General features: G+C 68.5%; 57 protein-coding genes, 1 tRNA gene and 1 pseudogene. 17 read left to right on the forward strand and 42 right to left on the reverse strand.

Going from position 1 to position 54,585, the window contains the following annotated elements:
• Nucleotides 1-85: 85 nt before the first annotated feature.
• Nucleotides 86-274 carry a hypothetical protein gene (locus CDO52_RS28390; RefSeq protein ID WP_198345797.1) on the forward strand — a complete coding sequence of 63 codons (189 nt, stop codon included), beginning with the start codon at nt 86-88 and terminating at the stop codon, nt 272-274.
• Nucleotides 275-293: 19 nt separating this feature from the next.
• Here CDO52_RS28390 and CDO52_RS28995 read toward each other — a convergent pair whose 3' ends face one another.
• Entirely contained in the window at nt 294-1,493 is a 1,200-nt protein-coding gene (locus CDO52_RS28995) for a protein-L-isoaspartate O-methyltransferase family protein (RefSeq protein ID WP_232524337.1), read from the reverse strand.
• Between the two features lie 702 nt (nt 1,494-2,195).
• Between CDO52_RS28995 and CDO52_RS26530 the strand changes: the two genes are divergently transcribed.
• The gene (locus tag CDO52_RS26530) at nt 2,196-2,705 is read left to right on the forward strand and encodes a hypothetical protein (RefSeq protein WP_152471591.1); all 510 of its coding nucleotides are present in this window, start codon (nt 2,196-2,198) and stop codon (nt 2,703-2,705) included.
• A 10-nt stretch (nt 2,706-2,715) separates the two neighbouring features.
• A complete protein-coding gene (locus CDO52_RS26535; protein WP_017618397.1) occupies nt 2,716-4,575 on the forward strand; it encodes a M48 family metalloprotease in 1,860 nt (619 codons plus the stop codon).
• An 81-nt stretch (nt 4,576-4,656) separates the two neighbouring features.
• Here the strand turns inward: CDO52_RS26535 and CDO52_RS26540 are convergent, their stop codons facing one another.
• Together CDO52_RS26540 and CDO52_RS26545 are read right to left on the reverse strand one after the other, a co-directional pair.
• A complete protein-coding gene (locus CDO52_RS26540) occupies nt 4,657-4,989 on the reverse strand; it encodes a DUF397 domain-containing protein (protein WP_083919827.1) in 333 nt (110 codons plus the stop codon).
• A 3-nt stretch (nt 4,990-4,992) separates the two neighbouring features.
• Nucleotides 4,993-5,847: a helix-turn-helix domain-containing protein gene (locus CDO52_RS26545; protein ID WP_017618395.1), complete on the reverse strand. Its 855-nt coding sequence runs from the start codon at nt 5,845-5,847 to the stop codon at nt 4,993-4,995.
• A gap of 145 nt (nt 5,848-5,992) precedes the next feature.
• Between CDO52_RS26545 and CDO52_RS26550 the strand changes: the two genes are divergently transcribed.
• Nucleotides 5,993-6,457, forward strand: a complete 465-nt coding sequence (locus CDO52_RS26550; protein ID WP_017618394.1) for an ATP-binding protein — start codon at nt 5,993-5,995, stop codon at nt 6,455-6,457.
• Between the two features lie 410 nt (nt 6,458-6,867).
• Here CDO52_RS26550 and CDO52_RS26555 read toward each other — a convergent pair whose 3' ends face one another.
• The 10 genes from CDO52_RS26555 to CDO52_RS26600 all read right to left on the reverse strand — a co-directional run bounded on the left by CDO52_RS26555 (nt 6,868) and on the right by CDO52_RS26600 (nt 17,006).
• Nucleotides 6,868-7,533: a response regulator transcription factor gene (locus CDO52_RS26555; RefSeq protein WP_017618393.1), complete on the reverse strand. Its 666-nt coding sequence runs from the start codon at nt 7,531-7,533 to the stop codon at nt 6,868-6,870.
• Between the two features lie 210 nt (nt 7,534-7,743).
• Nucleotides 7,744-8,940: a sensor histidine kinase gene (locus CDO52_RS26560; RefSeq protein WP_017618392.1), complete on the reverse strand. Its 1,197-nt coding sequence runs from the start codon at nt 8,938-8,940 to the stop codon at nt 7,744-7,746.
• An 86-nt stretch (nt 8,941-9,026) separates the two neighbouring features.
• Nucleotides 9,027-9,275 carry a DUF5957 family protein gene (locus CDO52_RS26565; RefSeq protein WP_152471590.1) on the reverse strand — a complete coding sequence of 83 codons (249 nt, stop codon included), beginning with the start codon at nt 9,273-9,275 and terminating at the stop codon, nt 9,027-9,029.
• Nucleotides 9,276-9,422: 147 nt separating this feature from the next.
• On the reverse strand, nt 9,423-9,971 hold the full coding sequence (locus tag CDO52_RS26570; protein ID WP_017618390.1) for an HdeD family acid-resistance protein: 549 nt from the start codon (nt 9,969-9,971) through the stop codon (nt 9,423-9,425).
• Nucleotides 9,972-10,204: 233 nt separating this feature from the next.
• Complete coding sequence (locus CDO52_RS26575) at nt 10,205-11,500, reverse strand: citrate synthase (RefSeq protein WP_017618389.1); 1,296 nt, start codon at nt 11,498-11,500, stop codon at nt 10,205-10,207.
• Between the two features lie 442 nt (nt 11,501-11,942).
• Nucleotides 11,943-13,268 (reverse strand): MFS transporter, encoded by a 1,326-nt coding sequence (locus CDO52_RS26580; RefSeq protein WP_017618388.1) that lies wholly within the window; start codon nt 13,266-13,268, stop codon nt 11,943-11,945.
• 400 nt (nt 13,269-13,668) lie between these two features.
• The gene (locus CDO52_RS26585) at nt 13,669-15,294 is read right to left on the reverse strand and encodes a peptide chain release factor 3 (protein WP_017618387.1); all 1,626 of its coding nucleotides are present in this window, start codon (nt 15,292-15,294) and stop codon (nt 13,669-13,671) included.
• Nucleotides 15,291-15,722 (reverse strand): MerR family transcriptional regulator, encoded by a 432-nt coding sequence (locus tag CDO52_RS26590; RefSeq protein WP_017618386.1) that lies wholly within the window; start codon nt 15,720-15,722, stop codon nt 15,291-15,293. The genes CDO52_RS26585 and CDO52_RS26590 overlap by 4 nt, the downstream gene beginning before the upstream one ends.
• Before the next feature lie 139 nt (nt 15,723-15,861).
• Complete coding sequence (locus CDO52_RS26595; RefSeq protein WP_017618385.1) at nt 15,862-16,293, reverse strand: hypothetical protein; 432 nt, start codon at nt 16,291-16,293, stop codon at nt 15,862-15,864.
• Nucleotides 16,294-16,325: 32 nt separating this feature from the next.
• Nucleotides 16,326-17,006, reverse strand: coding sequence for a TetR/AcrR family transcriptional regulator (locus CDO52_RS26600; protein ID WP_051060712.1), 681 nt, complete (start codon nt 17,004-17,006; stop codon nt 16,326-16,328).
• A 179-nt stretch (nt 17,007-17,185) separates the two neighbouring features.
• Between CDO52_RS26600 and CDO52_RS26605 the strand changes: the two genes are divergently transcribed.
• Nucleotides 17,186-18,340, forward strand: a complete 1,155-nt coding sequence (locus CDO52_RS26605) for an acyl-CoA dehydrogenase family protein (protein WP_017618383.1) — start codon at nt 17,186-17,188, stop codon at nt 18,338-18,340.
• A gap of 220 nt (nt 18,341-18,560) precedes the next feature.
• Here CDO52_RS26605 and CDO52_RS26610 read toward each other — a convergent pair whose 3' ends face one another.
• The 4 genes from CDO52_RS26610 to CDO52_RS26630 all read right to left on the reverse strand — a co-directional run bounded on the left by CDO52_RS26610 (nt 18,561) and on the right by CDO52_RS26630 (nt 22,156).
• Nucleotides 18,561-19,400, reverse strand: a complete 840-nt coding sequence (locus CDO52_RS26610; RefSeq protein WP_094932773.1) for a MerR family transcriptional regulator — start codon at nt 19,398-19,400, stop codon at nt 18,561-18,563.
• Nucleotides 19,401-19,681: 281 nt separating this feature from the next.
• Nucleotides 19,682-20,023 carry a hypothetical protein gene (locus CDO52_RS26615; RefSeq protein ID WP_232524338.1) on the reverse strand — a complete coding sequence of 114 codons (342 nt, stop codon included), beginning with the start codon at nt 20,021-20,023 and terminating at the stop codon, nt 19,682-19,684.
• A gap of 59 nt (nt 20,024-20,082) precedes the next feature.
• The gene (locus tag CDO52_RS26620; RefSeq protein WP_017618380.1) at nt 20,083-20,349 is read right to left on the reverse strand and encodes a hypothetical protein; all 267 of its coding nucleotides are present in this window, start codon (nt 20,347-20,349) and stop codon (nt 20,083-20,085) included.
• Nucleotides 20,350-20,932: 583 nt separating this feature from the next.
• Nucleotides 20,933-22,156 carry a GDSL-type esterase/lipase family protein gene (locus CDO52_RS26630; protein ID WP_017618378.1) on the reverse strand — a complete coding sequence of 408 codons (1,224 nt, stop codon included), beginning with the start codon at nt 22,154-22,156 and terminating at the stop codon, nt 20,933-20,935.
• 421 nt (nt 22,157-22,577) lie between these two features.
• Between CDO52_RS26630 and CDO52_RS26635 the strand changes: the two genes are divergently transcribed.
• The 3 genes from CDO52_RS26635 (at nt 22,578) to CDO52_RS29635 (ending at nt 23,942) form a co-directional block, all read left to right on the forward strand.
• Nucleotides 22,578-22,829: a PLD nuclease N-terminal domain-containing protein gene (locus CDO52_RS26635; protein WP_017618377.1), complete on the forward strand. Its 252-nt coding sequence runs from the start codon at nt 22,578-22,580 to the stop codon at nt 22,827-22,829.
• Between the two features lie 113 nt (nt 22,830-22,942).
• Nucleotides 22,943-23,713 (forward strand): adenosylcobinamide amidohydrolase, encoded by a 771-nt coding sequence (locus CDO52_RS26640; protein WP_017618376.1) that lies wholly within the window; start codon nt 22,943-22,945, stop codon nt 23,711-23,713.
• Nucleotides 23,619-23,942 carry a DUF397 domain-containing protein gene (locus CDO52_RS29635; RefSeq protein WP_394296717.1) on the forward strand — a complete coding sequence of 108 codons (324 nt, stop codon included), beginning with the start codon at nt 23,619-23,621 and terminating at the stop codon, nt 23,940-23,942. Before CDO52_RS26640 ends, CDO52_RS29635 begins: the two co-directional genes overlap by 95 nt.
• A gap of 68 nt (nt 23,943-24,010) precedes the next feature.
• On the opposite strand, the gene CDO52_RS26650 is transcribed toward CDO52_RS29635, so the two are convergent.
• From CDO52_RS26650 to CDO52_RS26660, 3 genes are all read right to left on the reverse strand, one after another.
• Nucleotides 24,011-25,708, reverse strand: a complete 1,698-nt coding sequence (locus CDO52_RS26650) for a serine/threonine-protein kinase (RefSeq protein WP_017618375.1) — start codon at nt 25,706-25,708, stop codon at nt 24,011-24,013.
• Between the two features lie 244 nt (nt 25,709-25,952).
• Nucleotides 25,953-26,282 (reverse strand): winged helix-turn-helix domain-containing protein, encoded by a 330-nt coding sequence (locus CDO52_RS26655; protein ID WP_017618374.1) that lies wholly within the window; start codon nt 26,280-26,282, stop codon nt 25,953-25,955.
• Complete coding sequence (locus CDO52_RS26660; RefSeq protein ID WP_152471589.1) at nt 26,279-26,701, reverse strand: hypothetical protein; 423 nt, start codon at nt 26,699-26,701, stop codon at nt 26,279-26,281. Before CDO52_RS26660 ends, CDO52_RS26655 begins: the two co-directional genes overlap by 4 nt.
• A gap of 164 nt (nt 26,702-26,865) precedes the next feature.
• Here CDO52_RS26660 and CDO52_RS26665 point away from each other — a divergent pair, with 164 nt between their 5' ends.
• Both CDO52_RS26665 and CDO52_RS26670 read left to right on the forward strand, forming a co-directional pair.
• Nucleotides 26,866-27,219, forward strand: coding sequence for a TFIIB-type zinc ribbon-containing protein (locus tag CDO52_RS26665; protein ID WP_083919826.1), 354 nt, complete (start codon nt 26,866-26,868; stop codon nt 27,217-27,219).
• An 11-nt stretch (nt 27,220-27,230) separates the two neighbouring features.
• Complete coding sequence (locus CDO52_RS26670) at nt 27,231-27,920, forward strand: AAA family ATPase (RefSeq protein WP_051060710.1); 690 nt, start codon at nt 27,231-27,233, stop codon at nt 27,918-27,920.
• 149 nt (nt 27,921-28,069) lie between these two features.
• Here the strand turns inward: CDO52_RS26670 and CDO52_RS26675 are convergent, their stop codons facing one another.
• From CDO52_RS26675 to CDO52_RS26705, 7 genes are all read right to left on the reverse strand, one after another.
• A complete protein-coding gene (locus CDO52_RS26675; RefSeq protein WP_017618370.1) occupies nt 28,070-30,409 on the reverse strand; it encodes a heavy metal translocating P-type ATPase in 2,340 nt (779 codons plus the stop codon).
• A gap of 63 nt (nt 30,410-30,472) precedes the next feature.
• Complete coding sequence (locus tag CDO52_RS26680; protein ID WP_017618369.1) at nt 30,473-31,393, reverse strand: hypothetical protein; 921 nt, start codon at nt 31,391-31,393, stop codon at nt 30,473-30,475.
• Nucleotides 31,393-31,611: a heavy-metal-associated domain-containing protein gene (locus tag CDO52_RS26685; protein ID WP_017618368.1), complete on the reverse strand. Its 219-nt coding sequence runs from the start codon at nt 31,609-31,611 to the stop codon at nt 31,393-31,395. Before CDO52_RS26685 ends, CDO52_RS26680 begins: the two co-directional genes overlap by 1 nt.
• 311 nt (nt 31,612-31,922) lie before the next feature.
• Complete coding sequence (locus tag CDO52_RS26690) at nt 31,923-33,044, reverse strand: ABC transporter permease (protein ID WP_232524340.1); 1,122 nt, start codon at nt 33,042-33,044, stop codon at nt 31,923-31,925.
• 175 nt (nt 33,045-33,219) lie between these two features.
• Nucleotides 33,220-34,035 (reverse strand): ABC transporter ATP-binding protein, encoded by an 816-nt coding sequence (locus CDO52_RS26695; RefSeq protein WP_152471587.1) that lies wholly within the window; start codon nt 34,033-34,035, stop codon nt 33,220-33,222.
• A gap of 5 nt (nt 34,036-34,040) precedes the next feature.
• Nucleotides 34,041-35,186, reverse strand: a complete 1,146-nt coding sequence (locus CDO52_RS26700) for a peptidoglycan-binding protein (RefSeq protein ID WP_017618365.1) — start codon at nt 35,184-35,186, stop codon at nt 34,041-34,043.
• On the reverse strand, nt 35,183-35,722 hold the full coding sequence (locus tag CDO52_RS26705) for a hypothetical protein (protein WP_017618364.1): 540 nt from the start codon (nt 35,720-35,722) through the stop codon (nt 35,183-35,185). Before CDO52_RS26705 ends, CDO52_RS26700 begins: the two co-directional genes overlap by 4 nt.
• Before the next feature lie 206 nt (nt 35,723-35,928).
• On the opposite strand from CDO52_RS26705, the gene CDO52_RS26710 reads away from it, so the two are divergent.
• Together CDO52_RS26710 and CDO52_RS26715 are read left to right on the forward strand one after the other, a co-directional pair.
• On the forward strand, nt 35,929-36,585 hold the full coding sequence (locus tag CDO52_RS26710) for a response regulator transcription factor (protein WP_026125742.1): 657 nt from the start codon (nt 35,929-35,931) through the stop codon (nt 36,583-36,585).
• A gap of 1 nt (nt 36,586) precedes the next feature.
• On the forward strand, nt 36,587-37,801 hold the full coding sequence (locus CDO52_RS26715; RefSeq protein ID WP_017618362.1) for a sensor histidine kinase: 1,215 nt from the start codon (nt 36,587-36,589) through the stop codon (nt 37,799-37,801).
• A 669-nt stretch (nt 37,802-38,470) separates the two neighbouring features.
• Here the strand turns inward: CDO52_RS26715 and CDO52_RS26720 are convergent.
• The 8 genes from CDO52_RS26720 to CDO52_RS26760 all read right to left on the reverse strand — a co-directional run bounded on the left by CDO52_RS26720 (nt 38,471) and on the right by CDO52_RS26760 (nt 45,709).
• Nucleotides 38,471-39,070: a GNAT family N-acetyltransferase gene (locus tag CDO52_RS26720; protein ID WP_026125741.1), complete on the reverse strand. Its 600-nt coding sequence runs from the start codon at nt 39,068-39,070 to the stop codon at nt 38,471-38,473.
• Between the two features lie 121 nt (nt 39,071-39,191).
• Nucleotides 39,192-40,034, reverse strand: coding sequence for an ion transporter (locus CDO52_RS26725; RefSeq protein WP_394340772.1), 843 nt, complete (start codon nt 40,032-40,034; stop codon nt 39,192-39,194).
• Nucleotides 40,035-40,292: 258 nt separating this feature from the next.
• Nucleotides 40,293-41,735 carry an alanine/glycine:cation symporter family protein gene (locus CDO52_RS26730; RefSeq protein ID WP_017618359.1) on the reverse strand — a complete coding sequence of 481 codons (1,443 nt, stop codon included), beginning with the start codon at nt 41,733-41,735 and terminating at the stop codon, nt 40,293-40,295.
• Nucleotides 41,736-41,922: 187 nt separating this feature from the next.
• On the reverse strand, nt 41,923-42,858 hold the full coding sequence (locus tag CDO52_RS26735) for a DUF5996 family protein (protein ID WP_017618358.1): 936 nt from the start codon (nt 42,856-42,858) through the stop codon (nt 41,923-41,925).
• A 52-nt stretch (nt 42,859-42,910) separates the two neighbouring features.
• On the reverse strand, nt 42,911-43,642 hold the full coding sequence (locus CDO52_RS26740; RefSeq protein WP_026125740.1) for an rRNA methyltransferase: 732 nt from the start codon (nt 43,640-43,642) through the stop codon (nt 42,911-42,913).
• A 99-nt stretch (nt 43,643-43,741) separates the two neighbouring features.
• Nucleotides 43,742-44,440: a hypothetical protein gene (locus CDO52_RS26745; RefSeq protein WP_026125739.1), complete on the reverse strand. Its 699-nt coding sequence runs from the start codon at nt 44,438-44,440 to the stop codon at nt 43,742-43,744.
• Between the two features lie 89 nt (nt 44,441-44,529).
• A complete protein-coding gene (locus CDO52_RS26750) occupies nt 44,530-44,955 on the reverse strand; it encodes a hypothetical protein (RefSeq protein WP_017618355.1) in 426 nt (141 codons plus the stop codon).
• Nucleotides 44,956-45,634: 679 nt separating this feature from the next.
• Nucleotides 45,635-45,709: transfer RNA gene (locus CDO52_RS26760), tRNA-Asp, on the reverse strand.
• Nucleotides 45,710-46,220: 511 nt separating this feature from the next.
• On the opposite strand from CDO52_RS26760, the gene CDO52_RS26765 reads away from it, so the two are divergent.
• A complete protein-coding gene (locus CDO52_RS26765; RefSeq protein ID WP_094932774.1) occupies nt 46,221-47,504 on the forward strand; it encodes a DUF418 domain-containing protein in 1,284 nt (427 codons plus the stop codon).
• 17 nt (nt 47,505-47,521) lie between these two features.
• Here the strand turns inward: CDO52_RS26765 and CDO52_RS26770 are convergent, their stop codons facing one another.
• Nucleotides 47,522-47,788: a hypothetical protein gene (locus CDO52_RS26770; RefSeq protein WP_017618351.1), complete on the reverse strand. Its 267-nt coding sequence runs from the start codon at nt 47,786-47,788 to the stop codon at nt 47,522-47,524.
• A gap of 10 nt (nt 47,789-47,798) precedes the next feature.
• Complete coding sequence (locus tag CDO52_RS28395; protein WP_017618350.1) at nt 47,799-47,951, reverse strand: hypothetical protein; 153 nt, start codon at nt 47,949-47,951, stop codon at nt 47,799-47,801.
• A gap of 160 nt (nt 47,952-48,111) precedes the next feature.
• On the opposite strand from CDO52_RS28395, the gene CDO52_RS26775 reads away from it, so the two are divergent.
• Nucleotides 48,112-48,408, forward strand: a complete 297-nt coding sequence (locus tag CDO52_RS26775) for a GntR family transcriptional regulator (RefSeq protein WP_017618349.1) — start codon at nt 48,112-48,114, stop codon at nt 48,406-48,408.
• A 4-nt stretch (nt 48,409-48,412) separates the two neighbouring features.
• Here CDO52_RS26775 and CDO52_RS26780 read toward each other — a convergent pair whose 3' ends face one another.
• On the reverse strand, nt 48,413-50,083 hold the full coding sequence (locus CDO52_RS26780) for an ATP-binding cassette domain-containing protein (RefSeq protein ID WP_017618348.1): 1,671 nt from the start codon (nt 50,081-50,083) through the stop codon (nt 48,413-48,415).
• Between the two features lie 196 nt (nt 50,084-50,279).
• Here CDO52_RS26780 and CDO52_RS26785 point away from each other — a divergent pair, with 196 nt between their 5' ends.
• Nucleotides 50,280-50,675 (forward strand): DUF7691 family protein, encoded by a 396-nt coding sequence (locus CDO52_RS26785; RefSeq protein WP_232524341.1) that lies wholly within the window; start codon nt 50,280-50,282, stop codon nt 50,673-50,675.
• 101 nt (nt 50,676-50,776) lie between these two features.
• Here CDO52_RS26785 and CDO52_RS26790 read toward each other — a convergent pair whose 3' ends face one another.
• Together CDO52_RS26790 and CDO52_RS26795 are read right to left on the reverse strand one after the other, a co-directional pair.
• Nucleotides 50,777-51,088: a transcriptional regulator gene (locus CDO52_RS26790; RefSeq protein ID WP_017618346.1), complete on the reverse strand. Its 312-nt coding sequence runs from the start codon at nt 51,086-51,088 to the stop codon at nt 50,777-50,779.
• A complete protein-coding gene (locus CDO52_RS26795; protein ID WP_033299932.1) occupies nt 51,085-51,555 on the reverse strand; it encodes a hypothetical protein in 471 nt (156 codons plus the stop codon). Before CDO52_RS26795 ends, CDO52_RS26790 begins: the two co-directional genes overlap by 4 nt.
• 98 nt (nt 51,556-51,653) lie before the next feature.
• Between CDO52_RS26795 and CDO52_RS29005 the strand changes: the two are divergent.
• A pseudogene (locus CDO52_RS29005) lies at nt 51,654-51,856 on the forward strand (DNA-binding transcriptional regulator); the annotation flags it as partial.
• A 134-nt stretch (nt 51,857-51,990) separates the two neighbouring features.
• On the opposite strand, the gene CDO52_RS26805 reads toward CDO52_RS29005, so the two are convergent.
• Nucleotides 51,991-52,314: a TfoX/Sxy family protein gene (locus tag CDO52_RS26805; RefSeq protein WP_017618344.1), complete on the reverse strand. Its 324-nt coding sequence runs from the start codon at nt 52,312-52,314 to the stop codon at nt 51,991-51,993.
• Between the two features lie 370 nt (nt 52,315-52,684).
• On the opposite strand from CDO52_RS26805, the gene CDO52_RS26810 reads away from it, so the two are divergent.
• Nucleotides 52,685-53,425, forward strand: a complete 741-nt coding sequence (locus CDO52_RS26810) for a TlpA family protein disulfide reductase (protein WP_017618343.1) — start codon at nt 52,685-52,687, stop codon at nt 53,423-53,425.
• A gap of 44 nt (nt 53,426-53,469) precedes the next feature.
• Here the strand turns inward: CDO52_RS26810 and CDO52_RS26815 are convergent, their stop codons facing one another.
• Nucleotides 53,470-54,288 carry an SGNH/GDSL hydrolase family protein gene (locus CDO52_RS26815; protein ID WP_094932775.1) on the reverse strand — a complete coding sequence of 273 codons (819 nt, stop codon included), beginning with the start codon at nt 54,286-54,288 and terminating at the stop codon, nt 53,470-53,472.
• Nucleotides 54,289-54,585: the final 297 nt, after the last annotated feature.

The following is a 54,585-nucleotide window of genomic DNA, read 5'->3' on the forward strand; positions in this document are numbered from 1 at the left end:
CGGGGGGTCGAACTCCGCCCTGGGGACACTGTGCTCGTCTCCGCGGGCGGTACTGGACTCCCTGCCGCTCATCCACAAGCGGATCGTGATGCGTGGCTTCAGCTCTGACGACGTCGACGACCGGGCGGAGTGGACCGAGAGGTTCGGCACGTGGCTTCGCGCGGGGGAGATGGTCTTTCCCCACGTGCGGATCAAGGGCATCGAACACACCCCTCAGGCTCTGCTGGAGGTGATCGAAGGGCGGCACATCGGTGCCGTCATCGTCGAGCTGTAGTTCCGTGCTCCGTTCGCACTCACCACTGGTGGGCCTGCGGAGGTTCCGCACCTCCGCCCGGCATTTCCGCCCTCGCCTCATACGCCGAGAAGAAGTTCCCGTGCCGCGAGCCACCCCACAAGTCCTCGACCTCCCCATCGATGTCCGGCGCGAGCCGGACGAACTGATCCAGGCCGCCATGGAGTGGCACTTCAACCCTGATACGGGGTCCCGGTTCTGGCTGGAGCGGGCCAAGACCCTGCCCTTCGATCCCCGTAACGACGTCCGCACCCACGAAGTCCTCAGTCTCTCCCCCAACGTAACGGCCGAACTGCGCGACGTCCGTGCCGAGGATCTGATCCCGCAAGGCTACGGCCAACACCCCGACGTCATCAAAGCGTTCGAAAGCGGCGGGACCACGGAGTGCCCAAGCGGGTCCTCCTGCTCCGGGACTGCCTGATGCGCGGGACATCGGGGCGCCCGCAGACAAGCCTCCGGCCAGAGGATGAGTTCGGGACGCCTGCGCGCAGCTCACCCGTTGGTGTTCAGGGCATCCTGCATGTATGAGGTTGGCGGGATCGTCAAGCCACACCCGCTGGCCGTCCGCAGTGATGGTGATACCGAACCGCGTGCACTCCGGCCGCCCGGAGGATTCCCACGGCTCCTGCGTCTTGGCTGCGTCGGCGGGAATGACTCGCTGACCATCCATCGGCATGAAGGGTGCGGGCGCGACACAACGCCCCTGTGCGGTGCCGTCCTCGCGAACGGTGAGTACGGCCAGTGGCGCGTCAGGGTGGAAGGTCGGCGCCCAGGGCGCCACGATCAACCCGCCAGGCCTGGTCTGGGCCACCCACGCATAGGGCATGGTGTGTACCGCCGCCGTGGCCATCACCCGATCATATGGAACACCGGGTGGATGACCTTGCGTGCCGTCGCCGGTCACTACCTCCACGTCGTATCTGGTCGCAGCAAGGACTCTGCGGGCAGCCTCGGCTAGATCGGAGGCGGATTCCACGGAGGTGACGGTCCCAGAGCCAGCCAGATGGGCGAGGACGGCGGCGTTGAATCCGGTGCCGGTGCCGATCTCCAGCACCCGCACACCAGCAGCCAGGTCCAGACAGTCGACCATGCGCGCCATGACGCTGGGCTTGCTGGAGGAGGACGTTGATACCAGGCCCCGACCTGTGGACGGATCGCGCAGGTGGACGGGCAGGCGTGGATCGTAGTCGACGGCGGTCACGATCGGCTCATCTGCATGGACGTGGGCAGACCAGGTCTCTGGGGCATCATCGCGGTTCAGGGGCACCAGCCACCCCGTATGGGCGTCGGGCACATAGATGGTGGCGGGTATGAACCGCTCCCGATCGACCGCTGCAACTGCGCGTTCCCCAGGGGGCATTGCTCGCCCGTCCCGCTACACCCCCAGCACTGAACCCAGCGCCGGTTGCCGTCGTCGCTTTCGTACCAGCCCTTGCTGCCGCCGCAGACGTTGCACTAAACCTTCTTGCCGCGTGTGCCCATCGGCGCCTCCAGCCCGCTTCGGGTGCTCTGCCGTGACAGTAACCCACCTGTCGCAGGGGGTCAGGGGAGCGACCAGATTCGGCCATGCCGAAGGATGATGGTGGGGTATGGGACGGGCGCAGCTCAGCCCCACACCTGCATGGTCAGCGATCGAGTCGGCCGGTCTTGATGGCCCGGAGGGCGGCGGAGCACTCGGCATCGGCGAAGGTCCGGTGGCCGAGTCTGGGGTAATTCGAATCGCGTCCGGCTGCGCCATCGTCCAGGCCCGCGACCGTACGACGCCCCGCACCACGCGACTCCCGATGCTCAGTGGAAAACCTGCCACACACTGTGGCCACATTCGGCATCTTTCTGGAATCGCCGACAGGCCAGCCGATAATCTCAGGCGACCGGAAGTACGCACCGAACCGAAAGGGTTGTGGTGGAGTACTCGCAGTTGCACATCGCGCTCGCCCGGACGGCCGTCGAACGTGCGGCCCCCGATGAGCTCCCCCTCTTCGATGTCACGTCCGACGCCTACTTCGCCCGCCGCAAGCAGTCCCGACGGCATCGGAATGCCGACCGCATGCTTGATTTCGGTGTGGACGAAGCGGTCACCCTCGTCAGTCACGCCGCGCTCGTCGCCGCTGGATACTCCGTGGACTACCTGGCACAAAGGTCGGGCGAGGCGGCGGGGCAGGTCGTGGAACGGACCACCGCAAGCTGGTGGAAGCGCCTGATGGTGTGGAAGCGCGAGCCCGAGGAGCCCACACAGCCCACGGCCCAGCCGGATGATGTGGAGCAGCCCATCTCGCTGACGCGGGATCAGCTTGCCGCTGTGCGGGAACTCGCCCACCAGCGTTCTGTCGACGCCGGTGTCAGTGATGAGACAGCGCGGCTGATCGCCGATTCCATCGTCGGGGAGCTCGCTCTTCTCCCCCACGAGCACTGAGCCGCCGATCATGGCCGCGGACAGGGGTACGGAGGCACGCCCGAACCCGTTCGCGTTCCCGGCCGACACGGCTATCCGCTTCCTCCTGCTGGCCTCAGCGGTCCTCAGCGCCGTTCCGCTGCTGACGTTCGGCTTCGGCAGAGCCGTCGCACCGGGAACGAGCGCCGAGCTCGACGAAGCTCAGGAGTGCCTTGCCGCGGTGATACGGAACGCGCCCGACTCGGGTGGCGTTTCGTCGCTCGACAAGAACTCGACGAAGACAGTCGACGCCATCAAGGCCTGCCCGGAGACCGACTACACGCCGATTGGCGTGTTCCTGCTGAGCATTATCGCGGTCCTGGTCGTTCTGGCCGTCGTGCGCTACATGCTGATGCCCCGAGCGCGGATCCGACGCCAGGGCCTCGTGCCGCTCCCAGCCGAGGGTATGCCGGAACTGCGCTCTGATCTCGATCAGCTGTGCGCGCGAGCCGGTGTCGACCGAGCGGAGATCACCTTCCTCCTCGCCCTGCTGGATCGCCGCGTGTCAGGGCTGGCGTTCGGGCGCTTCGGGCGGCGTTACGTCCTCCTGCGCCGAGGCCTGGTGGAGAGTTTCACGACCGACCCGCCCCTGTTCCGCGCGATCGTCCTGCACGAGCTCGCGCACATCCGCAACGGCGATATCGATGCCACCTACCTGACGGTCGCCCTCTGGCGGACGTTCGTGGTGTTCATGCTCGTCCCGGCCCTGATCCTCACACCGATACGGATCGTCGTCGCAGGATGGGAACGCGGACTCGGCATCAGCGTGCGCCTGCTCGTGCTGGTGCTGATCGTGCTGCTGGTCCGCAACGCGGTGCTGCGTTCGCGTGAGCGGCACGCCGACGCTCGCGTCGAGCAGTGGGGCGCCGGCCGTGATCTGCGTCGAGCATTGGCCGCTGTACCCCTGCAACGCTCGGGGGTGTGGTCCTGGTTCAGCACCCATCCGGTCCCCTCCGCGCGCAGAACGGCCCTGGACGAGTCCCGGATGGTGGGCGCGGTCCGTGTGGGGGACGGCCTGCTGCTGGGGATCGTGGCCGTCTACGCATACCAGACGTTCCCCGAGTTCATCGGGTGGATTATTCCCGGTGGCGGTTCAGGCCGCGCGGCTGCGAGCGCGGCGATGGTCGCCCTCGTCGCGGTCAGCGTCACACGCCCGGTGCTCGCGGACGCAGTGGCAGCCTGTGTAACCCGGACACGGATCTCCGTCAACGCGTTCGGGATCGGGTTGGGGCTGGGCATTGCGATCGGGCCGCAGGTGGCGGTGATCAGCGCGATACGGCCGGGCGGTACACCACACGCTGATCTAGCTAGCCCGGGCGCGCTGGAGTGGCTGGTGTGGTCGTCGATCGTTATTGCCACCACCTGGTTCTGCGTACGCTGGCTCGCTGAGACGGCGAGGGCGTGGATGCCCTACCTCAGCTCACGGTGGACGCCGGGTCGCGTGTTCTTCGCGGGAACCGTGCTGGCCTTCGGCCTGTTCCTTTGGCTGCCCTACCTGCTGGGCGTGCCTGGCTTTGTCGCGTTCGGATCGGTCCTGGTGATACCCGACGTCCCACGGCTGTTGATCCTTGTCGGAGTGATCGCGTTGAACATCGTGACGTCCCCGTGGGCAACGGTGACATGCCTAGCCGCGCTGTGGGTCGTGCCGTTGGCGGGGTCTCTCGCACGAGGCGGGGCCACGCGGCCGTGGGTCTGGCTGCAGCCCGCAGAGCAGGCGGGGTACCACCGTGCGCTAGGCGACGGAGAACGCCGCACGCGGACCGTGACGGCACGGCTGCTCCTGCTCCACGCCCCGCTCCTAGGCCTGACGTTGGCCGTGGCGGTCATTGCTGCGGGCACTCTGGTTGCCTGAGTGTCGCCGTAGCCGACTGGCAGTGAGGGAGCGCGGCGACGTGTGGGGCGGGGCGCAGCCCGAGCCCCACACTCTGGGCGGTCAGCGGTCGAGTTCGCCGGTCTTGATGGCTTGGAGGAAGGCGGACCACTCGGTGTCCGCGAAGGTGAGGTGACCGAGGCTGGGGTGCTTCGAATCGCGGACCAGCGCTCTGGCGTTCATGTTCGCGATCTCCACACACGCGTTTCCGGTGCCGCTGTGGCTGGACTTACGGAAGTCCAATCGGTGAGCAACCTCCACGCACCTGCCACCAGCGTTGCTATAGCTGGACCTGCGGAACTCCAGCGGCATATGTGCAACCTCAACGCAGTCTCCCTGTGATGCGCTGTAGCTCGACTTGAACCAGTCAGGCCGGATCACATCGGGGGAATGCATGTGTCAGTCCTCTCGGCTCCGGTGGACCTGCAGGACACTCTCCAACAGCTTGTGAGTAGGGTCGCCTTCATCGAGGGCCGCCACACGGAGCCTGTCAAAGATGGCGGTGTACTGGTCCAGATCTTCCTGATTGGTCAAGAACAGGCTAGAAGCCCGACTTTCGGTATAGACCGCTGCCAACCCGTGCTGAGCTACCCGAAGTATGACAAAAGCGGGGAGAGTCATCGCAACGTGGGCACCCGCCGAGAAAGGTAGCACCTGGACGGTGATGTCGGGCTGCTCGGACAGCTCAATGAGACGTTGCAACTGCTCCACCATGACGCCCACTGGACCAACCTGTTGCCGGATGGCGCCTTCTGTGATGACCATCCGAAGTTCTGGCCTCTCCGGAGAACGCATCAGCTCTTGGCGCTCCAAGCGCACTCGGACTTCGCGCTCTACCTCACTGGCAGGGTGCAGCGTCGCCTCGATCACAGCTCGCGCGTATGCCTCAGTCTGAACGATGCCGGGAATCAGCTGTGATTGATAGTTATCGATCGAGCTCGCCTGCGCTTCAATGTTCGCGTACGTCCGGTAGCTTCGCTCCAGCTCATAGGGCTGCCATCGGTCAGGCTGGCGTGCTTGACGTCGCAATTCCAGCAGCTCGTCGAACCGCTCCTCTGCCCCATAGAGCTGGCAGAGTCTTTCGAGCGCCGCAGGGCCAGGGACCGCTCCCCGGTCACCCGGGGTCTCCCAGCGAGCAAGACTGCCGCCCGTGGTTCTTGCGGCTTTGACGACCTCGTTGAACTTGCGATCGCCGCGCATCTGCCGGAGCTCCTGCGCAAGTTGCCACTGAGCGACTGTCGGATTGCGGTCCATCCCTGAATCCTGCCTGTTCTTCGCACTAAGGGACAACTCACCCAACTTTCAAATGTAACTTGCATTTAGAACTTTAGTCGGGTTCACTGTAGTCACGCTCCCACCGAGCGTGTCTGATCTCGACCCCTTATCGAGGTGAGTTCTCGTGTTCCTCCGACACGACCCTCAACCCGACGTCACGACCGTCTACCTCCCCGGCCTGTGTCTGGGGGAAGTCCGCTCCGCGCGTGACTGCGTCGCCTGCCTGCTACGCGACGAAGACCCAGACATCCGCGACACCGCAACCCTGCTCACCAGCGAACTCGCGGCGAATGCCCTGATCCACGGCGACGTCCGCAACGCCGCCTGCCCCAAGTCCGGCAGGCTCGCGCACATCCGCCCTTTCCACATCACCGTGGAGATCCTGACCCGAGAAATCTGCGTCCTGGTCTGCGGAAAGGGCTCCCGTAACGCCCGCGTGCGCCCCAAACCCCAGCACACATGGAACGAGACCGGTCACGGCCTGGCCTGGGTCGAAGCCATGTCCACAGCCTGGGGAACACACGGCGACCGCATCTCACGCACTGTCTGGTTCATCCTCGATCGCGCGTCGGCCCCCGTCGTCGGATGACGCCAGACAGCAGAAGACCGCGCCGGCCCTAGGACTAGTAGGGCCGGAGCGGCTGCCACGAAACCTACCCCACAGGCGCTCCCGTCCGCTGCCACATCACGTGGAGGGGAAGAGCGGCTCGGTGAGCGCCGCCCTGGTGGGTGTCCGCCCCGGCGGAAGGGGGCGGGGTGGACACCCACTTCTCTCGACATTCACAGACCTACGGCCAGAGGGAAAACCGCTCGTGATCACACGACAGCGACGATTGGTTTGTCCAGTCCGCACAGCCGCCCGGCTTCGGCCCTATGCCGCGTCACCACCACCCGCCAGCAGACCCCGCCGGACTCCGCTCTTCGGGCCGAGCCGCAACGCTCCGGCCGCCTACCCCAGGGAGGGCAGGGTGCTTGCCGCGATAGCCACGAAGCGGCTGGTCAGCTCAGCCATCCCGGCTTGACCAGGCCCGCCTCGTAGGCGATGACGACGAGCTGGGCCCGGTCCCGGGCGTTCAGCTTCGTGAGGACGCGGCTGACGTGGGTCTTCGCCGTCGCGTGGCTGACCACGAGTCGGTCGGCCAGCTCCTCGTTGGACAGCCCACCCGCCACGGCAACCAGCACCTCCCGTTCCCGCTCGGTGAGGCTGTTCAGCTGCGGAGCAGGCGGCGGCTCCTTGATCCGTTCGGCGAACTCGCCGATCAGGCGCCGTGTGACCGACGGAGCGAGCAGGGCGTCGCCGCGCGCGACGACACGGACTCCATGGATCAGCTCCATCGGTTCGGTGTCCTTCACCAGGAATCCGCTGGCGCCCGCCTTCAGCGCGCCGTACACGTACTCGTCCAGGTCGAACGTGGTCAGGATGACCACCTTGACGTCGCGCAACCGCTCATCGGCGACGATCCGCCGGGCCGCCTCCAACCCGTCGACAACCGGCATCCGGATGTCCATCAGCACCAAGTCGGGGCGGTGCTCGCGGGTCATGTCGAGCGCTTCGGCGCCGTTACCGGCCTCGGCCACCACCTCGATGTCGGGTTCGCCGTCGAGGATCGACCGGAACCCGGCGCGGACGAGCCTCTGGTCGTCGGCGAGTACGACCCGGATCACGTGCTGCCCAGGTGGGTCATCGTGCGGCTCCTCGGCTGTGGCTGCTCTCCCGGTTTCCCCGGCTTCTTTGACCAGTCTTCCTCGTTATCGGGCGAGGTGGGAGCGTTTGGAGTCAAGTGCCGGGAAGATACCGGGAGGCACGTCAGCCGTGAGTAGGGGGAGCACCACTATCTCCGAGATCAACGGAGGATGCGGGGGCGGTATCGGGTCTTAGGGCTCGGCGGTGGCAGTCCCCAGCGGCAGCACGGCCCGGACGCGGAAGCCGCCCTCCGGTCGCGGCCCGGCACTGAGTTCGCCGCCGACGGCCGACGCCCGCTCGCGCATGCCGCGGAGGCCGTTGCCCTCGTGAATGGACGATGCCGAGGCTCCGGTTCCGTCGTCGTCGATCTGGACGGTCAGCTCGTCCGCGCCGTGGCGTACCAGCACCGACGCCGAGGTCGAGCCTTCCGCGTGGCGGCGGATGTTGGTCAGGGCCTCCTGCAGGATCCTGAACGCCGCGACGTCGATGGGCGACGGCAGTTCGGATTCCAAGCCCTCGGTGGTGACCTCGACGGCGATTCCCGACTCCCGTGTCCGGTCGGCCAGTTCACCGAGCTGGGACAGGGACGGGCCGGGGCTCACCGGCGCCGCCTCGTCTTCGTCGACCTGCCGGAGCACCCCCAGCGTGGACCGCAGTTCGCGCAGCGTCTCCTTGCTCGCCTGCTTGATCGCCTCCAGTGCGGCATAGGCCTGCTCCGGTTCGCGCCGGTGCGCGGCGGCCCCCGCCTGGACGTTGATCAGGGAGATGCTGTGCGCGACGACGTCGTGCACCTCGCGCGCGATGCGCAGCCGCTCCTCGGTCGCGCGGCGTCGGGCCTCCTCCGCCCGGCTCCGCTCGGCCTCGACCGCCTTCTGCGCGGCCTCCCGCAGGTAGGCGCGCCGACTGCGGACCACCTCACCCGCCGCGAGGAGCACGATCAGCCAGGACAGCACCATCAGCGACCTGCTGAGCTGGAAGGCGATGATCTCCCCAGCGGAAAAGACCGCCAGTGCCAGCAGCGTCGCGGTGATGGCCGACAGCCGATGGCGTTCCGCGGCCAGACGGAGGACACCGATGATGAACGCGAGCCACCCCGTCCAGGAGTCGACCGTTCCGAGCATGTAGTACAGCGGCGTGGCGGCCCCGACCACGACCGCCGTGAGCAGTGGGAACCGGCTCAGTGCGGCGAGTGAGACCGATGCCGCGGCGATCAGCAGCAGCGTCACCGCGCGCAGCGGCTCACCCGTGGCCTCGGAGGCGAACAGCTCTCCGGTCAGCATCACGACGGCCGCACCGACAGCCGACCCGATGTCGAGCTTTGTGCTGGTGATCCAGCCGCCGATCCGTCCGCTCGCTCCCGTCCGCGGCCGATCGTTCGGTAGCTCCATGACGAACGTTCCCCACAGGCCGGACGGTCCAGGATGGTTCCGACGATACCGAGACGCAAGCACAGTGCGGCGCGCCGACGCCCCGCTCACCGCCCGGGGGTCTCACCGGACACGCGATGCGCGTCCGCCTTGCGGGTCCTCATCACCAGCAGGGGTGCCCCGATGAACCCGACGAAGGCCAGCACCCCCGGGAGGAACCTCAGGACGCGCAGCTCCTCGATCCCGCCGAACATCATCAGGGCGCTGATCGCGATGGCCTCCGACACCACGATTCCCAGAACGAACCCGCCGACCAGGCCGAGCAGGGCGGCGCCCAGCACTCGTAGAACGTGCATCTTCCTTTTCCTCTCCTCGCACCGATGGATGCGATTCTCAGAGTGAGGAAGAGGCTGCTGACGGCGCGTCGGCCCCCAGAAGGCAGTCGCTCTACATCCCGGGATGTATGTAGCCGGGCCGCCGCGCGCTTGGCCCGGCCGTCCGCGTCAGGTGATGGCGCCGCGCTCCTTGCCCTCCGCGCGGACGCGCAGGCTCAGCGCGATGAGCGCCGCACCGAAGACGATCGCGTACACGCCGATGATGAACGCGATCACGACGGCGCCCAGGTACGGCAGGATCGCGACCAAGACGCCGAAGACCACGGACAGCACACCGGCCAGAATGAACAGCCACTCCCCGGTCATCTCCTTGCGGAGCTTGACCGCCGCGACGATCTCGAAGATGCCGGTGATGATCGCCCACGCGGCGAACAGCAGCGCCATCACGATGATCGTGATCTCCGGCCAGGCCAGCACGATCAGTCCGAAGCCGATGCCCGCGATCGCCGCCACCACGAACGGAGCCCGGTTCCCCGCCTCCGCCCGGAACCCCGCGATCCCGGCGAAGATGCCGTCCACCAGCACGTAGGCGCCGAAGAAGATCGCGAGGAGCAGCAGCGTCAACCCCGGCCAGAAGATGGCGAACAGGCCGAACAGCACCGCGATCGCACCGCGCACAGTGAGCACCCACCAGTGGCGTGCCAGGTAGTCGAGCATGTCTCCCCCGTCTCCGCGCCCCGTTCGTCCAGTGGTCGGCCGCTGGACCGCACGGTGGTCCCTATGCCCCGACAACGCCCGCGTGATCACCAATCGAGAGGAAAAAGTCACCCAAAGTGACAGCTCGAGCGCGAAGAATGCGGTGACGGGATAGCGCCGAAAGGCGCCCCGTCACCGCGGGAACCGGAGTACCGGAATACCGGGTCCTGCTCTCCCGAGCTCGCCCGATGCCGTCAGGCGCGCCCGGGGTAGGAGCGCTCCCCCGGGCCGATGTAGAGCTGACGCGGACGGGAGATGCGGGTCGCCGGGTCGGCGAGCTGCTCGCGCCAGTGCGCGATCCAGCCGGGCAGGCGGCCGATGGCGAACAGCACGGTGAACATGGACGTGGGGAAGCCCATCGCCCGGTAGATGACGCCGGTGAAGAAGTCGACGTTCGGGTAGAGCTTGCGCTCGGTGAAGTAGGAGTCGGCCAGCGCCTTGTCCTCAAGCTTCAGCGCCAGCTCGAACAGCTCGTCGGGCCGCTCCTGGCGGTCCAGGATCTGCCGGGCCAGGCCCTTGATCTCGCGGCTGCGCGGGTCGAAGTTCTTGTAGACGCGGTGGCCGAAGCCCATCAGGCGGGTCTTGCTCTCGCGGTCCTTGACCTGCGCCAGGAAGGCGTCGAGGTCGCCGCCCATCTCGCGGATCTGCTCCAGCATCTCCAGCACCGCCTGGTTGGCGCCGCCGTGCAGCGGGCCGAAGAGGGCGTTGATGCCGGCGGAGACGCTGCCGTAGAGGTCGGCCTGGGAGGAGCCGACGACGCGCACCGTGGCCGTCGAGCAGTTCTGCTCGTGGTCGGCGTGCAGGATGAGCAGCAGGTCCATCGCCTTGGCGAAGAGCTCCCCGACCTCCCCTTCGGGCTTGGCCGACCCGAAGGTCATGTTCAGGAAGTTCTCGACGTAGTCGAGGGAGGGGTCCGGGGCGATCGGCGCCTCGCCGATGGAGTTCCGGTAGATGCGCGCGGCGATGGTCGGCAGCTTGGCGAGCAGACGCGTCGTGGCGAGGTCGACCTGCGCGGGGTCCTGCGGGTTGACGCTGTCGGCGTAGAACGCGGAGAGGGTGTTGACGGCGCTGGCGAGCAGCGTCATCGGGTGGGCGTTCCGCGGGAAAGCGTCGAGCATGTCCGCCATGCCCTCAGGCAGCTCGGCGTTGGAGCGCAGCTCGTCGGCGAATTCCTTGAGCTCGGCGGCCTCCGGAAGTCGGCCCTTGATGAGCAGGTAACAGACCTCGAGGAAAGAACTGCCCTGAGCCAGGTCCTGGATCGGGTAGCCGCGGTAGCGGAGGATCCCGGCGGCGCCGTCGATATAGGTGATCTCCGACTTGCACGATGCGGTGTTGCCGAACCCGGGGTCGAGGGTGACCATCCCGGCCGTCCCCAGCAGGGTCTTCACTTCAAAGGCCTGATCGCCTTCGGTACCGGTCAGCAGCGGCAGTGTCTGCGCTCCGCCGTCGTACCGCAGCTCTACCGTGCGCTCTTTGCCGTCATCGCTCATGGCCGAGCCAACCTTTCCAGACTTGCGGGGGTAGCGGGTGTGCGGGGGGATAAGCCCCTCGTATTCGGTGTCGACAATGTTCGGTTTTAATAAACGCCGCGTTAAACGAAATCATACAATTGTCACGAACCGGCTAACTAGTGACGCATGACACAGCGCCAACAGGCCGAGAATTGCCGATTCAAGAAATATTTGCCGTATTTATCACACCCATCAGGGCGCATGGTGACCGCGTGCGCACAGAGGCGGACGGGAAGGGTTCACAGATTTGATCACCGGTGAACCGCCCCAACCCCTCCTAGGGGCCGTCCGTGGTGCATCTCACCGGGCAATCCGGGCCCTGGGTCCGTCCGCCTGACGACTCGGTACGGTCCGTCCCCTACTGGTCCAAGGGCTGTGACCAGCCCTCTCACCACTATGGTGGCGGCCGCGCGTCCTCACGTTACTCCTCGGTTGGTACCCGGGCGAACGGGGCCACCAACGCAACGCCAGCGGGAAGTATTGCCAGGACCAGAACCACTGGCGCGTAGGAGCCGACGAGGTCGTGCCCGAGCGACAGCAGCAGGGGCGCGATCGCCGTCGAGGAGACCGCCACCGACTGCGTCAGGCCGCGCAGCGACCCGATGACCTCGGTACCGAAGTAGAACGGCATCGCCGCCGCCTCGACCGACCTGGCGCCCGCTCCGGCCGCCCCCAGCGCCATGCCGTAGACCAGCGCGCTCACGCCCGGCGACACGAAGGGCAGCATGGCCATCGCGCCCACGTGCATCATCATCGCGATAAAGATCAGCAGCTTCGGCGAGAACCGGTCGGCGGCCGAGCTGAACGCGAGCGCGGCCAGCAGCCCGGCGACCGTCTGCGGCAGGAAGTTCGCGGCGGCCTGCGCCGAGCTCAGCCCCTGCTCGCCCAGCACCGCGATCTGGTGGAAGAACAGCGCGGTTCCGGTCAGACCGGCCACCGCGACAGCGCTGGTGACCAGCCAGAACATCGATGTGCGGACGACGGCGCGCAGCGGCCAGGCCGGTTCGGCGGCGGTCTCCGACGCGGACTCCGTCGACGCCTCGTCGGCCTGCGCCCGCGTCACCCCGCGCATCCCCCACCAGGCGATGGGCAGGATGACCGCCCACACCAGCGCGGCCTCCCACATCAGGACGGAGCGCCAGCCGAGCCGGACGATGGCCATCTCCGCCAGGAGCGGGAAGAGCGAGATCCCGGCCGCGCCCACGGCGCTGGTGATGCCGAGCGCGGTGCCGCGCTTGCGGGTGACCGCGGTGGCCACGGCCGTGGTCGCGACGAGCGTCATTCCGCCCCGACCCATCGCGCGCACGCCCACGAACGCGACCGTCAGCCCGACGATCTCATGGACGACGGCGAGGAGGGTGAGGAAGGCACCGAACGTCAGCGCGATAGCGGTAAGCATCCGGCGGACGCCGAAGTGGTCGACCGCACGCCCGATCCACGGCAGTACGACCGCACCGCCCAGGGTGCCGACAAGGTAGGCGGCCGACACGATGGATCGGCTGATGCCCAGGTCACCGATGATGTGGTCGACGAAGACCGACAGCCCCGCCGTCTGGCCGGGGCCGCTGAGCGCCATGACGGCACCGGACAGGGCGACGACGGCGATGGTGCCCTTGGCGAGAGGGCCGGAGGAAGTGGAGAGGGCGGAGGTGGACGGAGAGGAGGCGGCAGAAGGATCGGGAGAAGCGGATTCGGAGTTGGACTCGTCCCCGGTCCCGGATTCGGCATGCGACGACAGCAGAAACACCCCCTTCGCCTAGGTCCGGCACTGTGGGCCAATCGAATCGCCAGCCCACAGTCGGCCATGGGGCGGTAGGACGTTTCCTGCTACTCAGGCCAGAATCAGTCGGATCGAGCGCCGAAACATGTCCGGGTCGGCCAGAATCGACACGACCCCGCACAGTCGGTCCCCCCGCGATCACCGAACGTCGGCACACCCCCGACTCCATGAACGCACAGCAGCCGCTCCGACGTGGCGTTTCCCACAATCTCCCGTGTTCTGGATCGCAACCCGCACCGCATCCGCCCCTCCATAACCGAGACGCCGCAGGCGCTCATCCCGTTGATCTCGGGGATAGTGGGGTAAAAATCGCCACTGAAACCCCAATATCTCCGAGATCAACAGAAGGGAGGGAGGGGAGCGTCGCTTAGGAGCTCTCCTCGACCCCTCCGGCGAGCAGCGCCTCCATGGTGAGGTCCGGGTAGTCTCGCTCGATCACACGGAGCCGCCACTTGTTGTGCACCAGCATCAGCAGCTCGCCGTCCGAGCGCCGCTTGAGCACCTCGGCGCCCGACAGGCCGTGCAGCGTCGGCGCGGACTCGGCGTCGGTGCGGCGCGCGATGTTGTAGTCCAGGAACGACAGTTCCACGGGCGCCCGGAACTCCTCCTCCATGCGGTGCTTGACCACGTCGAACTGGAGCGGACCGACGGCCGCGAGCACCGGCGCCTGCTCGCCGCGCACGTCCGACGTCAGCACCTGCACCACGCCCTCGCTGTCGAGCTGGGCGATCCCGCGCTGGAACTGCTTGTAGCGGCCCGAGTCGACGGCACGGGCGACCGCGAAGTGCTCCGGGGCGAAGCTCGGGATCGGCGGGAACTCCACCTTCGGGCCGTCGTAGAGCGTGTCGCCCACGCTCAGCGCCTGGGCGTTGATCAGCGCGATGACGTCGCCAGGGAAGGCGGTGTCGATGGTGTTGCGCTCGCTGCCGAACACCGCCTGGGTGTACTTGGTGGCGAACGGGCGGCCGGTGGCGGCGTGGGTCAGAACCATGCCGCGATCGAAGCGGCCGGAGGCCACCCGGACGAACGCCATCCGGTCGCGGTGCGCCTTGTCCATGTTGGCCTGCATCTTGAACACCTGCCCGGAGAACGGCGCGGTGACCGCCCGGGTCTCGCCGTTGGCGCCGACCGGGTCGTCCGGGGCGGGTGCCAGCCCGACCAGGGTGTTGAGCAGGCCCGACACACCGAAGTTGGGCAGCGCGGCGCCGAACAGCACCGGCGAGGACTCACCGGCCAGGAACGACTCCTCGTCGTAGGCCGCGCCGATCTCCTCCAGCAGTTCGAGCTCCTCGACCGCCTGGGTCCAGGCGTCCTCCTCGACCTCGGCGGCCTGCTCCGCGCTCAGCTCCTCCTCGACCGCGCGGGTCGCGCCGCCCGGGGTCCGGTGCATCTTGGTGTAGGCGCCGCTGTCGCGGTCGATGAGCCCGCGGAAGTCCCCGGCGATACCCACCGGCCAGTTCATCGGGGTGGGGCGCAGCCCGATGCGCTGCTCGATCTCGTCGAGCAGCTCCAGCGGCTCGCGGCCGGGCCGGTCCCACTTGTTCACGAAGGTGATGACGGGCACCTTGCGCGCCCGGCACACGTCGAACAGCTTCAGTGTCTGCGGCTCCAGGCCCTTGGCCGAGTCCAGCAGCATGACCGCGCAGTCGACCGCCGAGAGCACCCGGTAGGTGTCCTCGGAGAAGTCGGCGTGCCCGGGGGTGTCGAGCAGGTTCAGCACGCAGTCGCCGTAGTCGATGCGCAGCGCGGCCGAGGTGATGGAGATCCCGCGGGCCTGCTCCATCTCCATCCAGTCAGAGGTCACGCCGCGCCGGTCGCCCTTGCCGTGGACCGCACCCGCCGACGAGATCGCCGCCGCGTGCAGCGCCAACGCCTCGGTGAGCGTGGACTTACCGGCGTCCGGGTGGGAGATCACCGCGAAGGTCCGGCGCCGCCCGGCCTCGGCCGCGATCTGGCCGCTGTGCTGGGTCACATTGTCCGCTGTCACGCTCACCGGCGTTCCGTCTCCTCGCTCGCAGCTTGGGCTTGGTACTTGTGGCGCTGGTCGCGCAGTCGGCCGCCGAACTCCTCCGCGATCGTCAACCGCTCGCGGAGCGCGGCGCGCCGCTCCTCCACCACGGACTCGAACGCCGCGAGGCGGTCGAGGAGGCCCGCCTGCTCGATCGCCGATTCGGTGCCCTCTGCGCCCTCGGCACCCGCAGCGAGCCGGTCCAGGAGGGAGAGCAGCTCGCCCATGTCGTCAACGCTGAATTCCAGCAACTTCATCCGCTTGATGAGCAGCAACCGCTCGACGTCGGACTCGGTGTACAACCGGAACCCGCCGCGCGAGCGCGCCGATGGGACGACCAGGCCCACCTCGCCGTAGTAACGGATGGTCCGGAGAGACAGGCTCGTCCGCTCGGCCACCTCACCGATCTGCATGTGAGCAGCCGCTCGCGACATCGCCGCCCCTTCCAAGGAATCTACCCTAACGTGAGGGTCAAGTATGTGGCCTCCGGTGCGCACACGTCACCGCATCGGCCCAGCCTACGTGCGCCGCGCCGGTGGCGCGTGAAGGCCGCTACCCCTCGTCTTCGAGAATGCCGTCCACGACGTCGCCGAGCACCAGAGCGCGGTCGCCGTCGGACAGGGTGCGCAGTTCGCGCAGGGCGGCTCCGGTGTCGAACCTGTCCCCGGCGCGGCCCTCGATCACGCACAGCCGGGCGACCTCCTGCGTCGGCAGGTTGAGGAACTGAGCCTCGGGCGGCGGGGCGAGCCCGTAGAGCGTCACGGGGTAGCGCGAGTGGCGGGTGCGCCACTGCTCGGATCGCTTGCCCAGGAATCCATGGAGCAGCGAGTCGAAGACCCCGTCGGGTTCCAGGTCACGCAGGGCCGAGCGGTCCAGGACCACCCTGCACTCCCCGCAGTTGGCCAGCTCGGCCCGGAGGAGGCGGCGCGCTTCGCTGTGCGTCACGTGCTCCGCGTTCAGCTTCATCGGGTGCCGGTGGGCCATGTCGCCAGCGTAGCCGGGGGACCACGGCCATCTCAGGTATCCCGCTCCTCCAGCGCGGTTCGGACGCGCCGCAGCACGTCCTCTCCGCTCAGGGCGGACGGGTAGACGGCCACCAGGACGGACTCGGCGGGCTCGGCGGCGGCGCCGGGCTCGCGCAGCTCGGCGCCGAGCGACCGCGCCACGAACTCCATGGCGCGGTCGAACCGGTCCCAGGGGATGGGGCGCTGCGGATCGCGCAGCCAGGAGCGGAGCACGTGGTTGTGCGCGGCGATCACCGATGCCGCCAGCGCCTCCCCCGCCAGCACTCGCGTGCCCTCGGTCTCGCCGCGCGCGAGGTAGCGGCTGAACGCGCCCTGGTAGCGGGCCGTCATGGCGATCTCGCGATCGCGCAGCCGGGGAACCGCGCGCACCAGGCGGAAACGGGGGACGGTGATCTCCGGGGTGGCCACATACCCCTGGAAGACCATGCGGGCGGCGGCGCAGACGGTCGCCACGGGGTCGTCGTCGGGCGCGGCGCGCAGGTAGCGGACGACCGACTCGAAGAGTTCGTCGTGGCCGGAGAAGAGGATGTCCTCCTTGGAGCCGAAGTGGCGGAAGAGGCTGCGCCGGCTCACTCCGGACTCCTCAGCGATGTCGTCCATCGTGGTCGCCTCGTAGCCCGCGGACTCGAAGAGGCGCACCGCGGCGGCCACGACGTCGTGGCGAGCGGGCATGCCGCCCCTGCCCTTCGCCGGCTGGTCCGGATGCGCCACGCGCTGCTCCTTCTCTCGGGTCTCAATCCGCTCGCGCAGAACTTAGCCGACGGATAGGTGCGAAATGTTGAGTCACCCTTTATTGTGGCACTGGATGCCATGATCAGGCACGTAGTGCCACGAGGGAGGCGCGGGAGACGATGAGCGACTTCGACCTGTTCAAGACGAACGAAGAGCACGAGGAACTGCGCGCGGCCGTCCGCGCGGTCGCCGAGGACAAGATCGCCCCGCAGGCCGCGGAGGTCGACGCGCAGAGCGCGTTCCCGCAGACGGCCTACGACGCCCTGCGCGCCACCGACTTCCACGCGGCGCACATCCCCGAGGCCTACGACGGCGTCGGCGCCGACGCGCTGGCGACCTGCATCATCATCGAGGAGGTGGCCCGCGCGTGTGCGTCCTCATCGCTGATTCCCGCCGTCAACAAGCTCGGGACGATGCCGCTCATCCTGGGCGCGTCGGAGGACGTCAAGCAGCGCTACCTGACGCCGGTAGCCCAGGGTGAGGCGATGTTCTCCTACGGCCTGTCCGAGCGCGAGGCCGGTTCCGACACCGCGAGCATGCGGACCCAGGCCAAGCGCGACGGCGACGACTGGATCCTCAACGGGCAGAAGTCGTGGATCACCAACGCCGGGGTGAGCAAGTACTACACGGTCATGGCGGTGACCGACCCCGACGGCCCGCGCGGCCGCAACGTCAGCGCGTTCGTCGTGCATGACGACGACGCGGGCTTCACACTCGGTGAGCCGGAGAAGAAGCTCGGCATCAAGGGCTCGCCCACGCGCGAGCTGTTCTTCGACGACATGCGCATCCCCGGCGACCGCCTCGTGGGCGGGGTCGGCGACGGCCTGAAGATCGCGCTGCGGACCCTCGACCACACCCGCGTCACCATCGGCGCCCAGGCCATCGGCATCGCCCAGGGCGCGCTCGACCACGCGGTCGAGTACGTCAGGGAACGCAAGCAGTTCGGCAAGGCCGTCGCCGACTTCCAGGGCATCCAGTTCATGCTCGCCGACATGGCCATGAAGCTGGAGACCGCCCGCCAGATGGTCTACGTCGCCGCCGCCAAGTCCGAGCGCGGCGACTCCGACCTGCCCTTCTTCGGCGCCGCCGCCAAGTGCTACGCCTCCGACGCGGCCATGGACATCACCACCGACGCCGTCCAGCTCCTCGGCGGGGCCGGTTACGTGAAGGACTTCCCGCTGGAGCGCATGATGCGCGACGCCAAGATCACCCAGATCTATGAGGGCACCAACCAGATCCAGCGCCTGGTCATGGCCCGCCAGCTGCTCAAGTAACCGAGGTTCTGTCCCGGAGCCGCCGCTGACTAACGGTCACGCCGTCCCGCCACCCGCCTCCTGCCGCGGTGCCGGGACGGCGCGGCTCTACTCTCGGGCGGGGAGGCGGACAAAGGCGCTCATTGCCGGGACGACCTGCGAGTCGCCCGGTGCAACCAAAGCCCATGCCCGGACCGGCGCATCCCGGGCCGAGGTAGGTGAACGCGACGTCGACGCGGGCTCAATCGTCTCCCGACAGGCTCCGGCCATAGCGTTCCGCAGCCAGTTCCATGCAGCGCGTTCGGGCCGGGGAGAAGTCGGAGGGCATCTTGCCGATCCCTTCCAGGGCGGTCATTTGTCCCTCGTCCTCCTTCGGGGCGGCCTCGTCCAGCTCGTAGAGCTTCTCCTCTACCTCGTCGAGCCCGGCCGCCTCGATCGCCTGCTCCACGGCCTTCATGTGCGCGCACCGCTGTTCGGCGAGCTCTTCGACGCGAGGGTCGTCGGGGTCGACCGTGTCATCCAGCGCGGCCTCGGCCGCGTCCAAGCGGTCCTCTGCAGCCCGTAGTTCAGGGTGGGTGGCCAGCACGATGACGGAACTGGCCTGAACGACGGCACCCAGCGAGCCGAAGAGCCGCTCGGTGACCAGCAGGGCATCGAGGTCGGACTGGCGAACGGCCCCCGGAGGCAGGTCGCGAAAGCGGTCCGTCACCACAGCGGAGAGCAGTCCCAGCGGGCTGCCCGCTTCGCGTAGGCGCCGCGCCGCCGCACGCTGCCGCTGGATGACGGCCTCCTGCGCGGCGAGGGCCTCGTCCAGCCGGTCCAGGGTCTCCTCGATGCTCCCGGCCTCGTCGTAAGCGGCCCGCATGTCGTCCAGGCTGATGCCGACGTCCGCCATCTTGCGGATCCATAGCAGCCGGATCATGTCGTCGTAGCCGTAGCGGCGGCGGCCGTCCGCTCCCCGCTCGGGCTCCGGCATCAGACCGATCTCGTGGTAGTGGCGGATGGCACGCGGGGTGGTACCGGCGAACGCAGCGGCGTCACCGATCTTGACCTGGCGGGGAGGCGTGAAGGAGCGGTGCATCAGAGACGGCCTTTCGTGCTGCGTTGTGCTGTGCCTTCACAACACCACATGCCGTTACGGCAGGTGCAAACTCTTAGGCCCGGCATGGCCCACGGTCGAGCTGACGGTGGGAGTGGTCACGCTTCGGGAAGTGCTGTCGCAGTGGTCCCTATGAACGCCGCATCCAGCGCTTGGTCATGGCCCGCCAGCTGCTCAAGTAGTCCCCACCTACTCGGGAGGGCCTAAGTCACCCCGCTTTTCATCATGAGCGGGGTGAGGTGGCCAGGCCCTCGTTCGTACGTTTACGGAAGGGTTTCGATCGGAGTGTCGGGCAGGTAGTGCTGCCACTCCGCCGCCGGGGAGGTCGTGATGATCGGCCAGCCGGTGTATCGAGTCACCGCCTCGTGGATGACGTGCGCGTCTGCGAGGGTCAAGCCGTCACCTTGCCAACGGGTGGCGAGGCGTGCGACGGCTGTCGCCGTCTCCCTATCGAGGTCGCCGAAGGTGAAGATCGGCCCCTCCAAGCGCTCCTCCACTCCAGCAGCCCGCACAGGTGGCACTGTGTACAGGGCTGCGGCCAGTGCAAGCGTCGGCACATGCAGGGGAATTACGCGGCGCTGGGCAAGATTGACCAGGGCATTCATGTAGACCGAACCTTCGGCCCAAGCATTCAGTGCGGACGCTGTGAGAATCCTGCCGCCGATCACGCGACTTCATCCGCGGCGACGCCGAGGACGCGCTGTGCCCATTGCATAGCACGCTCGTACTCCTCCGGGTCGCTCTCGCGAGCCTGAACCAGGTCCTGCTCGATGAGCATCTGGGCGCGTTCCTGACGACGCTTCTTCTCTCCCAGAGCCGTGTTCACCCAGGCCGACACCGAACGGACCTCTCCAGCATCGACAGCGGCTTCCGCGGCCTCTAGGAGCTCAGGGTCCAAGGTGAGCGTGACACGCTTCTTCGCTTCACTCATACCTTCATCATACTTGGCGACCCTGGGCCGTCGCGAGGCAAAGAAAAACCAGGCGGTCTCACCGTGCGAGGCTGTCCCTGGACTGTGCGAGCCCAGACCCCCTCCCTCCTCTAGAGTTCTCGGGTGCATGTGGACACTCTCTCCGCGAACCAGACCAACCTCTCGAACGGCGCGCTGCTAGAGCGGGCCAGGCGTCTTGAGGAGGCCGAGGCGTGGCGACGGCGGGCGCACGGGGCGAAGGGGTAGGAGGAAAGGTGAGTCCCGGCAACTGCTCCCGCCTGGTGGCCGCGCGCCTGGCCGCCTACGCCCTGCTCCAAGAGGGGGTGCCGGACCGCCGCATCGACACCGACGCCACTCTGCAGCGCGGCCGCTACCGCATCGTCGTGGAGTTCCAAATGGAAAACCCCATGGAGACCCATGCCACCGCCGACGACCGCGTCAGCCGCTACGTCGGCCCCATCCGCAAGGGCAATGGCCCCGAGCCCGGCGAGCGCGGTCGTCCTCGTGCGCTGGAATCCCATGCGCCCCCCGCAACAGACCAGGCGCCGGGGCTAGTGACGGAGGCTTCGGTATCCGATGTCGCTCAATCGCCCCTGAGGGCGAACGGCCTACCCTCTCCGAAGGCCAACTCGGCGAAGCGTTCGCCGATGCGGCGATGTGTGGCGGCGTCCGGGTGGAGCTGGTCGGGCAATGGAAGTTCGGCGAAGTCCGCCTCTCCGTAGAGTTCGCGGCCGTCGAGGAAGTGCAGGTTCGCGTCGTCGCCCGCCCGCTGCTTCACGAGGCGGGCCAGTTCGTCCCGGATGACGTTGAGGGTGAGCTTCCCGCTGGCCCCTTCCGCGGGGTCACCCGTGGCCCGGAACTGGAGCTTCCCCGTGCTGAGGTTGCCGAAGTCCGGGGCGGCGGGGCCGGGCGTGTCCTCGTGGATGGGGCACAGGATCGGCGAGACGACCAGCAGCGGAATGGTGGGGTGGCCCTCGCGGATGGTATCGAGAAAGCCGTGCACCGCGGGGCCGAATGCGCGCAGTCGCATCAGGTCGGCGTTAACGAGGTTGATGCCGATCTTGACGCTGATCAGGTCCGCGGGGGTGTCACGCATGGCGCGGGCAGTAAACGGATCGAGCAAGGCGCTGCCGCTCAGGCCCAGGTTGGTCAGTTCCACGCCGCCGAGGGCGGCGGCGAGTGCGGGCCAGGTGGTGGTGGGGCTTGCGGCGTCGGAGCCGTGGCTGATCGAGCTGCCGTGGTGCAGCCAGTGCCTGCGGCCCCCATCCGGTGCGGGCTCGACGGGGGCGTCGGTGCGCAGGGCGACCAGCTCGGTGATCTCGTTGTACGGCAGCCAGATCTCGACGTCCTTGACGCGGTCGGGGAGACCGGAGAACCGGACGGTGCCGACCGGGCCGGGCCGGGTTTCCGCGGACCCGGTGGTCATGTCCATCATCAGGACGTTGCCGCCGGTCACACTGGTCCGCCCGGCTAGCTGGCCGTCAACGAGCAGGTCGTACACGCCATCGGGTCGGGGCGGAGCGCCCTGGTAGGCATTCTTGGTGCGGAGCGCATCCAACTCGACGGCGGTGGCCCGCGTACGGAACACCAGCCGCACGCCGGAGGGCTGGGTCTCCGCCATGGCCAGGTGCCCGTCAGCGCACTGTGCACGGGCCCAGGCAGGCAGCCGATGCGGCAGCACCCCACGTTCGGTGCGCTCCAGATCCAGGGCGCCACGCAGGAGGTCCGCAGTGAAGGGCGTGGTGGTCCAGTCCGTCGCCCGGGCCGCCGTGGGGGCGCCGGGGACGTCGTCGGGCCGATCGTTCATGGGTTGCATTCTGCTGGTCGGAGGCGTGGTCCGCCCAATGGTTTTCCGCCCCCTCGCGGCTGGCGGCCGACGGTCGTCGACCGCCTGGCGATCAGCGGGATCATTCACCGGATCAGCACCGGCTGCTGGTGGTGCACACCATCCGCCCGTGATCGGGGAGGCAGGACCTACAACCACGCACCCACCCTGCCCACCCACCACGCCGCTGCTACCGTTCTGCGCATTCCCACAACCAGCCGGCGCGCGGAGACCTCATGCACCCGCTGCCCGACGCCGCGAAGATCGACGATGGGATGCGGTCGAGGCCGGACCACCGACTTCAGTCGTATCGGAAAGTGGTTCTACCGGCTGATACAGGGAACAGTGGCGGTCTCCTAGCGTGAAAGCGACGCTGAAACCGAATGTGATTGGACTTCGCACCATGCTCGCCCACGACGCCACCCTGCTCACCTACGCCGGTCAGATTGGGAGCGTGGTCGCGCTGGTCCTGGTCGCCCTCGCCGTGGTGGCCTACTTCGTGTTCATCATCGCCGCCTTCATCGGCAGCCTGACTTCGCGGCTTGAGCTCGGGATGAAGCTTGTGTGGGCGCTGTTCATCATCTGCGCGCCGTTCCTCGGCGCCCTGTGCTGGTTCCTGATCGGTAGAAGGAGCGCGGCCGCCGTGGCGCGGTGATGCCGCCTCGACCAGTCACAACGTGGAACGCCTCTGGTCTTCAACCACCGACGTCTCCCCAGGGGTGTGCGATCCCAGGCGCCCCACATCTCCTCTAGAGTTCTCGGGTGCATGTGGGCGATCTCTGCGCGAACCAGACCAACCTCCCGAACGACGGGCTGCTGGGCACAGCGCTCGCTCACCGGGGGGAGGACGGCCAACGCCTGCCCGCGCTGCTGTGGGAGGCCGGTCCGGGGTGGCGGATGCTGTCGTCAGGTGTCCTGGGTGGCGGTCTGGGACCGCGTTCGTATGTGCTGAACGCACAGGTCACCGGCGACTACCGGCGCACCGATCCGGAGGTGCACCTGACCGAGATCGCCGCGGCCGCAGGACTGCGGGGGCACGGTGTCGGTCTGATGACGGCCGCCGACGTCACGGACGCCGCCTTCGCGGCCGACGGCGGGGTGGAGGCGATCGCGACGGTCGGGATCGGCCGACCCACGTGGGCGGCGGCGCCGAGCGAGCTGGACGAGGCTCGGCTGGAGCACGCCGGAGCCGGGGGCGCCGAATCTGAGCCGTTCGCCCCGGGCACCATCAACATCATCGTCGCCGTCCCGGTCCCGATGTCCGACGCTGCCCTGGTCAATGCCACCTCCACCATTACCGAGGCAAAAGTGCAGGCGGTCATGGAGGCCGGGTTCGCGTGTACCGGGACGGCATCCGACGCGATCTGCCTGGCAGTACGAAGCAAAAGCGGTGCGGGCCCGACCGCCTCGTTCGGCGGTCCGCGCTCACGTTGGGGCGCCCGCATTGCACGGGCGGCCCACGCTGCCGTCTACACCGGCGCGCTACGGGACGCCAAGCGAAGGACGGGGCGGCAGGCCGACGGCTACCGGAGCTCCTGAAGCCCCGACGAGATCACTGCCGCCGGTTGGCCAGGTTGCATCTCTGTCATGGACTTGCGCACGTCCAGCTACTCGCAGAAAAGCGGGGCAGTGGGTTGATGTCGCGAACCTGTCGACCGGAGCTGCTGTGCGTGCCTCGACCAACCCGGCCCTCGGCCATATCGCCTGCCACAGCACTGAGTGGTCCGCGTTCCTTCACGCCGTCCGTTCGGACCAGCTTGGGCGCTGATCCCACACCCTAGAGACACCAAGAACGCCCCCGGAGCCTGATGGCTTCGGGGGCGTTGGGTCTGCTGGTCAGGAAGCGGGCTCGAACGACTTCGACATCGCGTCGAGGATCGCCATGTTCTTGTCGAAGTCCTCGGGTTTGGAGACCAGGAGGAGCGTGTAGCCCTCGTCGTCGGTGAAGAACCCGCGGCTGACGCAGTTGCGCGTGTAGCCGGACCCGAAGGTGAACTCCCACTGGGCTGCACCCTCGTAATCGCTGGTCCAGTCGGCGTCGAGCGGCGCGACCGACGAACTGTCGTGGAATCCGTCGAAGCTGCCGCTGTACGCACCCTTCTGGCGGCGCATGTAGTCCATCGCGTCATCGGCGCTGCCGACGTGGTCGACCTGCATGTACCCGCGGTCGGGGAAGCGGAACTTCACCCGGGAGCCGCTCTCCCGCTCCATGCTCCAGTCCGTGGGGACGTCGACGGAGTACCCGGTGTCGTCGGTGTAGCGTTCCATCTCCGGAAGGTCCGGGTTCTCGTCGTCCTCGGACTTGTCGTCGTCCTTCTCCGCGTCCTCGTCCTTTGCCTGGTCCTCGCCCTTGCCGTCCACGTCCGCCTCGGCGGTCGGCCCCGACGCCGAGGGTTCGCCCGAATTAGCGGCGGTGGTGGGATCGGCCTCGGACAGTTCGCGCAGCCCCAGGAACGCGCCCACGCCGATGCCAAGGACCAGCACGAGAGTTCCCGCGACCATCGCGAGCAGCTTGCGGGAGGAACGGGATCTGGGCCCACCCGTGGGACCGGGGCCCGGCGGGATGTCCACCGGCTGTTTCTCCGGTGCCTTGCCACTGTCCGCACGGGCGTCGGCGGCCGCTGGGGCGCGCGATGGTGCCGACGCATTGGCGGAAGAGGATGATGCGGCCGCACCGCTGGACCTCCACCGCGCCTTCTTGTCGTTCTCGGAGACCAGCTCCTGCAGCAGATCGGCGGCCTCGCCGACCTCCATACGCTGGTCTGGGTCCTTGTTCAGGAGTCCGTCGAGCAGCGGAGCCAGCGGCCCGGCGTGCTCGGCCTTCGCCACCTCCTCGGTGACGATCGCGGTGAGCGTCGCCATCGAGGTCGGTCTCTGGAACGGCGACTGCCCCTCCAGCGCCTGGTACAGGGTCACGCCGAGCGACCACATGTCGGTGGCCGGGGAGGCGGGCTTGCCGTGGGCCTGTTCGGGGGCGAGGTAGGCGGGCGAACCGATGAGCAGGCCGGTGCTGGTGAGGGCGGTGGTGCCTTCGAGCCGGGCGATGCCGAAGTCGGTGAGGACGGCGCGGTCGCCACGCGCGATCAGGACGTTGCCCGGCTTGATGTCGCGGTGCACGATGCCGCGCTCATGCGCGACGGCCAGCGCTGCCAGCATCTGCAGGCCGATCCTGGCCACGCGCTCGGGCGGGAGGGTGCCCTCCTTCTTGAGCAGGCCGCTCAGCGAGTTGCCGCGGACGAGCTCCATGACGATCCATGGCCGCTCGTCCTCTTCGACCACGTCGAAGACGGTGATGATCGAGGGGTGAGCGAGCCGAGCGGCGCTGCGGGCCTCCCGCAGCATCCGGGTGCGGAGGATGTCGACTTCCTGCTCCGGCAGGTGCGGCGGGATGCTGAGCTCTTTGATCGCGACCGGACGGTCCAGCAGCTCGTCGGTGCCCTGCCAGACGCGGCCCATCCCGCCTTCGCCGATGGTCTCGGTCAGCCGGTAGCGGCCGGCGAGCAGGCGTCCCGGCTCAGAATGCTCGGTGCTCATCCTTGAGGGTTCCTCGATCGTCGGGGAGAGGACGTCCGCCAGAACCGGACCGTCACCTAGGCGAGTGTAAAAGGAGGTGACCCACCACAAGCGACGCGAATCGACCCTGACCATGCTGGGGGTGACTGGTCCGTGGACTCCCTTACCCCAATTGACGTGGGGATACACGCAGAAAAGGCACCTCGCCCGATCGGTCGGTAATCCTGCCCACCCGACCTGTCCGCAACCGCCCGCCCACCTCACCTCACGTGGTCGCCGCGTCTCCCGGAGCACCGGCCGCAGGCTGTTCGGCGATCCGGTTGAGAGTTTGCAGGTGGTGACCGAACGCCTCACGCCCCTGCCGCGTCAGCGAAACCCACGTCGTAGTGCGCCGCCCTTTCTGTTCCTTGCGCACCTCGATATACCCGGCTTTCTCCAGCGTCGTCAGATGCTGCGACAACGCGGAGTCACTGACCTCAACGGTGTCACGCAGCATCCGGAACCCGGCTCGTTCCAAGGGGGCCAGGGCGGCCATGATCGAGAACCGCACCGGGGAGTGGATGACCTGGTCCAGCTCGTGGCGCAAGTGGCTCATGCGCGAACCTTCCAGATCGCGGCGACGAAGAACGGCAACGCCATGACGGTAGCCGCAGCCGTCCACATCAGCAGCGAGTGCTCATACTGCCAGCGCACAAGCGGACCGATGCCGACGAGGTAGAGCAGGAACCAGATGGCACCGGCGATCAGGACCCGCCTGCGTCCTCCGGCTGGAAGGGCAGATTGCCGCTCGGCCCACTGAGCGGCAAGCGCCATGAGGTAGAAGCCGATACCGGTCGTCACAAAGCGTTGCCAGCCGTCGGGGTACAGCGCCTCCACTCCGACGATGAGGCCGACAGCCAGCACGCCCAGCACGACGAGATAGCCGCGGAACCACCGCACGGCCTTGATCGAGCGCCCGCGCATCCGCTCTGCCTCAGCCAGCGCAGCCTCCGCGCTCCATTCCCCTGTTCCCATCGGCTCATCTCCTTTCGTGTCTTTCAAGGACTTTAGCACGCTTAAAGTATTTGAGTCGATGGAGAAGCCAGAAGTATCGGAAGACCTCGCCCCCGACGCGCCGCCGCGCCAGGAAGAGGCTCGGAATCGCCCACAGCACCGCAGCCCTCGCATACGATGACGGTGTGATTTGCCCAAAGTGCCAAGGCCGAATGCAGACCTTCGACCGTATGGGGATCCACCTTGAGCAGTGCGAACGCTGCCGCGGGATCTTCCTCGACCATGGGGAGCTTGAACAGATCGTCTCCGCCGAGCAGCGTCACTTCGCGACACCGCCCGGCCACCACGCGCCGCCGGTGTACGCCGACTCCCCGCGCGGCTACCGCGGGAAGCCGGACTCGCCAGCTCCCTTCCGTGGCGGACACGGACACCAGGGGTACAAGGACTCGCCGCGCCCGTACGGGTACGGCGACTCCCCGCGCCCTTATGGCGGCCAGAAGCGTCGCAAGAAGAGCTTCTTCGAGGAACTGTTCGACTGACGACTCAGAACGTGAACCCTCTGATCTGCGCCCATTGCGGGGTGCTCACCGAATCCCCCAGCGTCACGCCTGACGGGACGGCCCTCCGGTGCGTCGACTGCGGCCGCCGGAGGCCGTTTCGCCGTCTCCCGCTCTACTGCGTGACCGGCCCCAGCGGCACGGGCAAGTCCACCGTGGCCCGTCTGCTCGTGGAGGCCCTCTCCGACCGATTCGTGGTGTTGGAGCAGGACGTGCTGTGGGTCGATGGCCTGCGCGACCCGGCGGACGAGCACCGAACCTTCCGTTCGACGTGGCTCCGAATGGCCGCGATGGTGCAGCAGAACGGGCGGCCTGTCGTGCTCTGCGGAACGGTGGTCCCACCGGAGCTGGAAGCGCTACCCGAGCGCGCCCTGTTCTCGAAGATCCACTACCTGTCGCTGATGTGCGACCCGGAAGTCCTCGCCGATCGGCTCCGCGCCCGCCCGGCATGGCGGCAGTGGGACGAACCGCGCATCGTCGAGATGCTTGACTACACCGCCTGGGTCGCGGAAACGGCACACGAGATGAACCCGCCGGTGTCGCTCCTCGACACCACGAACGCCGCCGTTGAGTCGACGGCAGCCGACGTCCAGTCCTGGATCGAGCGCACCCACGTCGTAGGCGCATCCTCAGCTGAGGCAATCACCGTGCCCGGCACAGGAAACCTGACCGGCCACATGTGACGGCCCTACCCCCGCGCGCCGCGCCCCTTCCGTTGATCTCAGAGATATTGGGGTCTCACGAGCGATTTTGACCCCAATATCTCCGAGATCAACGACGAGAGGGGGCGGTCTGCGGGGAGAGTACCGCAGACCGCCCCATCATCTGATTGCTATGCCGGGGTCAGTTCCCTGTGGTCGGTGACCGTCGGCCCGGTCGTAGTCGCTCCATTTCCTGCCAGGGGCTTGAAACGGCGGAGGCGGAGGCTGTTGCTCACCACGAAGACGCTGGAGAAGGCCATCGCCGCGCCCGCGATCATCGGGTTGAGCAGTCCGGTCGCCGCCAAGGGAAGAGCCGCCACGTTGTAGGCGAAGGCCCAGAACAAGTTGCCCTTGATCGTGCCCAGTGTGCGACGGGACAGGCGGATCGCGTCGGCCGCTACACGGAGGTCGCCGCGGACCAGGGTCAGGTCTCCGGCCTCGATCGCGACGTCCGTCCCTGTCCCCATGGCCAGGCCCAGGTCAGCCTGGGCGAGGGCGGCGGCGTCGTTGACGCCGTCTCCGACCATCGCCACGGCCTTGCCCTCGGACTGCAAACGCTTGACCACGTCGACCTTGTCCTCGGGCATGACCTCGGCGATGACCTGCTCGACGCCGACCTCGGCGGCGACCGCGTGAGCGACGTCAGTCTGGTCGCCCGTCAGCAGGATCGGGGTCAGTCCCAGGTCGCGGAACTGGCGGATGGCCTGGACGCTGGTGGGTTTCACGGCATCGGCGATGACCAGCACCGCACGCGCCCGGCCGTCCCAGCCGACCGCCACCGTCGTACCGGCCTCGGCGGCCTTTGTGGCGCGTTCAACGAGGTTGTCCGGCAGTTCCATGCCGTGCTCGGCCAGCAGCGCGGCCCGCCCGACCAGCACATTGTGGCCGTCTACGACACCCTGGACCCCCAGGCCCTCGATGTTGCGGAAGTCCGTGACGGGCCGCAGCTCGCCGGTGCGCTGAGCGGCGCCCTTGGCGATGGCCTGCGCAATGGGGTGCTCCGACGCGTTCTCCAGCGCCCCGGCCAGGCGCAGCACCTCGGCCTCGTCGATGCCCTCGGCGGCCACCACCTCCGTCAGCGTCATCTTGCCGCTGGTCACCGTTCCGGTCTTGTCCAGCACGATGGTGTCGACGCGCCGGGTGCTCTCCAGCACCTCCGGACCCTTGATCAGAATGCCCAGCTGAGCACCGCGCCCTGTCCCCACCAGCAGGGCCGTGGGCGTGGCCAGGCCGAGTGCGCAGGGGCAGGCGATGATGAGCACCGCGACCGCGGCCGTGAACGCCGCGTCGGCCGATCCGCCCGTCCCCAGCCAGAAGCCGAGCGTGGCCACGGCCAGAACAATGACGATCGGAACGAAGACGCCGGAGATCCGGTCGGCCAGCCGCTGGACCGCCGCCTTGCCGTTCTGTGCCTCCTCCACCAGGCGGGCCATCTGGGCGAGCTGGGTGTCGGAGCCGACACGCGTGGCGCGGACGACGAGGCGTCCCCCGGCGTTAACGGTCGCACCGGCGACGGTGGAGCCCGGCCCGACCTCCACCGGGACGGACTCACCGGTCAGCATGCTCATGTCAACCGCGGAGGTGCCCTCCTCCACGGTGCCGTCCGTGGCGATCTTCTCGCCGGGACGGATCACGAAGCGGTCGCCCACGGCCAGCTGGTCGACGGGCACCCTCTCCTCGCGCCCGTCGCGCAGGATGGCGACGTCCTTGGCCCCGAGTTCGAGCAGGGCGCGCAGAGCGGCCCCGGCACGCCGCTTGGAGCGGACCTCGAAGTACCGGCCCAGCAGGATGAACGCGGTGACACCGGCGGCGACCTCGAGGTAGATGTTTCCGGAGCCGCCGCCGCGGCTGATGGTCAGCTCGAAGGCGTGGACCATGCCCGGCTGGCCGGCCGTGCCGAGGAAGAGCGCGTAGACCGACCATGCGAACGCCGCGATCGTGCCCATCGACACCAGCGTGTCCATGGTGGCCGTGCCGAGCTTGAGGTTCTTCCACGCCGCGGTGTGGAACGGTAGCCCGCCCCACACCACCACCGGAGCGGCCAGTGTGAGGGAGAGCCACTGCCAGTAGGTGAACTGCAGTGCGGGGATCATCGCCATCGCGATGATCGGGGCAGCCAGGGCGAGGCTGATGAAAGCGCGGTCGCGCAGCCCACGCACCTCGGCCGCCTCGGCGTCCTCCGCTTCGACACCGGATCCTCCGGCGCCCTCGTCCGTCTCCCGTGCCGGAGGCGGCGGAGGTGCCGCCGTGTACCCGGCCTTCTCCACCTGGGCGATGAGGTCGTCGACAGAGACACCGTCGGCGAAGTCAACCTTGGCCTTTTCGGTCGCGTAGTTGACGGTGGCCGTCACGCCGTCCAGCTTGTTCAACCGCTTCTCGATGCGGTTGGCGCAGGACGCGCAGGTCATACCGCTGATGGCCAGTTCGATCCGGCCTTCAGCGTGTTTGAGGTCTGGTGTTCCGCCATCCATGTCTGGGACCTCCTCTGATCGAGTCTATGGAGGGTGGGAAATATCCGGAGCTGGGCGTTCACGTCAGTGCCCCGACTCGCGGCCACCCGTGCCGCCCGTATCGCCCGCCACTGCGGTGAATTCAGCTGTACGGACCTTTCCGTCATGCCGAAAGTCCAGGTAGAGACGGTAGGTACCAGGTGTCGGGACTTGAGCCGCGAAAGTGACGTCCGGACCGGGCTTGGTCGTTCCGTCTCCGGGCTCGCCGCGCGGGTGGACGTGCGTGTAGGCGAGATCGCCGTCGCGCAGCGCCACCACGTGGCCGTAGACGCCCATGACGGGCTGCAGGTCGGTGACGGGTTCGCCGTCCTTGGTGACGGTGAAGGTGAGCTCGCTCGGGCGCCCGGCTGTGAGCTGCCCGTCGAGGTCGATCACGTATCCGTCGATCTGCGCCGTCGCGGCGGGCTCCGGCGGCCTCACCGGCCGATACTCGCCCTCGATGGCGATGTCCGCACCGAGGACCCGGCTGTCCCCGCGCTCGTCGCCTTCCGGGACGAAGTCGGCGAACATCCGATAGGGCCCGGGGGTATCCAGCTCGGCGGGGACGCTCCACACACCGTCGTCGTCCATCTCGGGGTGGAGATGGTGGTACTCGTCGGCGTCGCGGCCGACCACGATGACGTGCATGAGCTGCTCATGCACGACGGCGAAGTCGGTGACGGGAGCGCCGTCCGGGCCGGTGATCCGGAAGGAGAGCTTGGCCTCCTCCCCCGCCTCCTTCGGCGCGGTGAGCAGGTCGAGGGTGTAGTCACCCTCGGAGACTTGCAGGCCCTCCGGAACGCTTTCGGTGCCCGCGGATCCACTCGCGGTGTGGCCGTCGTCACGTTCCGCCGAGGCGGCGTCAGCGGGCCCGAGGGGGCCGACCAGACGGCCGACCCCGGCCGCCCCGCCGAACGCCAGGACCAGCCCCAGGCCGTAGATGCCCAGCTTCGCGGGGACGTTCATCAGCCGACCTTCACCGCGTAACCGGCCTCTTCGACGGCGGCGCGGACGCGCGCGTCGTCGACCGGGCCGTTACTGGTGACGGTGAGGCGACCGGTGGGCAGATCGACGTCCACGTCGGTGACGCTGGAAATGCCGCGGACCTCCGTGTCGACCGAACTGACGCAGTGGCCGCAGGTCATGCCCTCGACCTCGTACACGGTGGTGGTGCTCGCCGACATCGTGGCCTCCTCGCTCTCGGTGGGGTTCGGGACGTTTCGGTCCCTCGCAGATGTACGTCGCGGACGGAGCGGCTGGTTCGACACCCCATATCCAGCAACGCTCCCATTCGTACCATACCCCCCTAGGGTATGCCAACAGTGCACTTGTTCACACGTAGCCGACATCCCATCCTCAGCGGTCGTATCGCAGCACATCGGACATCCACCCACGCGGCGAGGGGCGGTGCGCGAAGCCGCGCGCCGCCCCTCGTCTGCCGGTCGCCCCGAGCCGTCCGGGCCGCCTCCTCTCCGACGGGTCGGCTCTTTGACCGCTATCCGGACCCGAGCGCCTCGGTCGGGGCCATACGGGCCGCGCGCACAGCGGGCAGCAGACCGGCCACGGCCCCGATCCCGATCGTCGCCAGGACGCCCCCCACCAGCGCCCACATGGGAATCGCGATCAACCACCCCTGGGACAGCGCGTAGCCCGAGGTGACCAGCGCGCCGAGCACCGCTCCCGCAGCTCCGCCAAGCGCCGACAGCACCATCGCCTCCACCAGGAACTGGCCGCGGATCTGCCGCCGCGTCGCCCCGAGCGCGCGGCGCAGCCCGATCTCGCCCCGGCGCTCCAGTACCGAGATGACCATGGTGTTGGCCACACCCACGCCACCAACCAGCAGCGCCACCCCGCCCAGGCCCAGCAACAGCCCGGTGAAGGCCTGGTCGGCGGCCTCCTGCGCCTCCAACGCGTCGGAGGGTCGGGACACCTCGACCTCGAACGGCTTCTCCGGATTGACCGCTTGCGCCAGCACGTCCCGCACCTCACTCACCCGCTCGGGGTCGGTACGCACATAGAGCCCGGTCGGGTGGCCATCCATGCCGAGCCGGTCGGCGGCAGCGGCCCACCCCACGAGCGCGGCGCTGTCGATCTCGGGAGCCAGCGCCACCGGGTCGAGGATGCCGACGACGCTGTAGTACTCGTCGCCGATGAGCACCCGGGTGTCCGCGTCGATGCGCGAGATCCCGAGCCGGTCGGCGGCCGTGCTGCCGAGTACCACGGCGGGGTATTTCGACGTCGCCGCGTTCAGCCACTCCCCCGTCCGCACGTTGGCCCGCAGCGTGTCCGGCAGGCCCAGGTCGGTGCCGTACACCGTGATCCCGCCAGACTCGGCCTTGGGGATGCGGTCGTTGCGGTAGACGGAGGCGTTCTTCACCTCCGCGACCTGCGAGACGCCCTGCACGCCGTCGACGCGCCCGGCACCGCCGATCGACTCCATCGGCAGCTTCGCGGACCCGCCGAACAGCGCGTCGCCCGGCGCGGCCGTGACCAGGTTGGTTCCCAAGCTCGCCAACTGCGCGTCCAGCGCCGCCCTACTCGACGAGGAGATGCCGACGACCGCGATCATCGCCGCGATGCCGATGGCGATCCCCAGTGCTGACAGAACCACCCGCACGGGGCGAGTGCGCAGCCCGCTCGCTCCGGTCCGCACCAGGTCAGCGAGGGAGAGCCGGGCCGGGCGGGGACCGCCGCGCCGCCTCCGGAACCCGGGCAGCCGAAGCGGAAACAGCCGCCCGAACCGGGTACGGCGGTGTGGGCCCTCTGCACCGCCCGTCCGCTGCCTCCCCTTGCTACCCCAACGCATGGTGGCCCCCGTTCCCGGCGTCCCGAGCGCCACCGGCCGGGACCGGCCCCTCGGAGCGGGGGTCCGCAGGCGGGGAACCCCGCGCCGACCGTTCGTCGGCGACGATCCGGCCGTCCCGCACCCGGATCCTCCGGGGGAGCTGGTCCGCCAGCTCCATGTCGTGGGTGATGATCACGACCGTCGCCCCGGCCGCGTTGAGCTCCCGCAGCAGCTCGACGACGGCCTCCCCTGAAGCCGAGTCGAGTGCGCCGGTGGGTTCGTCGGCGAGGATCAGACTGGGGTCGCCGACGATCGCGCGGGCGATGGCCACCCGCTGCTTCTGCCCGCCGGACAGCTGGTGCGGACGGTGGTGCAGCCGGTCGCCCACCCCCACCCGGACGAGGGCGGTGCGGGCGCGTTCGCGTCGGTGCCGCAGCGGCATCCCGGTGTAGAGCAGCCCGTCGGCGACGTTGTCCAGCGCGGTGACGTTGAGGGCCAGGTGGAACTGCTGGAACACGAACCCGACGGCCCGTGCCCGCAGCGCGGACGTCCCGTCGTCGTCGAGGTCGGCGATGTCGTACCCGGCGATCCGCACGCTGCCGCTGCTCGGTACGTCGAGCATGCCGAGCAGGTTGAGCAGGGTGGACTTGCCCGAGCCCGAGGGGCCGACGATCCCCAGCAGCTCGCCCCGGTCGATCCGGAACCCCACCTCGTCAAGCGCGCGCACGTCCCCCGGGTACAAGCGCGACACCTCCACCAGCTCAGCCGCCGGGGCCTGGGCGACCGCCCCGTTCATAGTGCTCGGCGCGCTCCTCGCGCTCATCCGGCTCATTCCGGCACCACCACCTCGGTGCCCTCCTTGATGCCGTCGCCGGAGATCTCGACCTGGCCGTCGGCGAACATCCCCGTCTCGACCTCGACGTCTTTGACCCCGCCGTTCTTGTCCACGACGGAGACGCCGTAGCCGCCGCCCGGCAGCGCGGTGAGCGCGCCGACCGGGACCGCGAGCACGTCCTCCACGCTGTCGCTGACCAGCGCGACCTTGACCGGCGCCTGGTCGAAGAACTGACCCTTCGGCACGTCGTCGAGCTTGATCACGACGTCGATCACGGTGTCCCCGCCCCCGCCGTCGGGATTGCCGTCGTCGGACTGCTCCTCCTTGGCCACCGAGCCGACCGAGGTGACCGTCCCCGTGGCCTTGCCACCGCCGGGCAGTTCCACGTCGACCTGGTCGCCCTTGCTGACCAGCTCGCGGTCCTCCACCTTCAGCGGCACGTCGACCCCCCGGTCACCCGACGTCGTCGACATCACCGGGGCGGAGGGCGAGGTGCGCTCGCCGACCTTCACGTCCTTGCCGGAGACCCGCACCGAGCCCGACGCGAACCACACGTTGGCCGGATCGACCTCACCGCTCTGCGGCAGCCCCACCTGCTTCTGCCAGCGCTTGACGGCGTAGGCGGTCAGCTCGGTGTACTCGTTGTCGACCGTGAACCCGCCGTAGCCGAGTTCACTCAGCGCTTGCTCGAACTGGCGCACGTCCTCACCCTTGTCTCCGACGGCGAGTGTGCGGAAGGCGGGCTTGTCGCCGCGCAGGAGGCTGACCGGCTTGCCGTCGACCTCGTAGAGCTTGCCGCCCGGGTCGATCACCTTGCCCCCCTTCGGCAGCCAGGTGACGACGCCCTCAGCGCCGGAGACGACGGACCCGCCGCCCCCGTAGCCCAGTTTCCCGTCGACGCTCTTACGTTCCTCCAGCGTCGTACGCTGCACCTGGGCGGTGGCCCCGGGCGCCGACGCCCCGCTGTCGGAGTCCTTGTCCGGCCCGCCCCAGCCGAGCACCGCGCCCATCGCGGCCAGGGCCGCCACCAGCAGCAGGACCAGCGTGACGATGGTGATCTTCAGGCGCCGTCCGCGACCGCGCGGCGACTCCTCGTCGGCCAGTTGGTCGGTCACCGTCGCGGGGGTCTCGACGCTCACTCGTCCTTCCCCATGGTGATGCTCGGGCCGCCGCCGGTCTTCTCGCCGCAGGCCTTCATGGCCTCTTCCATCTTCTTCTGATCCCCGCTGAGGTCGAGGGCGAGGCCCTCGCCCTTCTTCGGGTCCTCGACGTCGACGCCGTTGTCCCGCAGGCAATTGGCCATCTCCAGGTTGTCCTGGAAGATCTCCTCGTCGGAGCGGTCGTCCTCCGGCATGGGCATCAGGTCGTCGCACTTCTCCAGGGCCTTCTTCACGGTGTCGTCCTCGTCGCCCCCGCGCGGCAGGGCCGGCATCGCCCCCTCCTCCCCCTTCGGGTCCGGTACGTCGACGCCGTTGTCCCGCATGCACTGGGCGAACTTCACGCCGTCGCCCTTGGCGTCGGCGCTCGACTCCCCCGAAGCGGAGCCGCCCGACGCGTCGGGCTTGTCATCGCCGAAGCCCAGCTGCGAGCACCCGCCGAGCAGCAGGGCGCCCAGGAGTGCGGCGATTCCGAGAACCGGTTTCCGGTACGTCGTCATGTCTCCCTCGACCTTCATGGACGTGGTTTCGGTCGCCAGGTAGCGACCACATGACGGACATGCCAGCAGCCCGCCGGTTACCTCGTGGTTACGCCGATGACCTGGAGATATGCAGGGAGAACGCAGACGGATGAGGTAACCATGGTGTAACCGGGGTCGCGATACGGATAGCCGCGCGCGGACCTCGCTCGGGGGCCGGAACACCATGTATGGGGGACCTACGGATGCGCGTCCTGATCGTCGAGGACGAACCCTCACTCGCCGCCTCCATCGCCGAGGGGCTGCGCGGCGAGGGGATGGCCGTGGACGTCGCCGCCGACGGCGCGACGGGCTCGGAGATGGCGGCCGTGCACGGCTATGACGTGATCGTCCTCGACCGCGACCTGCCGCGCCTGCACGGCGACGAGATCTGCCGCCGGATCGCCGCCGACCCGGACGCCGACGCCCGAGTGTTGATGCTCACAGCCGCCGGAGAGGTCGACGACCGCGTGGCCGGGCTCTCTCTGGGCGCCGACGACTACCTGGCCAAACCGTTCGCCTACCGGGAACTGGTCGCGCGCGTGTACGCGCTCGGCCGCCGCTCCCGCCCGGCGCCGCCGCCCACGCTGGAGCGCCGGGGCGTCCGCCTCGACCCATTGCGCAGGACGGCGGAGCGCGACGGCCGCGCCCTCGATCTGACCGCCAAGGAGCTGGGCGTGCTGGAGGAGCTGCTGCGGGCCGACGGCGCGCCCGTCACCGCGACCCAGCTGACCGAGAAGGTGTGGGACGAGCACCTCGATCCCTTCAGCGGGGTGCTGAAGGTGGTGGTGCACCGGCTGCGCCGCAAGCTCGGCCGCCCGCCGCTGATCGAGACCGTCCCCGGACACGGATACCGGATCTGACATGCCCAACCCGTTCATCGCCCGACTGCGGAGCACGCCGATGACCGTGCGCACCAAGCTCGCCCTCATCTACACGGGGGTCTTCCTGGTCGGCGGGGTGCTGCTGCTCGGGCTGAACTACGTGATCGTGTCGTCGAGCCTGGCCGATCGGGGCGACGTCCTCCTTGTCCAGGCGACGGACTGGGCCACGACCACCAACGGGGAAGAGATGCCCACCGCGGTGCTGCCCCGGGACCGCAGCCAGACCATGCGTGCTCAGCCCGCCCAGGCCATTGAGGGCTACCAGGACGGCGTGCTGAATGACCTGCTGCTGCGCTCCGGACTCGGGCTCGTCGCCGCCACCGCGCTGGCGGCGCTCGGCGGATGGCTCGTCGCGGGACGCCCGCTGCGCCGCCTCCACCAGGTCACCGAGACGGCGCGGCGGCTGTCCGAGCACGACCTCGGGCGCCGCCTCGCGCTATCGGGCCCGCCCGACGAGTTCCGCGAGCTCGGTTCCACCTTCAACGGGATGCTGGAGCGGCTGCAGTCCGCGTTCGAGAGCCAGCGCCGGTTCGTCGCCAACGCCTCGCATGAGCTGCGCACGCCGATGGCCAGCCAGCGGGCCGCCGTCGAGGTCGCGCTGGCCCAGGGGCGGGTGCCCGACGACCTGCGGCCCGCGATGGAGCGTGTCCTGGAGTCGGCCGACCGCAGTGAGCGGCTGATCTCCGGATTGCTGCTCCTCGCCCGTTCCGACCGGGGACTCACCGCCGCCGAGCCGGTCGACCTGGCTGACGCGGCACAGCGGGCGCTGGGGACGCAGGCCGACGCGGTGGCGGAAGCAGGCGTGGAGCTCCGGTCCGATCTGACGTCGGTCGTGGTCGACGGCGACCAGGTGCTGTTGGAGCAGCTGGTCGGCAACCTGGTCGACAACGCGGTCCGCTACAACCGCCCGGACGGGTCTGTGTGGATCGAGGTGGAGGAGACGGACGCCGAGGCGGTGCTGCGGGTCGCCAACCCCGGGCCGGAGGTCGCCGACGCCGATCGGCTGTTCGAGCCGTTCGACCGCGGCGGCCGCGACCGCCTGCACGACCAGGACGGCGGCAGCGGCCTGGGGCTGTCCATCGTCAGGTCGATCGCGATGGCGCACGGCGGCCGGGCGAGTGCCGCCCCGCGCCCCGGCGGTGGACTGGTCGTCACCGTCCGTCTGCCGCTACTGGCCGACGACGAAACGCCGTAACGCTCTGTCTGGAATCCGGGCAGGTGAGTGCCTGACCAATGACGATAATCCCCGCATTATCGAGCAATGTCAGGGGGTGGCGAAATGCCATTTCTGCCTATCCGCCCGAAACAGCTCAGCCGCGAACCAGATCGTCGGAGAAATCGTGGTTGGCGCACACCTCCGCAGGTGACAACTGTGAATGCGCGGGGCCCACGCCCCGAAATCCCCGCGCGCCGCAGTTCCGGGCGAGGCCGAATAGAGCCTGATCCACGGGCTCGCCCACGCATTCTCAAGGAGGCCGATGAGAACCAGATGTGTTCAGGCCAGAGCCGCCGCCACCCCCGCGACCGATGTCGGTACCGCGGGCCCCACGCGCGTCGGCCGCTGGTACGACCCCCGCCATCACGGCCGCGCGAGACCGGAGCCGTTCGTGGCGTGCCGACTCGCGTGGCTCCACCACGTGCTGTCGCCGAGATGACGCGATCGCCCGGTCCTGGTGGGGTTCTCGACGCGCCGCGAGGACCGGGCGCGGCCGGGTGCGGACACAGGCGCGTTCCGCCCGGTGCCTCCGCCGCCGTCCGGTGGTGGAGGCACCGGAGGCCGCGCGTGGCCGCGGCGGCCACCGGTCTGCCCGCCGCGAATTCCGGCCGCGAGCCGGCCGTTCACGGGGGCGAATTCTCGGCGGTCTCACCCCTCCTTGAGGGCGAGTCGGGCGATGGGCCGCCCACTGACGGGGTGGGCTGTGCAGGTGAATCCGGCCTTCTGGAACATCCGCACGGTACCGGTGTATACCTCGGCGCTGGGGGCGCGTCCGCCGGCGGTGTCGATCGGATACGCCTCCAGCACCCGGCCTCCGCAAGCACGCGCATGGTCGATCGCTGCGATCAGCAACCGGGATCCCATCCCTTTGCGACGGCGGCGCGGGGGTAGCCAGAAGCACACCAGTGACCACACGCCCGGCTCATTGGGGTCGACGGGGCGCAGCGACCGCGACCGCGACAGTCGGATGAAGTCCTCCCGGGGCGCCACGGACACCCAGCCGCAGGGCCGCGCGTCCTCGTAGGCGATCAGTCCGGGAACCTTCCCGTCGAGGGTCACTCGTTTCAGCGTCTCGTGGTTGGAGGCCCCGCGTTCGGGCGGGGAACACGACACACTTCCGGTGAAATCCTTGGCCCTGCGTCGGAAGTACACACACCAGCAATGCCCATAGGCCCCGGTTGGCCCGAACAGTTGTTGCAGGTCCTCCCATCGATCCGGAGTGGCGGGCTCGATCGAGATGACGGTCATCAGACCCCCTCGGCGCACACTGGTCGTGACCCAGAACACTAGCGACTCCGGGCCGTGTCCGGCACCCTCCGGTCCGTCCGGATCGCGGTCTTTCCGCAGGTGGAACCCGCGATAAGAGAATCTAGGAAGCCTCCTTCGACACCGAGCTCCCCGCACGGGCGCGCAGCTCAGCCACCTCCGCCCGCAGTGCGCGGAGCTCGGCCAGCACCGCGTCCTGATCGCGGTCGGGGTCGTGGCCGCGCCGGACCTCGGCGCTGCGATCACCGCCGTCGTGCTCCAGGGCCTCGACCGCCACGGCGATGAAAAGGTTCAGGGCGATAAAGGTCGACGCCAGGATGAACGTGACAAAGAAGACCCATGCCAGGGGCTGCTCGCCCATCACGCCGCGCGCGATCTCCCCCCAGTTGTCCCCCGTCATGATCTGGAAGAGCGTGAACAGAGATGCGAAGACGTCGCCGAAATGCTGTGGCGCGGTCTCGCGGAACAGGTTCGTCGACATCACCGCCGCCACATACAGCAGCAGCGCGACCAGGAACGAGATCGACGCCATCCCCGGCATCGCGCGAAACAGCCCCGTGACGACGTGACGCAGGGACGGGATGACCGACAGCAGGCGGAGAACGCGCAAAATCCGCAGGACACGCATCACGGCGAACGGCCCGGTGGACGGGAGCAGCGCGATCGCCACGACGATCAGGTCGAACCAGCTCCAGGGGTCGCGGAAGAACCCCGCACGGTGCCCGTAGATCCGCAGGGACAGTTCGACGACGAACACCCACAGGACGGCCGCGTCCAGCGCATGGATCACCTCGCCGTGCTCCGCGAGGAACCACGGTGAGGTCTCCAGCCCGAGGAGGAAGGCGTTGGCCAGGATCAATCCGATGATGATGGTCTGAAACCACCTGGCATCCACAATTACCCGGATTCGGTCAGGAGATAACAAGTGTTCCGACTCCGTCTTCAATCGGAGGAATGGGAGGCGACCGCCAGAGCCTACCGATCCTTTCCGCTAACGAGGGAATGGCCGGGCGGACCGAGCCCTCCGCCGACGGCGCGGCCACCACGACCCAAAACAGTGCCGATCACGTAATTCGATTCAATGCGGAGAATATGTGGAGAATAGGCGGCGAACAACGGTATGAGGACATGAAAAAGCGCCGGCGGCGGAGGCCCGAGGGCCCCGCCACCGGCGGCAGGTGGGAAAAAGCGCTGGAAGAAAGTGTCAGGCCTGGGCCTTCTCCTCTTCCGGGTCCCAGCACTCCACGCCGCGCAGCTGCGGGACGCGGTCGCGGGTGAACACCGGGTCCAGCCCCTGCTTGCGCTGCTCCTGGTAGTCCTTGAGCAGGAGCACGGTGACGCCGCACAGCGGCGCGATGGCCACCAGGTTCACCAGTGCCATGATGCCCATGGCGGTGTCGGCGAGGTTCCACACGATGTCGACCGAGCCGATGGCGCCGAGGAACGTCGCGGTCAGGAAGATCAGCTTGAAGCCGATCATCACGCCCTTGTTCCCGCTCAGGAAGCCCACGTTGGACTCGCCGTAGTAGTAGTTGCCCAGCACCGAGCTGAAGGCGAGCAGCAGCAGGACCACCGTCAGCGCGTGCAGCGACCACGTGCCCAGTCCGGACTGCAGCGCCTCCTGGGTCAGCAGCGGGCCCCGCTCCTCACCGAGTTCCGGGTTGGAGACAAGGATGAGGAAGGCGGTCATGGAGCAGATGATCAGGGTGTCGAAGTAGACGCCCAGGGTCTGCACAAGGCCCTGCTTGACCGGGTGGCTGACGGAGGCGGTGGCACCGGCGTTGGGCGCGGAACCGAGACCGGCCTCGTTGGAGAACATGCCGCGCCGCACGCCCTGCACGATCACCGTGCCCAGGGTGGCACCGGCGAACTCGCGGATGCCGAAGGCGCTCTCGAAGATCATCGAGAACACGGCGGGGATCTGGTCCGCGTGCGTCACGACCACGGCCAGGCCCATCACGATGTAGACCAGCGCCATGAACGGCACCAGCGCCTGGGAGACGGCCGCGATCCGTCGCACACCGCCGAAGACCACGGCCGCGGTGATCCCCACCAGCACGGCGCCGACCGCCGCGCCGAGCCAGCTGGGAGCCGTCGCCCCGCCGGCCTCAACCGAGCCCTTGATGGCACCGGAGATGGTGTTGCTCTGCACCGCGTTGAACGTGAAGCCGAACGTGATGGTGATGGTGATCGCGAAGATCACGCCGAGCCAGCGAGCGCCCAGCCCGCGCTCCATGTAGTAAGCGGGGCCGCCGCGGAAGCCGGTCTTGTCACGCACCTTGTAGAGCTGGCCCAGCGTGGACTCGACGAAGCTCGCCGCGCCCACCACCAGGCCCATGAGCCACATCCACAGCACGGCGCCGGGTCCGCCGACCGCGATGGCGCCGGCTACACCGACGACGTTGCCGGTCCCGATGCGCGCCGCCGCGGAGATGGAGAACGCCTGGAAGGAGGAGATGGCCTTCTTGCCATCCGGTGCGGTCTCGGGGGCGCCACGCAGCGTCCGGATCATGTCCGGGATGAGACGCAGCTGGACGCCGCCCAGCCGGACCGTGAAATAGATGCTCAGAATCGCCAAGAGGGGGATGAGCAGGTACTGCCAGAAGCCGTCTGTGAGAAAGACGACCGTTTCGTTGATACGGTCCACGGCCCGAAGTGCTCCTTTGCGACTGGGGGATAACGTCGCAGCAGTACCCACGCATTGCGGACGGAACACCGCGAAGCACCACACGTTGCCGGAAACGGACCATTCTGTGACCTGAGTCGCTCACGGGTCACGATCCGCCCACCCAACGTGCGCGCCGCCGGCTCTGGAGTCTCTTCGTTTCCCCAGGTCACGATGTGGCGTGGTGGGGATCGGTCACGCCTCCCGGACTCGCCAGCGCGGCGCGGTCCCAGCCGAGCAGCTCCGCGCCCGCCTGATAGGCGGCCTCGTAGAAGGAGAGCACCGCCGACCGGGGGTCGGGTGCCCGGTGCGCTTCGGCACAGGGCAGCAGCGCCAGATGGCCCTTGCCGCTCGGCGTCCAATGGGCCCCGATGGGCAACGGGCGATCGGTGATGCCCTCGGGTTCGGGCGCCGTGTAGGAGTAGAAGGCCGGTTCTCCGACGCTCTCGTCGCCGAACCAGAAGCCGAAGGAGATCGCGTCGCGTGAGTACGCCTCGCGGATCAACGGCCCCGCATCCCGCGGCTGTGCGACGACGCGGTCGCCGAACCGGGTCATAGCAAGGTCGAAGGTGTGCCAGAAATGGTGCACGGGGCTGGTCTTGCCCGAGAACTCGGCGGCGAACGCCTCCAGCACCATGCCGACCTGGCTGAGCACCCGCCAGTAGCGGTTCACGGCCGCCGGGTCGTAGTGGGCGTGCTCGATGTCCTCGACGAACGGGCGCCCCGAGTCGGGCAGGTCATAGGGCCGGGGATTCGGGATACGGGCGTGGACGCCCAGCCCGTCCAGCGTCGCGAGCACCTCGCGGTAGAACGTGGACACACTGTGGCCGGGCAACAGGAACGACGCGCTGCGACCGTGGATGGTGCGGGCCACCAGGAGGTGGTCCACGAAGTCGAAGTCGACGGTGAACACCGGATTGCCGTCGACCACCCCCATGGGTCGGGTGGTGATGCCGTTGCCGCAGAGGTGGAAGGAGGCGTTCCACCAGTGATTGCGGCGCGGTGCGGAGGTCAGCCGGATCTTGCCGACGACCTGGAGGAACCGGTGCAGTGTCTCCTTGGTGTCGGCCCAGTCCCGCAATGGGACCGCAGGGAACAGCTCCATCCCGAGTCCTCCGTCCTCCCGGGCGGACCGGAAAGCATGTCGGATACCCCCATCATCGCAGCTGACGCGCGTGTAGCACGACCGCCGCGCGGTTGCCAACACGAACACGCTCCAGCGCGCGCACGCCGTCCGGCAGCGGGATCTTGCGGGCGCGGGCGGTGACGGCAAGGACGGCGTGGTCCGGGAGCACGGAGGCGAGCGAGTGGAGCAGTGCCGGGAGCGGGTCGGTTCCGGGGGCGGGGACATCTCCGGACCAGTGGGTGAGGTCGCCGTAGGGAACGTCGGTGACGACCAGGTCGACCGGGTGTTCGGGCGGATCTGGAACGAAGGCGTCGCCTGGGCGCACGGTGTGTGGCAGATCGCCGCCGAGACCGGCGAGGCCGTCGGCCAGCCGCCGCGCGGCATCGGCCCGCTCCAGGAACGACGGTTTGCCGAACTCCGCCGCCCCCGCGCGCAGCTCCCGCTCGCGCGCGGCCAACCCGTCCACCGTCAGCAGGTCGAGGTTGCGGGCAGCGATACCGAGCGCGTCCGGGTCGACGTCCGTGGCGAGGATGTGCGCCAACCGGTCGCGGTGCAGCAACCCGAGGACGGTCGCCAGGTAGCCGCTGCCGCAGCAGGGGTCCCACAGCCGCAGGGGGTCGGAACCGAGATGGGACGCCGCCCGCTGGAAGAGCTCGTCGGCCAGCCGCACCGGGAACCCCGGATGCCCCGGAGCCGAGCGCAGCACGTGGCCGGTGGCCAGGTCGGATCGGTCAGCGCGCTCGGTGGCGTAGCGGTAGGTCATGTCGCCCATGATCTCGCGTCGGAGCCAGTGGGCACCGGCTGCCTGTCCGGCTCGGACAAGGCAGGACAGGCGGCCGGACGCCCACCGCAGAGGCGTGCCTCAGTGCTCGTGGTCGTGCGTGTGACCGTCGTCGTGGTGGCCGTCCTCGGTCCCGCCCGAGTTCGCAGAGGAGTCCGATCCGGATGGACCGGTCGGGGAAGGCTCCTCCTGCCCGTTCTGCTCACCCGCTCCGTTCTCCTCGCCGGTGTCGCCCTCGCCGTGGTGATCGGCCTCGCCGTGCTCGGCCGGAGCCGGCCCGTGGGAGTGGTCCCCGGCCGCGCCGACCGCCGCAGCCGTCGAGAAGGCCACCGCCAGGGCCGCGACGGAGACGGCAGTGATCGTGCCACCGCCGGGTCCGGCGGTCCTCCGGAAGCCGAGTGCCCACAGCGCGCCGAGCACCACCAGGGCCTCGAAGACGGCGGTGGTGATGTCCGTCAATCCGGCGGATTCGGGGACCCCGGCATGGGGACCGACGGGAAGGCCGGCGAAACGACTGACAGCCCACACCGCGAGGAAACCGAGGTTGGCCATTGCTCCCAGAATCAGCACCGGTGCGGTGCCGCGCCAGATGGCGAGGATGGCCCAGAGCACCTGGAACGCGCCCGCTGCCGCGAAGAGAGCGCCCGACAACCACCACTCCTCCCAGTGGACGGGCGCCATCACCAGATGGATCTGCGCGGCCCCCAGGGAAAAGGCCACGCTGAGGTAGCGGACAAAACCTCCACGATGCGCCGGAACGGCGCGACGACTCGTACTCATGAATGCTCCCGAAAACGGTCGAATGCCAAAGGACCCGTGTTCGCACGGCGGTGGACGGGCCGGTCCACCCCTCGCGCGACCAGGGGCATCTAGACCCTCAGCAGCGACAGTTCGGCGAGTAAGCGTCGGGAGTCGCGGGGGCGCGGGTGTCGGCCGGTGCGGCGCTCCAGTGGCGCGCGTACCGCGCGGGGAAGCGCGAACAGCAACCGGCGCAATCCCAGCGGATGCGCCCAGAACAGGGCGATGAACAGCCCGAATGTGGCCGCCGCGGTGCCCAGGCAGTCAACATGCGCATGCCCCTCTGTGCCCGTCCACGCCGCGGCGAGATGATCCTCGCCCTGCGTATGACCGTGGGTGGGCTCCTCTGCGGCGTGGTGGGCGGCAGAGCCGTGGTGTCCACCATGCGTCGCGGCGCCGCCGACGCCGTGCACCAGCATGGCCGCGAACAGCGCGCAGAACACCGCGCACACCCACACCACACCAGCGGACCGACCAGCGCGGCGACCGACAGGCATGTCGACTCCTCGCGGATATCGGGGAAGGAGAGGCAGGAGCGGAGGCTGGGCGTCCTGGGGAATCGCCCGCATGACCAGCACGAACACTACCCAGCAGACCCAGGCATTGCTATCCCTTTCGTTGATTTTTACCTCATCGGAACCACGTGACATGGTGCGTCGGCCGCCCCTTCCGACTCGGTGAACACCCTCAGTCAGGCGGCTGCGGCGGCACAGCGGCGGATTGTGTCGACGCGCCAGGAGGCACGACGCCGGGGCGAGCGGATCACGATGTTCGGGCCGGTGGCCGGTGGTGTGAGACGTGCCCGCCAGGAGGCTTCACGCATGAAAAAAGCCTTGAGAATGGATGGGTGGTCCAAGGGGACCGGGCAAGCGGACGAACAACAACCGCAGACCCAAGTACTACAGCCGAAGACTGTGCCGCCTGTTCTACCTATCGGCGCAGTCGGCGCTGCTACGGCCGGGGGCCTCTCAGGAGTACTACCGGCGCAAGAGAGCTGAGGGGATGCTTCATCCTCAGGCGGTGTTGTGCCTGGCCAGGCAGCGGATCAACGTGCTCTGGGCAATGCTGAGAGACGGGCGCCCCTATTCGCAGGAACCGGTCCCCTCGACGGCTTGACACCGACATTGAGATACCCGGGGCCAGTGGCTCCCGGGCTTTGATCCGTGGTGATCTGTGCGGTCCTGACGGGATTTGAACCCGCGGCCTCCACCTTGACAGGGTGGCGAGCACTCCTAACTGCTCCACAGGACCTTCAATGTCGCGCTTGCTCCGCTATCCGCAGCGGAGTGCGACATGACAACTCTAGCGGTACTTCGGCAGTGCCCGAGCCATGCGGCCGCATTCGGTCCCCTCGAATCCCCGTGTGCGGCCCCATCATCACGCAGAACGGTCAAATGTCGCGCAGGGTAATATTCTCGGCGGCGCCGCGGCCCTCACTCCGGCGTCGTGATCCTCCCAAGGAGCTCGTCGCCACGTGTTCACCGCCGCCGTAGATCCCCTGTCGGGGATGGTCCTAGCCTGCTCAGTCGCCACCGTCCTCCTGATGGTGCACGCCGCGTTCGGTCACCCCCGGAATCAGCGTCCACGACGCCCGCGGACAGCGGACCAGGCACTCTGCCTCAGCGCGCCGTCCATGCCATGGGCACACGACCGCACGCACGAGGCGCGGATCATCGATGTCTCCACTCCCAGCCGCGGACCGTGACCCTGGCCACCTCCTCCCCCTCCCCCACCGTCCGACCGGGATCCCACAGGAGAACCAGTGGCACACGAGAGCCCTGCGCAACAGCGGCGCCCGCGCCTCGCCGGGGTCGACATCGCCCGCGGCATCGCTCTGATCGGCATGTTCATCGCCCACTTGGGCGTGCCCTTCTCCGCGTTCGCCGTTTCCGGCGACCCCTACTCGATCGCCAGCGGGATCACGGAGTCCGCCACCTTCCCTGACCGCGTGGCCGCCCTCATCTGGGAGGGCGTCAGCGGCCGTTCGGCCGCTCTGTTCGCCATGCTCGCCGGGGTGTCACTGACGTTCATCGCGGGGCTGCGTGAGGTGGTCACCAGCGCCGAGGACCGGCGGCGGATCCGCGTCAAGATCGTCGTGCGCGCGATGGTGCTGATCGTGGTCGGGTACGGGCTGTCGGCCTTCGGCAGCGTGGCCGTGATCCTGCACTACTACGGGCTGTTCTTCCTGCTGGCGCTCCCGCTGCTGTGGCTGCGCGGGAGAGCCCTGGCCCTGATCGGTGGCCTGGTGATGCTCATCGGGCCGGTGATCGGTGTTCCGGCGAGTGCCGCTGCCGAGGAAGTCATCGGCGACGCGCCCGCCGTGCTCATCGGTGTGCCCCACGAGCCGTTCTTCTCCTACGTCCTGCCGGGCGGCTTGGGTGACGACCCCACGCTGTTCGAACTGGCGCTTCCGTCGGACGGTTTGGTGGACCTGCTCGTCTCCGGGACCTATCCGGCGGTGGCGTACATGGCCTACGTCATCGTCGGAATGGTGGTCGGCCGCCTGGACCTGCGCGCGGCACAGACGCGTGCGCGGCTGGTCACGATCGGCCTGGTCGGCGCGGTCCTGGGATACGCGGTCTCCTGGGTGCTCGTGCGGCTGCTGCCCGCCGAGCCGCCGAAGGTGTTCGGGGTCGAGGCCGAGGAGCTGCTGCTCGCGGATCCGCACAGCGACACCACCTTCGAGCTGCTCGGCAATACCGGTACGGCCCTCGTGGTGCTGGGCCTGTGCTTGTTCGCGGCCGACCGCGCCCGGCACCTGCTGTACCCGCTGGCGTCGGTGGGGACGATGACGCTCACGCTCTACTCGGGGCACATCGCCGTGATGTGGCTGACCGAACCGCTGGGATCGGGCTACGGAGGGATCAGCGACGTGCTCACGCACGACGCGGAGATCTACGTGATCGCCGCGCTTCTCCTCTCTTCTCTGTGGCGGTACAGGTTCGGCAGCGGGCCGTTGGAACGCATGCTCACCAGGGCCGCCAACGGGATCTCGGACCGCGTGGTGCCACGCCCGCGCGCCCCTACGGAGTCGGTCGGCGTATGAGGCGCGCGGGCGCTGGATCACACCATCGGCGGCGTGTCCTCCCAATAGGCGCCGTCGCCGACCTGCTCTAGCCGCCCAGCTGCCCATGAGGTGGACAGCAGCGAGATACGGCGCCCGACCCGCGCGGGCGGGTTCTCCAGCTCACGCACGAACTTTTCGACGTCCTCGTGCATGACGGTGGGCGCGCGGTCAGTGTCGGGGTCGGTGGCGACGGCGATCCACAGGTGCGGGGTGCGTCGTATGGTCCAGCGGTCGGCGTACCAGTTCCGCAGAAGCCTCAGCATCGGGTCGTCGTCAGGCCTCATCGGGTCGCCCCGCACCGGATGAAGCGGCCAGTCCGGCGAACTGCTGGAATCTGTCGTCCTCGATGGCGCGGTCGTGTTCCACGGCTAGGAGATAGGGACGCACGCGGTTCGCGGACCGCAGGCGGGCACGGTTAGTCTTCATCTGTCATCAGCTCCGCTGTAGCTGGTGGCCTCGCCCCGGGACAGTGGCTGCTGTCGCCGGGGTCTACTTGTGCTCAGTTACTGTACCTTGACCATTACATGCCATGCTATAGCCTGATACAAAAGAGCCCTGCAGGATAGGGCCTTCTAGCGTTCTAGTCATGGTGGATGCGCGTATCCCGGATGGCTACGGCCCGGATGACGAACTGGACTACGAGGGCCCGGAGCCGATATGGCTGCAGCTGGCCGCTGTCCTGGTCGCCCGCATTGAACAGGGCGTTTACCTGCCTCGTCGTCCCATCCCTGGCGTCGACCGATTGGTCCAAGAGTTCGGTATCGCTCGCGGCACCGTGCGCAAGACGGTGGCGTTCCTCGAAGAGCGCGGGTATGTCCGCGCAGTGAGCGGCAAAGGCACCTTCGTCACTGAGCGCCCCGGCTCAGGATCCGACGCCGAATAGTCGACTATGTGCGTCCCCGACGCACTCGCCCCTCGTCCCACACGGGTGCGTCCGAAGGGTAGACCTCGCCATCGGCCCCGAAGACCAGGAACCGGTCGAAGGAACGCGCGAACCACCGGTCGTGCGTGACGGCGAGCACCGTGCCCTCGAACGCCTCCAAGGCCGCCTCCAGCGCTTCGGCCGACTCCACGTCCAAGTTGTCCGTGGGCTCGTCGAGCAGGAGCATGGTCGCGCCGGACAGCTCCAGGAGCAGGATCTGGAACCGGGCCTGCTGCCCGCCGGACAGGGCGTCGAAGCGGGTCTCGCGCTGGTGCACCAGTTCGTAGCGGTGCAGTGCGGGTGCCGAACGATCCAGCGGGAGCGAGTACTCGTCCTCCAGGATCGCGGTGAGCGCGCGGCCGTTCCACTCCGGATGGTGGTGGGTCTGCGCGAAGTGGCCGGGCACGACGCGCGCTCCGAGGCGGGCCTCGCCGGTGTGCGGGACGGTCGAGGGGTCGGCGAGCAGGCGCAGGAAGTGCGACTTCCCCGACCCGTTCGAACCGAGCACGCCGACGCGCTCGCCGTAGAACACCTCCGCGGAGAAGGGGTGCATCAGCCCCGTGAGCTCAAGGTCAGTGCAGGTCAGCGCGCGGACGCCGGTGCGGCCGCCGCGCAGCCGCATCTTGATGTCCTGCGGACGCGGGGGTTCAGGTGGCGGCCCGGCCTCCTCGAACTTGCGCAGCCGGGTCTGCGCGGCGCGGTAGCGGCTGGACATGTCGTCGTTGTACGCGGCCTTCTGGCGTAGCGCCTGCACCAGCTCACGGAGCTGGGCATGCCGCTCGTCCCAGCGGCGGCGCATCTCGGCGAATCGCGCGTGGCGGTCGGCGCGGGCGTCGTGGTACCCGGTGAACCCGCCGCCGTGCACCCACGCCGAGTTTCCGGCGGCCGAGCCACCCTCCAGGGTGATGACGTGGGTGGCGGTGCGGTCCAGCAGCTCTCGGTCGTGGCTGATGAACAGCACGGTCTTCGGGGTCGTGCGGAGCTGTTCCTCGAGCCAGTTCTTGGCCGGAACATCGAGATAGTTGTCGGGCTCGTCCAGGAGCAGGACATCATCGGGGCCCTGAAGCAGCGCTTCCAGGACGAGCCGCTTCTGCTCGCCGCCGGAGAGGGTGCCCAGTTCGCGGTACTGGGCGCGGGCGAAGGGGATGCCCAATGCGCTGACGGTGCAGACGTCCCACAGCACCTCGGCGTCGTATCCCCCGGAGTCGGCCCAGTCCGCCAGCGCCTGCGCGTAGCGGAGCTGGGTCTGCTCGTCGTCGCGCTCCATCATGGCCAGCTCGGCGACGTCGAGTGCGCGCGCCGCCGCACGTACAGGCGGGGGCGCAACAGAGACGAGCAGGTCACGCACCGAAGAGTCGGCGGTCAGGGGCGTGGTGACGCCGTCCGCCCCTGCTTCGGCGTTGGCGTGCGAGCCGATGAACTGCCGCATCACCCCGAGCCGCCCACTGCGGGTGATCGCCCCGCTGGACGGGGCCGTGTCCCCGGAGACGATGTGCATGAGCGTGGTCTTTCCGCTGCCGTTCGCTCCGACGAGAACCGCTTTCATCCCCTCCCCGACACGGAAGGAGGCGTCGTCGAGCAGCGTCCGACCATCGGGAAGCACGAACCCGACTCCGGCAACGTCGATGTGACCCATGGGGCGTCACTATGCCGCCCGCTGCGGGCGCGGGTCGACCGATTTTTCGGCCGACGCCGTGACCTCCGGATCAGCACGTCATCACATCTCGGAGCTAGCGAACGCGAAGTTCGTGAACCCCGGCAGCTGTCACATTCCTTGGCCCAGAAAGGGCGCGGCATCCGTTCTGTCGCGGGCGATCTGTAGGTTCCTCGATATGAGTGCAGGACTGATGGCTTACAGCGTCGATCTCGCCCGGATCTCCCACGCCGAGGCGGCCCCCTACCGAAGCCAGTGCGAACGCTACGGGGAGTTCCTCCCCAACGCCCCCTTCTACCCGGTGAGGTTCTGGTGGTTCGCCGAGGTGGACAGGGCGCTGGCGGACTTGGGCGTGAAGGCGGTGCGCTTGGACGACCTGTGGATGGGCGCGGAAGACGGCGCGCAATGGAGCACGGAAGAGGTGCGCCGAGCCGCGGTGCAGGCGCGCGCCGTGACCACCGAACAGGTGCAGGCTCTGGAGGACTACTCCATCTGTGAGTCGGTGCAGACAGTCCTGGGGTGGATTAGAGGGGCGGCCGAGCAGGGCCACGGAATCGTCGGCTTCTACCACTGACCGCTGCCAGGCCGGACAGCCCACGGACGTCATCCGGCAGCAGAGACCTCGAGGCGATGGCGGGAGGAAGCCGCGAGGAACAGGACGCCCCGCAGCGGGGACTACTCCTGCGCTTGGTCGACTATGGCGTGCAAGGCCGCCACATGTCCCCGGTAAGCGGTGCGGCCAGCGGCGGTGAGCTTGAGCCACACCCTCTGCCGGGTGTCACGGACGGCCTTGTGCTGCTCCACGTACCCCGCGTCCATCAGAACGCTCACGTGCTTGCTGAGCACCGAGGCACTCACTCCGAGCTGTTCCTGGACGAGGCTGAACTCGATCTGGGTCACCGCGTCCAGCAGCGCGCAGATCCGCAGGCGCTGCGGCGCGTGGATGACGGCGTCGAAGCCGTCGATCGCGGTAGTCGAACGCGTCATGAGGCGGTGCCGCCCCGGAACCGGTGGTGGATGCCGAAGACAATGATGCCCACGCCCACCGCCACGGTGAGCGCGTTCGTCGCCCACGACAGGTCGAGGACGCCTTCCAGCACGATATAGGCCACCAGCACCGGCAGCATGATGACGGCAAGCGGCAGCATCTGCCGGGGTGTCAGCCACGCCAGCACCCGCATCCGCTTGACCACCAGATGCACGATCCCAGCGAGCCCTGCGGCCCAGACAGCGAGCCCACCCAGGAAGATGGCCGGCCCGAGGGGCAGGTCCGGCACCAACGACATCAGCGGTCCGACCGGTGCGATCCACGCACCCACGGCCAGGAAGTACCACAGTGGAGTGCGGATATCGCTAATCGAGGCGCGGGCCTGCTCGACGTCTCCCAGGGCCGCCTCGGCTTCCGCAGGGGTCGGCGGGGGCTGCGCGGTGTTCGAGCTCTCGCGTGTTTCCATGATGGAAAGCATCCCCGTGGATTTCCAACTTGTCAACTCACGACTTTCCGCGGCGGCAACAGAGGCGTCGAGGGCGCCGCCCCTCCCTGGACACCACGGAATCCGGCGTCACCGGCATCGAAGAGACCGCGGTACGCGCCCTGGCCAAACTCAAACAGGTCCTCCCCGACCGTCTACGCCGCCAGGTCGCCACCGCCCCCGTCCCGCTCCCCTGGAACGTGGGCCCCGCGCCGACCCCTCCACCCTCGCCACTCTGGCCGCCGCCTGCCGAGACCACGAGATCGTCGCGTTCGACTACGAGACCGGGGCGGCTCCACGGGACGAGCGCTCCTGTACCGTCGAGCTCTCCGGCAACGACCCGCCACCCCTACTGAGCGCTCCTCCGTCAGCCCGCACCTGCGCTCACGGCTCGGGCAGATGCCACGAGCGGGCGGATCACTTGGGCGGAAGCCCGGCGGTGATCTCCATGGCAAACCGCAGCCAGAAGTCCAGGACGTCATCGTCGAGGGTTTCCTCATCGATCACCACCCAGCTCTTCTGCTCCTTGCCGCGGAACACATAGGGCCGGGCGCCGGTCTTGGCGAGGGCCTCGTCCATGCCCTCAGGCCCGACGCGCACCATCAGACCTTCCTCATAGATGCAGGCCAGCGTGTTCCCCTGGAAGAGGAAGATGATCGCGCCGAACATCTTCTTCGCGGTCACCCCGTCGGCTTCCAGCCGTTCCCAGGCCCGATCCGCCAGCACCTCGTCGTATGCCATAGCGGCACATTCACCAGCTCCCGCGACACCCCCCGTATGCCACGCCAGGCGTCGGCGGCAGCCCGGCTCGGTCCCTGCTCGGCTGCGCGACGATCCTGCCCGGCGTCTTCACCTGCATGAACCCGGGCACGGACACGTCTCCGGCGGACTGGGCACGCCTGGCCAAGTCCGTCCGCCCCGGCACCGGCCCCGAGGACTGCGGCCGGACCGGACCGAACTCCCTCGACTCCAAGCGAAGATTGTTAGCCCACTGACAGTCCACAAATCCGGTCCGAGCGAGATCCGCGAGAGTGCGGGAAAATGGGGGGAGACAGGCGGGATCCGGCGACTCCAGAGAACCGCCGAGTGTCAACAGCCAGGAGCCGAGACCATGCAGGAAACCGGTCCCGAATCTGACCCGGCCGCGTACAACTACGCGCACTTCAGCCTCGCGCACCGCACCATGGACATGCTGGGCGGAGTCCGCGTCGGTGATCCCCTCCCGGACTTCACGGCGACGCGACTGGACGGCGCGGAGGTCCGCGCGCGGGACTACCTCGGCACGCCCATAGTGCTGGAGACCGGCAGCGTCACCTGCCCCATGTACGTGGGACGGGTCCAGCCGATGAACGCGCTGGCGTACCGCTATCCCGAGGCAGAGTTCCTCGTCCTGTACACCCGCGAAGCCCACCCCGGCGCGCGGATCGGGGCGCACCGCACGGCGGCGCAGAAGGCCGCGGGCGCACGCGTCGTCGCCGAGCACGACCGGGAAAGCCGCACCATCCTCATCGACGACCTCCAGGGCTCCGCCCACCGCCAGCTGGGGGCGATGCCCAACACGGTGCACGTGATCGCCCCTGACGGCACCATCGCCTACCGGTCCATCTGGAACGATCCGGAGACCGTCGAGCAGGTGGTGCGCGACCTGCTGCGGGGCAAGGCACCAGCGCAGCATCCAGCCCGGTTCCGGCCAGCAGGTCTGCCCACACTGCTCCGCGTGCTGCGCAGGGCGGGCCGAGGAGCATTGCGCGACTTCGCCAAGGAGGCCCCGAAGATCGCCTGGCTGCACCTCCGACCGTCCCGTTCGGGCCAGGCCCTGTTCCGTTGGCCCAAGCGGAAGGGGAAGCCCTGACGGCACTGCCGTCAGGGCCGAAGCGCACGTTCAATGCCGCCGCATCACGCGATGTCGTCAAGTACCGGAAGGTAGCCGTCGGAGTGGCCTTCGGCCGTCGGGTGGTAGGAGTCACCAACGGGAATGGTCATGCCGTGGATCCAAGGGTCGTCGGAACAGATCTCGTGGCCGGTGAAGGCGGAGCGGACGTCGCCGAAGGAAAAGCCGTGGTCGGCGGCGCGCTTGCCGGTGACGTCGTTGAGTTCGTCGAGGGCACTGTTGACCTCAGCCCGCGATTCTTCGCTTAGGCCCCCTGCAGGACAGGTGCCGCCCAGCTCGTAGATCCGGGGATAGCCCAGGACGACCACGCTGGCACTGCGCGCCTCCCCGCGGATGGCCGTATACACATCATCAAGCCGGCCGGGCAGGGTCTCGTTGATGTAGGCGCGTGCCTCGGCGGCCCGGTCCCTGCAGGCGCTCTCGGTCTGCAGGACGCACGTCACCAGGACTTCGCTCATCCCCGCGTCGTTGGCGCCCGCGGTGATGCTCACCAGCTCGGTGCCGCGACCGAGCGGGCCGACCTGAGAGTCGGTGACGTCGGAGGTGGTGGCTCCCGCACAGGCGGTGAAGTCGAACGAGGACGGGGCATAGGTGTCTGCCCACAGCTGGGGATAGGCGCGAGTGCTGCGTTGGCAGTCTCCGCTGCGGGAATCGTAGGAGCCGGCCCCGACCCCCGATGCGTAGGAGTCGCCAAGAGCGACATAGCCGCCGACTGGCGCAGCGGCTACCGACGGCGGCGTGGCCAGCCCACCGGCTGCGCACAGCGCTACGGCGGCAAGCAGCACGCGGCCACGCCGCGCACTGGTGACAGACTCGGTCGCCATGGTGAAACCTCCTGCGTTTCGGGGGGCGGGCAGGCACGAAGCGGCCGCGAAGGGGAAGCCTCGTCGGCAGCTCGATATGATCACGTCCGACATCGCAGGGCAATCGATCTTGCACGAAAAGTAACTATCGTCGAGGCCAGATGAGGCTGCCCCACCAACCGGGGCCGACCGAGACATCAGGAAAACCCGCCGTGATAGCCCGCGATCGCCCGCGGCTCCGCCTCTCGCGAGCCCAGTCGAGCCACTGAGGTCGCGCAGAGGCCAGGATGCCTACTGAACCGTCAACCGACGCCACCT

The sequence above is a fragment of the Nocardiopsis gilva YIM 90087 genome (genome assembly GCF_002263495.1).
GTDB lineage: Bacteria > Actinomycetota > Actinomycetes > Streptosporangiales > Streptosporangiaceae > Nocardiopsis_C > Nocardiopsis_C gilva.

What these genes read in the sequence shown, in the direction of transcription:
- CDO52_RS26535 (WP_017618397.1), top strand. Translation starts at nt 2,716, where the DNA reads ATGGCCGCGGACAGGGGTACGGAGGCACGCCCGAACCCGTTCGCGTTC.
- CDO52_RS26540 (WP_083919827.1), bottom strand. Translation starts at nt 4,989, where the DNA reads ATGCATTCCCCCGATGTGATCCGGCCTGACTGGTTCAAGTCGAGCTAC.
- CDO52_RS26545 (WP_017618395.1), bottom strand. Translation starts at nt 5,847, where the DNA reads ATGGACCGCAATCCGACAGTCGCTCAGTGGCAACTTGCGCAGGAGCTC.
- CDO52_RS26560 (WP_017618392.1), bottom strand. Translation starts at nt 8,940, where the DNA reads ATGGAGCTACCGAACGATCGGCCGCGGACGGGAGCGAGCGGACGGATC.
- CDO52_RS26565 (WP_152471590.1), bottom strand. Translation starts at nt 9,275, where the DNA reads ATGCACGTTCTACGAGTGCTGGGCGCCGCCCTGCTCGGCCTGGTCGGC.
- CDO52_RS26570 (WP_017618390.1), bottom strand. Translation starts at nt 9,971, where the DNA reads ATGCTCGACTACCTGGCACGCCACTGGTGGGTGCTCACTGTGCGCGGT.
- CDO52_RS26575 (WP_017618389.1), bottom strand. Translation starts at nt 11,500, where the DNA reads ATGAGCGATGACGGCAAAGAGCGCACGGTAGAGCTGCGGTACGACGGC.
- CDO52_RS26590 (WP_017618386.1), bottom strand. Translation starts at nt 15,722, where the DNA reads ATGCAGATCGGTGAGGTGGCCGAGCGGACGAGCCTGTCTCTCCGGACC.
- CDO52_RS26595 (WP_017618385.1), bottom strand. Translation starts at nt 16,293, where the DNA reads ATGGCCCACCGGCACCCGATGAAGCTGAACGCGGAGCACGTGACGCAC.
- CDO52_RS26600 (WP_051060712.1), bottom strand. Translation starts at nt 17,006, where the DNA reads ATGCCCGCTCGCCACGACGTCGTGGCCGCCGCGGTGCGCCTCTTCGAG.
- CDO52_RS26605 (WP_017618383.1), top strand. Translation starts at nt 17,186, where the DNA reads ATGAGCGACTTCGACCTGTTCAAGACGAACGAAGAGCACGAGGAACTG.
- CDO52_RS26610 (WP_094932773.1), bottom strand. Translation starts at nt 19,400, where the DNA reads ATGCACCGCTCCTTCACGCCTCCCCGCCAGGTCAAGATCGGTGACGCC.
- CDO52_RS26615 (WP_232524338.1), bottom strand. Translation starts at nt 20,023, where the DNA reads ATGAATGCCCTGGTCAATCTTGCCCAGCGCCGCGTAATTCCCCTGCAT.
- CDO52_RS26620 (WP_017618380.1), bottom strand. Translation starts at nt 20,349, where the DNA reads ATGAGTGAAGCGAAGAAGCGTGTCACGCTCACCTTGGACCCTGAGCTC.
- CDO52_RS26630 (WP_017618378.1), bottom strand. Translation starts at nt 22,156, where the DNA reads ATGAACGATCGGCCCGACGACGTCCCCGGCGCCCCCACGGCGGCCCGG.
- CDO52_RS26635 (WP_017618377.1), top strand. Translation starts at nt 22,578, where the DNA reads ATGCTCGCCCACGACGCCACCCTGCTCACCTACGCCGGTCAGATTGGG.
- CDO52_RS26650 (WP_017618375.1), bottom strand. Translation starts at nt 25,708, where the DNA reads ATGAGCACCGAGCATTCTGAGCCGGGACGCCTGCTCGCCGGCCGCTAC.
- CDO52_RS26655 (WP_017618374.1), bottom strand. Translation starts at nt 26,282, where the DNA reads ATGAGCCACTTGCGCCACGAGCTGGACCAGGTCATCCACTCCCCGGTG.
- CDO52_RS26660 (WP_152471589.1), bottom strand. Translation starts at nt 26,701, where the DNA reads ATGGGAACAGGGGAATGGAGCGCGGAGGCTGCGCTGGCTGAGGCAGAG.
- CDO52_RS26675 (WP_017618370.1), bottom strand. Translation starts at nt 30,409, where the DNA reads ATGGATGGCGGAACACCAGACCTCAAACACGCTGAAGGCCGGATCGAA.
- CDO52_RS26680 (WP_017618369.1), bottom strand. Translation starts at nt 31,393, where the DNA reads ATGAACGTCCCCGCGAAGCTGGGCATCTACGGCCTGGGGCTGGTCCTG.
- CDO52_RS26685 (WP_017618368.1), bottom strand. Translation starts at nt 31,611, where the DNA reads ATGTCGGCGAGCACCACCACCGTGTACGAGGTCGAGGGCATGACCTGC.
- CDO52_RS26695 (WP_152471587.1), bottom strand. Translation starts at nt 34,035, where the DNA reads ATGAGCGCGAGGAGCGCGCCGAGCACTATGAACGGGGCGGTCGCCCAG.
- CDO52_RS26705 (WP_017618364.1), bottom strand. Translation starts at nt 35,722, where the DNA reads ATGAAGGTCGAGGGAGACATGACGACGTACCGGAAACCGGTTCTCGGA.
- CDO52_RS26710 (WP_026125742.1), top strand. Translation starts at nt 35,929, where the DNA reads ATGCGCGTCCTGATCGTCGAGGACGAACCCTCACTCGCCGCCTCCATC.
- CDO52_RS26715 (WP_017618362.1), top strand. Translation starts at nt 36,587, where the DNA reads ATGCCCAACCCGTTCATCGCCCGACTGCGGAGCACGCCGATGACCGTG.
- CDO52_RS26720 (WP_026125741.1), bottom strand. Translation starts at nt 39,070, where the DNA reads ATGACCGTCATCTCGATCGAGCCCGCCACTCCGGATCGATGGGAGGAC.
- CDO52_RS26735 (WP_017618358.1), bottom strand. Translation starts at nt 42,858, where the DNA reads ATGGAGCTGTTCCCTGCGGTCCCATTGCGGGACTGGGCCGACACCAAG.
- CDO52_RS26740 (WP_026125740.1), bottom strand. Translation starts at nt 43,642, where the DNA reads ATGACCTACCGCTACGCCACCGAGCGCGCTGACCGATCCGACCTGGCC.
- CDO52_RS26745 (WP_026125739.1), bottom strand. Translation starts at nt 44,440, where the DNA reads ATGAGTACGAGTCGTCGCGCCGTTCCGGCGCATCGTGGAGGTTTTGTC.
- CDO52_RS26750 (WP_017618355.1), bottom strand. Translation starts at nt 44,955, where the DNA reads ATGCCTGTCGGTCGCCGCGCTGGTCGGTCCGCTGGTGTGGTGTGGGTG.
- CDO52_RS26770 (WP_017618351.1), bottom strand. Translation starts at nt 47,788, where the DNA reads ATGCTGAGGCTTCTGCGGAACTGGTACGCCGACCGCTGGACCATACGA.
- CDO52_RS28395 (WP_017618350.1), bottom strand. Translation starts at nt 47,951, where the DNA reads ATGAAGACTAACCGTGCCCGCCTGCGGTCCGCGAACCGCGTGCGTCCC.
- CDO52_RS26775 (WP_017618349.1), top strand. Translation starts at nt 48,112, where the DNA reads ATGGTGGATGCGCGTATCCCGGATGGCTACGGCCCGGATGACGAACTG.
- CDO52_RS26780 (WP_017618348.1), bottom strand. Translation starts at nt 50,083, where the DNA reads ATGGGTCACATCGACGTTGCCGGAGTCGGGTTCGTGCTTCCCGATGGT.
- CDO52_RS26785 (WP_232524341.1), top strand. Translation starts at nt 50,280, where the DNA reads ATGAGTGCAGGACTGATGGCTTACAGCGTCGATCTCGCCCGGATCTCC.
- CDO52_RS26790 (WP_017618346.1), bottom strand. Translation starts at nt 51,088, where the DNA reads ATGACGCGTTCGACTACCGCGATCGACGGCTTCGACGCCGTCATCCAC.
- CDO52_RS26795 (WP_033299932.1), bottom strand. Translation starts at nt 51,555, where the DNA reads ATGGAAACACGCGAGAGCTCGAACACCGCGCAGCCCCCGCCGACCCCT.
- CDO52_RS26805 (WP_017618344.1), bottom strand. Translation starts at nt 52,314, where the DNA reads ATGGCATACGACGAGGTGCTGGCGGATCGGGCCTGGGAACGGCTGGAA.
- CDO52_RS26810 (WP_017618343.1), top strand. Translation starts at nt 52,685, where the DNA reads ATGCAGGAAACCGGTCCCGAATCTGACCCGGCCGCGTACAACTACGCG.
- CDO52_RS26815 (WP_094932775.1), bottom strand. Translation starts at nt 54,288, where the DNA reads ATGGCGACCGAGTCTGTCACCAGTGCGCGGCGTGGCCGCGTGCTGCTT.